Below are 56,408 nucleotides of genomic sequence, written 5' to 3' on the forward strand. Positions count from 1 at the left end.
CGGTGCATTAATCCGGTGGTTACAGAAGTATTCGGTGGAGCGGTAGTTCAGTCGGTTAGAATACCTGCCTGTCACGCAGGGGGTCGCGGGTTCGAGTCCCGTCCGTTCCGCCACTTATTAAAAGCCCTGAGCTAACGCTCAGGGCTTTTTTCTTATCTGTCGTTTGATTGTTGCGAAATTAGCAAAAATCCTCTGCGGTTCACGATCTTTTTCGGCATAACAACTACAGCGATAATTCTCCTCAGTTTATGAACATAACGATTGAGGAATCATATGACTATCCCTGCACTGGGTCTGGGCACTTTCCGCCTGAAAGACGACGTTGTTATCGCATCTGTTAAAACCGCACTTGAGTTGGGCTATCGTGCTATTGATACGGCGCAGATTTATGATAACGAAGCTGCCGTAGGCCAGGCCATCGAAGAGAGTGGCGTACCGCGCGACGAACTTTTCATCACCACTAAAATCTGGATTGAGAATCTCGGCCAAGACAAGCTGATCCCAAGCCTGAAGGAAAGTCTGAGAAAGCTGCGTACTGACTATGTTGATCTGACGCTGATCCACTGGCCATCACCTGACGATGCCGTCTCTGTGGAGGAGTTCATGCAGGCGCTGCTGGAAGCGAAAGAGCAGGGTTTAACGCGTAAAATTGGCATCTCTAACTTCACCATCCCGTTGATGGAAAGGGCCATTGCCGCAGTGGGTAAAGAAAATATTGCCACCAATCAGATTGAACTCTCTCCTTACCTGCAAAACCACAAAGTCGTGGACTGGGCGAAACAGCATGGTATTCACATCACCTCGTACATGACGCTGGCATATGGTAAGGCGCTGAAAGATGAAGTGATTGCACGCATCGCTGAAAAACACAATGCGACAGCCGCACAGGTGATCCTGGCATGGGCGATGGGTGAGGGCTATGCCGTGATCCCGTCTTCAACCAAACGTGAAAACCTGGCAAGTAACCTGTTAGCGCGGGATCTCCAGCTTGATGATGAAGATAAAAACGCGATCGCTGCACTGGAATGCAACGATCGTCTGGTCAGCCCGGAAGGGTTAGCACCAGACTGGGATTAATAAAAGCCCTTCCTCTGTACCCTTAAACCCTCACACAGCTCCTCCGGGAGCTGTTTTTATATGTTCGCTAAGGAAGTCGATAAAAGCGCGTATGCGCGTACTTACCGCTCTGTCACTGTAATACACTGCGCTAAAAGGCATCTCTACAGGTAAGCGTTTGTCAGCCATCAGTTCTACAAGCTGACCCGCAGCTATTTCCTTATCAATCATATAGTCTGATAAACAGGCGATCCCATTTCCTTCAAGACAAAGCTGTTTCAGCGTTTCTCCGCTATTAGACGAAAGTCCGCAAGTGATCTCATGAAGTTGTCCGTCATGACAGGCCACGGGCCAGGTGTTCAGCGAGACAGGTTCCGTAAAGCCCAGGCACAGGTGCTGCTTCAGCTCCTCAACGGTCTCCGGTTTGCCATGCTCTGCAATATATTGCGGTGACGCGATAATTTTGCGGTAGCTGGTGAACAGTGGGCGAGCGCGTAAACTTGAATCCGTCAGGGTTCCCGCGCGGATCGCCACATCAACTTTACGCTCAATCAGGTTAATAAACGTCTCTGAAGAGACCAGGGACAGAGTCATCTCCGGATAACGTTCCCGGAATGGCTTGATTAACGGCATCAGAAAATGAAGCACGACCGGCGTCGCCGCATCAATGCGTAGCAATCCACGCGGAGTGCTACGCGACTCCATTATTTCCGTCTCAGCTGCCGCCATCTCCTGCAAAACGGATTGTACGCGGCGAAAATAACGTTCACCTTCTTCCGTCAGGCTGAGCTGCCGCGTTGTTCTGTTGAGCAGACTTACCCCGAGCTTCATCTCCAGCTTTTTCACCGAGCGGCTGATGGCGGAGTTCGCCTGCCCGAGCTGTTCGGCCGCACGGCTGAAGCTGCCGCTTTCAACAACGGCAACAAAGATAGTCAGTTCTTCCGATGTGGCTTTCATTATTGCATCATCCGCAAAATTCTATTGAGATTCTAACCATTTTTGTTATTTAAACACTGGCGCATACTGCCTGTCATCTTAATCCTGAAGAGACGGAGTATTTATGCCACTGGCGCTTCTTGCCCTGACGATCAGTGCCTTCGCAATTGGCACGACCGAATTTGTTATTGTAGGACTTGTTCCCACTATTGCTGAACAACTCGCCATTTCGCTGCCTTCTGCCGGGCTGCTGGTATCTATTTACGCGTTAGGCGTCGCTGTTGGGGCGCCTGTGCTGACCGCACTGACTGGACGCTTTCCACGTAAACAACTGTTAGTTGCCCTGATGGTGCTCTTCACCGCCGGCAATATTCTGGCGTGGCAGGCTCCGGACTACACTACCCTGGTCATTGCCCGTTTGCTGTCTGGCCTCGCGCACGGTGTCTTCTTCTCCATCGGTTCTACGATTGCAACCAGCCTGGTGCCAAAAGAGAAAGCGGCGTCAGCCATTGCGATTATGTTTGGCGGCTTAACCGTCGCGCTGGTCACCGGCGTACCGTTAGGAACGTTTATTGGGCAACATTTTGGCTGGCGAGAAACCTTCCTCGCGGTATCGCTGTTGGGCGTGATTGCTCTGGTAGCCAGCCTGCTGCTGGTGCCCTCCAGTATTCCGGGGCGCGCGAGCGCCAGCCTGAGCGATCAGGTTAAGGTTCTGACACACCCGCGCCTGCTGCTGATCTATGCCGTTACGGCTCTGGGTTATGGAGGTGTGTTCACTGCGTTCACTTTCCTTGCACCGATGATGCAGGAGCTGGCTGGTTTTTCTCCGGGCGCAGTGAGCTGGATTTTACTGGGCTACGGTATCTCCGTTGCAATCGGCAATATCTGGGGCGGCAAGCTTGCGGATAAGCATGGTGCGGTACCGGCGCTAAAATTTATCTTCGCCGCGCTGGTTGTCCTGCTGATGATTTTCCAGTTCACCGCGTCGATACAATACGCAGCGCTGGTAACTGTGTTGGTTATGGGAATATTCGCGTTTGGTAACGTACCGGGATTGCAGGTCTATGTTGTACAGAAAGCCGAACGCTATACGCCCAATGCGGTGGATGTCGCATCCGGCCTGAATATCGCCGCATTCAATATCGGTATCGCACTCGGATCGGTTATCGGCGGGCAGACGGTTGAACACGTTGGATTAACCCAAACGCCATGGATTGGTGCGGTAATTGTGCTTGTCGCTTTCCTGCTTATTGGTCTGAGTGGACGACTTGATAAACCCGCTCGTATCGCGCTTGGATAAGTATCAGTAAGTGCTTGCTTACAAAACTGGAAAGCGGTTTCTCAGTAATTGCGTTGAAAGTGTGACCTAAAATCCCTATAACATTAGAACCAGTCCGTTTTCCGGGCTGGTTCATGTTACAGAGGTCGTTTCCAAAAGTGCGAAAAAATACCTATGCCATGCGTTATGTTGCCGGAATGCCCGCGGAGAGGATCTTGCCTCCGGGGTCGTTTGCGAGCCTGGGTCAGGCATTACCAGCGGGCACGCCATTAAGCAGTGACGAAAAAATTCGCGTACTGGTGTGGAACATCTTTAAACAACAGCGTGCGGAGTGGTTATCCGTACTTAAAAATTTTGGTAAAGATGCGCATCTGGTTCTGTTACAGGAGGCGCAAACCACGCCTGAGCTGGTCAGGTTTGCAACGACAAACTATCTTGCAGCCGATCAGGTGCCTGCCTTTGTTCTGCCACAGCATCCTTCTGGGGTGATGACCCTTTCAGCCGCACATCCGGTCTATTGCTGCCCGCTGCGTGAACGAGAGCCAATCCTGCGTCTGGCAAAATCGGCGCTGGTCACGGTCTATCCGTTGCCCGACACCCGTCTGCTGATGGTGGTAAACATTCATGCGGTGAACTTCAGCCTGGGTGTTGATGTGTACAGTAAGCAGTTACTACCCATTGGCGATCAGATTGCTCATCACAGTGGGCCGATCATTATGGCCGGGGACTTCAATGCCTGGAGCCGTCCACGTATGAACGCGTTGTACCGCTTCGCGCGTGAAATGTCGCTGCGTGAAGTTCGTTTTAACGATGACCAGCGCAAGAAAGCGTTTGGTCGTCCTCTCGATTTTGTCTTCTATCGGGGTTTAAGCGTGCACGACGCCTCCGTTCTGGTGACGCGCGCCTCCGATCATAATCCTCTACTAGTTGAATTCAGTCCCGGCAAACCTGATAAATAATGGTGCGTCAGGTCTGCCGTGGGGCAGGCCTGTGCGGGTGCTGCCCTTTATTTTTTAACCCATAAAAGGACAGCAACATGACAACAACACACTCCCATCATGACAACGTCGAAAAACAGTTTGGTTCTCAGGCAAGTGCCTACCTGAGCAGCGCCGTGCACGCCTCTGGCCGCGATCTGGTACGTCTCGGCGAACGGCTCGCCGCGTTTCCTGACGCGCACGTGCTGGACTTAGGCTGCGGGGCGGGGCACGCCAGTTTTACCGCCGCACAGCAGGTTGTTCAGGTGACGGCATATGACTTATCGAGCCAGATGCTGGATGTGGTTGCTGAAGCGGCGAAAGCGAAAGGGCTGAATAACGTCACGACGCGCCAGGGCTACGCTGAATCTTTACCCTTTGAGGATGCGTCGTTTGAGGTTGTGATTAGCCGTTACTCTGCACACCACTGGCATGATGTGGGGCAGGCATTACGGGAAGTGAAACGCGTGCTCAAACCGGGCGGAATCTTCATCATCATGGACGTGATGTCTCCCGGACATCCAGTACGAAATATCTGGCTCCAGACGGTTGAAGCGCTGCGTGATACCTCGCACGTGCAAAACTACTCCAGTGGAGAGTGGCTTACGTTTATCACCGAAGCCGGCTTGATTTCACGCTCATTGATAACCGACCGTTTGCCGCTGGAGTTCACATCATGGATTGCACGGATGCGCACACCCGAGGCATTGACTCAGGCGATCCGATTGTATCAGGAGAGCGCCTCTGCTGACGTGAAGGCGTACTTTGAACTGCATGACGATGGTTCGTTTACCAGCGACACCATTATGGCTGAAGCGCAAAAAGCGGGATAAATAAAAAAGGCACCGAGGGGAATCGGTGCCTTTTTAACAAGCGATCGTACTATCAGGAATCTGGCGTAGCGCTGTTTTTCACAAACAACGTCAGCTGGTCGCCAGGTTGCAGGTTGTCAGTATCGTTGTTCCAGCGCATCACATCTTTGATGTTTACGCCGTGACGCTTAGCAATACTGGACAGCGAGTCGCCTTTACGTACGCGATAGGTAATGCTATCGCTGTTTTTAGCGAGACGCTGTGCGCTGCTGCCTGCACCTACGGTCAGCGTTTGACCCACTTTCAGACCAGATCCGCGCAGATTATTCCACTGCTGGAGATCTTTCGCATTCACGCCAAGACGTGATGCAATACCTGAAAGCGTATCACCTGAACGCACCTTATAGCTGCGGCTGCTTACAGGCGACGTATCAGCGATCAGCGTGGACTGAACGGCTGCAATTTCACCCGAAGCTAAAGACTCTCGTAACTGTTCCGCATGTTTCTGCGGAACCATCACATAGCCAGGGCCACTAGCGCCCAGCGTGGAGCCTTTAACACCTGCATTAAAGGTTTTAAGCTTACTTACCGACATACCCGTCATATCTGCAACCTGTTGAATATCAACCGGGCTGCTGAGGCGGACACGCGCCAGTGCACGACTTTCGTCTGGTGTTGGCAGTTGTACACCGTAACGTTTGCTGTTCTTGAGAATATCGCCCAGTGCCAGCATTTTCGGTACGTAAATCTTTGTTTCCTGTGGCAGTGAGAGCGACCAGAAGTCTGTGGATTTTCCACGCGCTTTATTCGCTTTCATTGCCTTCAGTACACGACCTTCACCACTGTTATACGCCGCGACGGTCAATAACCAGTCGCCGTCAAACATCTTGTTCAGACGTTGCATCATGTCGAGAGCGGCTGTCGTTGAAGCGACAACATCACGACGCGCATCGTAGTTGCGGGTCTGCTTTAAACCATAATTTCGCCCTGTGCTCGGAATGATCTGCCAGATGCCTGCTGCATTGGCGCCAGACGTCGCGTGCGGGTCAAAAGCGCTCTCCACTATGGGTAGTAGTACCAGTTCCATAGGCATGTTACGTTTCTTAACTTGCCCGGCTATCCAGTACATATACGGCTCTGCCCGTAATGTTACATCGTGGAGATAGCTCTTATTTCTCAAATACTTCTGTTTCTGTTCGCGAATCCGGCTGTTTTCCGGAATTCCCATCTTTAGCTCGTCGCCAATAGAGGCCCACAAGTCTTGTTCCTGCGCGAAGGATGTCCCATCGTCCAACCATCGCGCCTGACTCGTAAACTTCCCTGCTTCCCCTTGACCAGCCGCAGAAAGGCTCTGTGCGTGCTGTTGTACGTTGCTGCCGTTTTGTGACTGGCAACCTACAAGCAGGACAGAGGCGAGTAATATCGCTTTTGCCTTCATGTGTGTGTCAATAGTTGCTTAAAAGACGAGCGATGATAACGGCGAAATTTTGAAAAGGCAACCCGCAATTATCTGAAGTTATCTTTCTTTGACCTTAACCATGCAAATCGCGCTTCAGGTTGTAACAAATTTGTTTCTTGATTAATTTTATTAATTAAATCAACATCATCAGTTCTTAAAAATAAATTTATTTGTCGCTCATTTTTCAGAATTACGGGGAGTGTTTTTTGGTTTTTTGCACGTAACTCCTTCACTTTCTGGTAATAATCCTGAATCGCCCGATCCTCAGGCAGCACGCTTGCAGCAAACTTCATATTCCCTAATGTATACTCATGTGCGCAACAAATTACGGTGTCGGCTGGCAGCGCATTAATTTTTTGTAAAGATTGATACATCTGTTCTGGCGTGCCTTCAAACAGCCTTCCACAGCCGCCAGAAAACAGCGTGTCGCCACAAAACAGATAAGGTTTGCTGTAGAAACAGAGATGACCGGAAGTGTGACCTGGCGTAGCAAATACGGAAAACTCCCACCCGAGGATGAGGATACTTTCGCCTTCTTCAACAACTTGCGTCGTACCCTTATCCTGTGTCTCTGCTGGTCCGTAGACGGGTAGATGGGGATAGCGTGCAAGGAGATCGGGAACACCGCCGACATGATCGTGATGGTGATGGGTAAGAAGGATCGCCTCCGGCTGCCAGCCGTTTTCTTTAATCGCGTGCAGGATCGGTGCGGATTCGCCTGGATCAACAATGATGCATCTGCGATCGTCGTCGACTAAAACCCAGATGTAATTGTCCTGAAAGGCGGAAATACTGATAAGATTCATGCATTACCTCTTATAGCGTGGCGGGTGTTTTGATGAAACCGGCAAGGATACCTCAGACTGTCGCACCACCGGAACGTTGGGCAGAGTTGCCCTGGGGTGAATATTATCGCGAGGCCTTAGAACTTCAGCTTAAACCCTGGCTCGCGAAAATGTATGGTTTTCACCTGCTTAAGATTGGCAATCTGAGCGCAGAAATCAATACCGAAAGCTGCGCTATCTCGCATCAGGTCAGCGTATCGCTTAATGGCTCCCCGGTTCAGGTGAAAGCGGATCCGCTGCATTTGCCGTTTGCGGAAAAATCCATTGATGCCTGTCTGCTCGCCCACACGCTGCCCTGGTGCAGCGATCCCCATCGTCTGCTGCGGGAAGCCGACCGCGTTTTGATTGATGACGGCTGGCTGATCCTGAGCGGTTTTAATCCGCTGAGTCTGATGGGGCTACGTAAACTGACGCCCGTTCTGCGTCGCACGCCGCCTTATAACAGCAGGATGTTTACCATGATGCGCCAGCTGGACTGGCTTTCACTGTTAAATTTCGAAGTGCTAAGCTACGGGGGTTTTCAGGTCATCCCCTGGACGCGTAAAGGCGGGGTCTTATTAAGCACCCATTTACCCGCGCTGGGCTGCATGCAATTTATTGTCGCGCGTAAGAGGACGATCCCCCTTACGCTCAACCCGATGAAGCAAAGCAAATCAAAAACGCGGATCCGCCAGACCGTGGGGGCCACGCGGCAGTACAAAAAACCGTGATCAGGATTCAGGTTGATAACCTGCATCCTCATGGGTCGGGTTGGATGCCGCCGCGCGAGCCAGCTCGTCACAGCGTTCGTTTTCAGGATGACCGGCGTGCCCCTTTACCCACTCCCATTTGATTTCGTGCTGACCGAGGGCGGCATCAAGACGCTTCCAGAGATCGACATTCTTGACGGGTTTTTTCTCTGCCGTTTTCCAGCCCCGCTTTTTCCAGTTGTGGATCCATTGGGTAATGCCCTGGCGGACATACTGGCTGTCGGTACTCAGCACCACGTCACAATGTTCTTTTAACGCTTCCAGCGCCACGATGGCCGCCATCAACTCCATGCGGTTGTTGGTGGTCAGGAAATAGCCTTCACTAAATGTTTTTTCATGCTGGCGATAGCGCATAATGGCGCCATAGCCGCCGGGCCCTGGGTTACCGAGACAAGATCCATCGGTGAAAATTTCTACCTGTTTACGCATCTCTGGTAGACTTCCTGTATTTGAAACGTTCAGTAAAACGATAAGTCTGACATAAATGACCGCTATGAGCACTGCAATTACTCGCCAGATTGTTCTTGATACCGAAACCACCGGTATGAACCAGATTGGCGCCCACTACGAAGGGCACAAAATCATTGAGATTGGTGCCGTTGAAGTGGTGAACCGTCGCCTTACGGGCAACAACTTCCACGTTTACCTTAAACCCGATCGGCTGGTGGACCCGGAAGCGTTCGGCGTTCACGGAATTGCCGATGAGTTTTTGCTGGATAAGCCCACCTTTGCCGACGTCGCAGATGAATTTCTCGACTACATCAGAGGTGCGGAACTTGTCATTCATAACGCGTCGTTCGATATCGGCTTTATGGACTATGAGTTCAGCAAGCTCAACCGTGATATTCCGAAGACGAATACGTTCTGTAAAGTCACGGATAGCCTGGCGCTGGCAAGGAAGATGTTCCCCGGCAAGCGTAACAGCCTTGATGCCCTGTGCTCTCGCTATGAGATAGACAACACCAAGCGAACGCTGCACGGCGCGTTGCTCGATGCCCAGATCCTGGCCGATGTCTACCTGACCATGACCGGCGGGCAAACGTCGATGAAATTCAGTATGGAAAATGAATCCCAGCAGACGCGGGATGAAGGGGGAATTCAGCGCATTGTGCGTCAGGCGAATCGCCTGCGGGTTGTTTTAGCCAGTGATGAAGAACTGATGAACCATGAATCTCGTCTCGATTTAGTGCAGAAGAAGGGCGGAAGCTGTCTGTGGCGCACGTGAAAATGTGCTGAAACGTTTGTTAAATCACCGTTTGGGTGAATTTTGCAGCAAACGATTCAAAACCTGAGAAAAAGCGTTGACGAGTTCAGAGGCAAACCGTAATATTCGCCTCGTTCCCCAAACGGGAACAGTGGAGCGGTAGTTCAGTCGGTTAGAATACCTGCCTGTCACGCAGGGGGTCGCGGGTTCGAGTCCCGTCCGTTCCGCCACTATTCAGAAAGCCTGAGTCAGAAATGATTCAGGCTTTCGTCGTTTTATAGTCCCTCGAATATTGTTTATTCCTCTTTTTATTTCCATTAACAAAAAGTTAATAAATACGGTGCATTTTATTAACAAATGCACGATTTTAGTGCATTATTTGCACTGTTTTTGTGCGTTTTTTGCCCATCCTTACCTTCGCGCCCATCTTCTTATGTAATAATTATGTAAAATAATTGGTAGGAAATCATTCGGTTACCGATCATTTTTCAGAAAATTAACGAACCAATACGCTATTGGTTCGTTAATTGCTTAATTACTAGCACGTTAAGTTCTGCGTCATATCAATAACTTATTATTAATAAAAATAAAGCAATGATGAAAGCGAGCGAACCAATATGGAAAAGCCTTCACGGTTTTTAGCTAATTCCAGTACCGCGCTTGAGCAGCTGCGCGGGCTTATCAACCAGCACGAGTCAACACCAGGCATTCCGCTGCCCACTGAACGTGAGCTGTCGGACACTCTCGGCGTAGGCCGACGTGAAGTGCGTCGCGCGCTGGACGTGCTGGAAGAGGAAGGGCGTATCTGGCGCAAGCAGGGCAAGGGTACCTTCATTGGTCCATCTGCCCCGGTTGAGCCGTTGGCGCTTCAGGGATTGGTTCAGCAAACCAACCTGCTGGAAGTCATGGAAGCTCGACTACAGCTCGAACCCGGCTTAGCCCGACTTGCGGCACTGCGTGCCACCAGGGAAAACCTCGCGCTCATGCAGCGTATGCTGGAACGCATTAATAAGGTCAGCCCGGATGACCGCGATCTCAACGAACTGTGGGATAGCGCCTTCCACCGCGCCATTGCGGAGGCAGCAGGTAACCGCCTGATGCTTGGGCTTTTTGATGCGATAGACGCCGTCCGCCGGGAGCCTGGCTGGCAGCATTTACGCGAACTTGCCCGCACCCCTGAACGTGTCGATAGCTACAACGACCACCATCACAAAATCATGTCAGCGATTATTCATCGCCAGCCTAACGAAGCAGCTGCCGCCATGCGCGAACACCTGCTCAGCCTGCAAACCGCCCTGATTCAGGCTATTCACCTTGAGGACGATTCCACGCTATGACGACGATACCCTTTAAGGACTCCACGCCCGTACTGCGGCTGCAAAACCTCAACGTTAAATTCGCGGGCTCGCCGGTGAGCGTGCTCGACGATATCTCGCTGACGGTCAGGGCGGGAGAAACGCTGGCGCTGGTAGGCGAGTCCGGCTGCGGTAAAAGCATCACTTCCCTGGCGCTGATGGGGTTATTACCTGCCAGCGCCCGGATCGTCAGCGGGGAGATGAATTTCCGCCGCCAGGATCTGCGCAAGCTCTCGCCGCGGGAGTATGCCGATCTGCGCGGCAGCGAGCTGGCGATGATATTCCAGGAGCCCATGACCTCGCTCAACCCGGCCTTCACGCTTGGCGATCAGCTCAGTGAAGCGGTGATGCGCCATCAAACGATCTCCCGGGCTGAGGCGATGACGGTTGCGCTACAGATCCTGGAGAAGGTGCAGATCCCGGCCGCAGAGATGCGCCTTAAGGCTTACCCGCATCAGCTTTCCGGCGGTATGCGCCAGCGCGTGATGATTGCGATGGCGCTGATAAACCATCCCAAACTACTCATTGCTGACGAACCCACTACCGCTCTGGACGTGACCATTCAGGCGCAAATTCTCTCCCTGCTCAATACTTTAAAAGAAGAAACGGGCACGGCGGTGCTGATGATCACCCACGATTTAGGCGTGGTGGCTGAAGTCGCGCAGCAGGTGGCGGTGATGTATGCCGGACAGGTAGTGGAGCAGGGGAGTGTTGAAGCCCTGTTTGCCGATCCGCAGCACCCCTATACCATTGGCCTTATGGGTTCCCTTCCTTCTATGGGTGCGCGTAAAGGCCAGCTATCAACTATTCCCGGATCGGTCCCGCTGCCGGAATCCATGCCTCAAGGCTGCCGCTTTGCCACCCGATGTCCCTTCGCGCAGACGCGCTGTCATGCTGAAAAACCACCGCTCACTACGCTTGGTACGGGCCATCAGGTTGCCTGCTTCCGCGTGCCGCTCGAACACCACATTGCCCTGGGAGAGACCGCATGACCATGCCCATTCTTGAAGCCCGCGATCTGAGCAAGCTTTTCCCCGGCCCGAAAAAACTGTTTACGCCGGCCCGCTTTGTCACCGCTGTCGACCGAGTTTCGATGTCGGTGATGCCTGGCGAAACGCTGGCAATTGTCGGCGAGTCGGGTTCCGGGAAATCCACCCTTGGTCGTCTGCTGCTGCGCCTGCTGGGCGCCAGCGAAGGGCGGGTATTTTATCAGGGTGAGGAGATCACCCACGCCTCGGGCGCCCGTCTGAACCAGCTCCGGCGTGAGCTACAGATCATCTTTCAGGATCCCTTCGCTTCGCTGAACCCGCGCATGACGGTGGAGCAAATTGTCGGTGAGCCGCTGTGGCTGCACCAGAACATGAAAAAAACGGATCGCCAGTACCGCGTCTCCGAGCTACTCAGGACGGTCGGCTTGCCCTCAGCCTGGGCCGGGCGTTATCCACACGAATTTTCCGGCGGGCAGCGTCAGCGTATCGGCATTGCGCGCGCGCTGGCGTCAGGCCCAAAGCTGCTGCTGGGTGATGAGCCGGTTTCTGCGCTGGACGTTTCCGTTCAGGCACAGGTGGTTAATTTACTGGAAAGCCTGAAGCACCAGTTGGGGCTAACGATGGTGATCGTCGCCCACGGGCTGGCGGTTATCCGTCATATGAGCGACCGCGTGGCGGTAATGTATCTTGGGCAAATCGTCGAGCTGGCCACCGTCGACGACATCTTCGACGCACCGTTGCATCCTTATACCCAGGCGTTGATTGCCTCAGCGCCGCAAATGCAGCCAGGCGTAGCGCGGGATACGCCGCTGTTGCAGGGTGATTTACCGAACCCGGCTAACCCGCCGTCCGGCTGCCGTTTCCACACCCGTTGCCCCTACGTTACAGATGAATGCCGCCAGATCGAGCCGATTAATCAGGTGCTCGACGGCGGACGTCAGGTTGCTTGCCATCGCTGGCAGGAGATCAATCGCGATCGCAGCGTTATCCAGATCGCACCGCCATCCGCCGCTTTTCTGCGCCGCCGCGCGCTGTTTGAACACGCGGCCACTCACTCCTCCCTTCCTTCAAGGAACTCATGATAATGACAATGCGTAATTCTCTTTTGACCGTACTGGGAAGTGTTATGTTGCTTGGCGCGGCGCTGCCCGCCCATTCTGAAAGCGTGCTGCGGATCGGCCTGGGGGCCGACCCGGATATGCTCGACCCGCATCTGGCGCGCACCTACTATGGCCGTTTCGTGTTTGCCTCCCTGTGCGACAGGCTGGTGGACGTCGACGAGCACCTGAAAGTGGTGCCGGGTCTGGCAAAATCCTGGGCCTGGAGCGAAGATGGCAAAACGCTGACTATGGATCTACGCGAAGGTGTGACCTTCCACGACGGTGAAAAATTTGATGCCGCTGCGGCAAAATACAACCTCGACCGCGCCCTGACCCTCAAAGGCTCCCTACGTAAAAGCGAGATCTCATCCGTTGAATCGGTCGAGGTCACCGGCCCGATGCAGATTGCGCTGCACCTGAAAACACCGGATGCCGCGCTGCTAATGCAGCTTACCGACCGCGCGGGCGCGATGATGGCACCCGATGCGGCGAAAAAGCCTGACTTTGCCGCCCATCCCGTCTGCTCCGGTCCATACAAATTCGACAGCCGCGTGTCGCAGGACCGCATCGTTCTGACCCGCTTCGACAACTACTGGAACAAAGACGCCTATCACTTCGACAAAATCATCTATCTGCCGATCCCGGATGCCTCCGTGCGTCTCGCGAACCTGCGCGCGGGCGATCTCGACCTGACCGAAGGCATTGCCGCCAGCGACGTCAAAACCGTCGAAGCCGACAGCAAGCTGGCGCTGGCGAAGGTCACCGGTCTGGGCTATCAGGGGATCACCTTCAATATTAACAACGGCAAGGTGCCGGCCAACGATCCGTTCAAAGATGCCCGCGTGCGCGAGGCATTTTCTCAGGCAATCGATCGCGATGCCTTAAACCAGGTGGTCTTTGAAGGGCTCTACACCCCGGCAAATCAGGCGTTTTCACCGGTCAGCCCGTACCACGTTAACCTGCCGGTCCCGCCGCGCGACGTCGATAAAGCCAAAGCGCTGCTGAAAGCCGCCGGTGTGACCACGCCGCTGAGCGTCAATCTGCTGGTGCCAAACAACCCAACCTCGCAGCAGGTGGGACAGGTATTGCAGGCGATGGTGGCAGAGGCGGGCTTTAACCTGAACCTGCAAATGACCGAGTTCGCCACGCTGCTGGATCGCCAGCAGAGCGGTGACTACCAGTTGAGCTTCTCCGGCTGGTCGGGGCGCCCGGATCCGGATGGCAGCATTTACGGCTTTATCAACAGTAAAGGCACCCTGAACGACGGCCGATACAGCAACGCGCAGATCGATGAATGGCTGACTCAGGCGCGTCAGAGCACCGACCAGGCCGCACGCCAGCCGCTGTACGACAAGGTGGTGAAGCAGCTCCAGACCGACATGCCGATTGCCTACCTCTACTTCGAGCCGCGCATTTTTGGCCTGAACAAAAGCGTGCAGGGCTTTAAGCCGTACCCGGACGGCATCGTGCGTCTGGCCGGTTTGACGCTGGCAAAATAAACGTCCTGAGGAGAACCCATGCTGGAACTGATTTGCAAACGTCTGCTGCTGGCCGTCCCGACGCTATTGCTGGTGAGCATGATGGTGTTCGGGCTGCAAAAGCTGCTGCCCGGCGACCCGCTGATCGCCATGGCCGGGGAGGAGCGCGATCCGGCGGTAATTGCCCAACTGCGTGCTGAGCTTAATCTGGATGCGCCGATCCCCGTGCAGTATTTCCATTGGCTGACGCGCGCGCTGCAGGGCGATCTGGGCGTCTCCTTGCGCACGCATGAACCGGTCACGCAGCTGATTGCCAGCAAGCTGCCGGTCACGCTGGAGCTCTCTCTGCTGGCGATGATCATCGCGCTGGTGTTTGGCATCAGCATGGGGATCCTTGCGGCGGTGAATAAAAACAGCTGGGTCGATCACGGGGCGAACTTTGTGGCGATCTCGGGGATATCAATTCCGCACTTCTGGCTGGGGATCCTGCTGATTCTGGTCTTTTCGGTGAACTTGCAATGGTTACCTGCGTCCGGTTATGTGCCATTCAGTGAAGATCCGATCCAGAACCTGCGCACGCTGCTGCTGCCCGCGTCCGTGCTCGGAACCGGACTGGCGGCGACGCTGATGCGCCATACCCGTGCGTCAATGATTGCGGTGCTGAAAGCGGATTACATCCGCACCGCGCGCGCTAAGGGGCTGCTGCCGAAAGCAGTGATCCTGAAGCACGCCTTTCGCAACGCGCTGGTGCCTGTAATCACCCTCACCACGCTTCTGTTCGGCGAGCTACTGGGCGGCGCGGTGCTGACCGAGCAGGTCTTCACCATTCCGGGCTTTGGCAAAATGATCGTCGACTCGGTGTTCAATCGTGACTATGCGGTGGTGCAGGGCGTGGTGCTGATCGTGGCGATCGGCTTCCTGATGCTCAATCTGCTGGCCGACGTGCTCTACGTCCTTATCAACCCGAAAATGCGAGGTTAACCATGGCGGAACTGACGACGCAAACCGTTGCCCCCACGCTGCCGCGCGCGCAGAACCGGGTGCTGAAGAAATTTCTCGGCAATAAAAGCGCGGTGATTGGCGCGCTTGTGGTGGGCTTTTTTGTCCTGGTGGCGCTGCTGGCGCCGTGGATCGCCCCCTTCGACCCGGTCAAAGCCAACTTCCTGGCGGTGCGCAAAGCGCCGTCGGCGATGTACTGGTTCGGCACCGACGAGCTGGGGCGTGACATCTTATCCCGCATTATTTGGGGGGCGCGCACCTCGCTGATGGCGGGCTGTATGTCGGTCATTATTGCCGTGGTCATCGGCGTGCCGCTGGGGCTGGTGGCGGGCTACTTCCAGAAGATGTGGGACGGCGTGATCTCGCGCTTTATTGAGGCCTTGCTGGCCTGTCCGTTCCTGATCATGGCGATCGCGCTGGGGGCATTTTTGGGCCCAAGCCTGACGAATGCGATGATCGCCATTGGTCTCTCGGCAATGCCGATTTTCGCCCGGCTGACGCGCGGCCAGGTGATCGCCATTCGCAACGAAGAGTATATCGACGGCGCGCGGGCGATTGGCCTGCCGGATCGCTGGATCATCATTAAATACGTCCTGCCAAACGTGATGTCGCCGATCCTCGTGCAGGCCACGCTGGCGATCGCCTCGGCGATTATCGCCGAAGCCAGCCTGTCGTTTTTGGGGCTGGGACAGCAGCCGCCAAATCCGTCCTGGGGCTCCATGCTCAACACCGCGAAAGGGTTTCTGGAGCAGGCTCCGTGGATGTCCGTTTTCCCCGGCGTGGCGATTTTCCTTGCCGTGCAGGGCTTTAATCTACTCGGCGACGGGCTGCGCGATGCGCTCGATCCGCGCCACGACTAAGGAGTCATGATGACCAAAGCGCTTGATTTTACGTCCGGTTACGATTCACGCCGCCCGCCGATGCTGGGCCATAACGCGGTTGCCACGTCGCAGCCGCTGGCGGCGCAGGCGGGGATGAAGATGCTGCAACTGGGCGGCAATGCCGTCGATGCAGCCATTGCCACCGCGATGGCGCTGACGGTGGTTGAGCCGACCGGCAACGGGATCGGCAGCGACGCCTTTGCCATCGTCTGGGACGGTGAAAAGCTTCACGGCCTCAACGCATCAGGCCGCTCGCCGGCCAGCTGGCATGCGGATCTGTTTGCCGGAAAAAGCGCAGTGCCGGAAATTGGCTGGGACGCGGTGACCGTGCCGGGAGCGGTATCCGGCTGGGTCGCGCTGGCGGAGCGCTTCGGCACGCTGCCGCTGACCACGCTGGCGCAGCCTGCCATTGACTACGCGCGCAACGGCTTTCCCGTCTCGCCGCTGATTGGTCATCTCTGGCAGCGAGGCTATAGCAAGCTGAAAGATCAGCCGGGCTTCAGCGCCTGCTTCGCGCCGGAAGGCCGCGCCCCGCGCGTGGGGGAAATCTTCCGTAACCCGGCGCAGGCGAACTCGCTGGAGCTGATTGCCAAAACCAACGGCGACGCGTTTTACCGCGGCGAGCTGGCGCAGAAAATTGCCGCCTTTGCCAAAGAACACGGTGCGCATCTGACGGCAGAGGATCTGGCAAACCACCGCGTGGACTGGGTTGACCTGCTGTCGCGCGACTTCGCGGGCGGCTCGGTTCAGGAATTGCCGCCAAACGGTCAGGGGATCGCCACGCTGATTGCGCTCGGCATTCTTGAGCAGTGCGGCATTGAGAAGCATCACCCGGATTCCGTGCAGTCTCTTCATCTCTCCATCGAGGCGATGAAGCTGGCGCTGGCGGATCTCGACCGCTACGTTGCGGATGAAGAACACATGGCGTTCGCGGCAAAAGAGCTGCTGAGTGACCATTACCTGAAGTCGCGCGCCGCGCTTATCAACCACGATAGCGCCTCTGATTTTGTGTACGGCTCGCCGACGCAGAGCGGGACGGTTTACGTCAGCACCGCGGATGCGAGTGGGATGATGGTCTCGTTTATTCAGTCCAACTATATGGGATTCGGTTCAGGGATCGTGGTGCCAGATACCGGGATCAGCCTGCAAAACCGGGGCTGCGGCTTTGTGCTGGATCCTGCGCACCCGAACGCGCTGGCGGGCAGCAAGCGCCCGTTCCACACCATCATTCCTGGATTTGCGATGGACGGCAGCGGCAAGCCGCTGATGTCCTTCGGCGTGATGGGCGGGCCGATGCAGGCGCAGGGGCACATGCAGATGGCGCTGCGCATTATGCTGCACGGGCAAAACCCGCAGGCGGCAATCGATGCCCCGCGCTGGCGCGTGGTGCAGGGCAGGGAGGTGATCGTCGAATCAACGTTCGATCGCAATACTATCGCGGCGCTGCGCGAGCGCGGGCATCAGATCGTGGTGGAAGATCCGCTTCAGGATTATAACTTCGGCGGTGCGCAGGTGATTTACCGTATGCCGGAAGGGCACTACGTGGCCGCGACGGAAAGCCGCAAAGACGGGCAGGCGCTGGTGAGTTAATTAACGCCCGGTGGCGCTGCGCTTACCGTGCCTACGCTGTGCTTTTTGTAGGCCGGGTAAGGCGCAGCCGTCACCCGGCTTTTTTTCAACCAATGCTAAACGGATCTGCATCCTGCCAGGCCGGAAACTTCTCCCGATACTCCTTTAACGCCGTTAACGAGATCTCAGCGTCAATTCGTGTTGCCTGATGCGGCTCGGCGGTGGCAATAATCTCACCCTGCGGACTTATCACCCGGCTGTCACCGCGATAGTGATGCCCGTTGCCGTCCGTTCCCACGCGGTTACAGCCAACGACATAAGCCTGATTTTCAATCGCGCGCGCGGTCAGTAAAGCCTGCCAGTGCAGGGAGCGTGGGGCGGGCCAGTTGGCGACGTACAACGCCAGGTCATAATCGTTGCGGTTGCGCGACCACACCGGGAAGCGCAGGTCATAGCAGACCAGCGGCAGAATACGCCAGCCGCGCCATTCAAATACCACGCGTTCGCTTCCGGCTTCATAATGTTGATGTTCATCCGCCATGCGGAACAGGTGGCGCTTATCGTAGAAATGGACTTTTCCTTCCGGCTCGACCAGCAGGAAGCGGTTGACCGGTCCGCGCCCGGTCTGGAGTGCGACGCTACCGGCAATCAGCGCATTTGTTTCCTGCGCCCTGGCGTGCATCCAGGCCACCACCTCGTCCTGCGGCATGGACTGTTTTGCTGCCTCCATCGCGAAACCTGTGGTAAACATCTCCGGCAGGACAATCACATCGCGTCCGGTAATCTCTTCCAGCTGGCGATCAAAATGGCGAAGGTTGGCGGGGCCGTCCATCCACACTAAAGGTTGCTGCAAAACAGAAATCTTTAAACCAGGCACGATACAGGCTCCTTAATAAACACTTTTTGACACTGTAGCACGTCATTACCAGAAAATGTGGCAATAAAAAACCCCGCGCGGGGCGGGGTTTGTGGGAGCAAAAGGCCTTATGCCGCTTCAGGTTTGCGGTGTTTCTCTGGCAGCTTTACCGGCTGTGTCGCCAGCTCTTCAGGTTCGAAATCATCCACATTAATACTGCGCAGACGGCTCTCTTCGGCTTTCACCAGAATCGCAGCTTCGCTGTTGTCGATGATGCCACCCGCCAGCGCCTGTTTTGCCAGCTCATCCAGTCGTGTAAACGGCAGGTTTTTGCCCAGCTGTTTGCAGATCTTCTGGTGAATCGGGTCGGCGGCCATCACGTCAAGCAGCGCCTCTTCCAGCAAACCTACCGGGTTATGCGGGGTAGGTGCCAGATATTGACCCCGACCAATACGAGAGCGGGTTGCGCTTGGTACCTGGAGGATTTTTGCCACTTTGTGATCCAGCTTGTCGGACGGCGCCAGGTGATGACGACCGGTCGGGAAGATCACCGCGCGCAGGGCACCCGCCACGAAGCGGTTCGGGAAGTTCGCCAGCAGATCGTCAATCGCCTGTTCGGCCTGATACATCGCATCCTGAACGCCCCAGTGCACCAGCGGCAGATCCGCTTCCTGACGGCCTTCATCGTCGTAGCGTTTCAGCACCGCAGAGGCCAGGAAGATCTGGCTCAGCACATCACCCAGACGGGCGGAGATGCGTTCGCGACGCTTCAGGCTACCGCCCAGCACCGCCATGGAAACGTCAGACAGCAGAGCCAGGTTGGCGCTCAGACGGTTCAGATGCTGGTAGTAACGTTTGGTCGCATCGCCGGTTGGCGTCGCGCTGGTCAGCCCGCGCGTCAGGCCCAGCCAGAAGCTGCGCACCTTGTTGCTACCGACGTGACCGATATGTTTGAACAGCAGCTTGTCGAAGGCATCCACATCATTATTCTGCGCGGCAGCCATCTCTTCCAGCACGTACGGATGGCAGCGAATCGCACCCTGGCCGAAGATCATCATGCTGCGGGTCAGGATGTTTGCCCCTTCCACGGTGATGGCAATCGGCGCACCCTGATAGCCGCGCGCCAGGAAGTTGCCTTCGCCGAGCATGATACCTTTACCGCCTGCGATATCCATTGCATCAATAATTGACTGCTGTGCGCGGTGGGTACAGTGATACTTCACAATCGCTGACAGCACGGCGGGTTTTTCGCCCAGCATAATGCCGTAGGTAATCAGCGAGGCTGCGGCGTCCATCACGTAGGCATTGCCCGCAATACGCGCCAGCGGCTCTTCGATACCTTCCATCTTGCCGATGGAGATTTTGAACTGACGGCGGATATGCGCGTAAGCCCCAATCCCCATCGCCACCGATTTCAGACCGCCTGTTGAGTTCGACGGCAGGGTAATGCCGCGGCCCACAGACAGACATTCCACCAGCATACGCCAGCCCTGCCCGGCCATTTTCGGGCCACCGATGATGTAGTCAATCGGGACAAAGATATCCTGACCGCGGGTAGGACCGTTCTGGAACGGCACGTTCAGCGGGAAGTGACGGCGACCAATTTCAACGCCCGGGGTTGAAGTTGGGATCAGCGCACAGGTAATACCCAGCTCTTCTTCACCGCCCAGCAGTTTTTCCGGGTCAGAGAGTTTGAACGCCAGGCCCAACACCGTGGCGATAGGTGCTAGGGTGATATAACGTTTGTTCCAGGTCAGGCGCATGCCCAGCACCTGCTGGCCCTGCCATTCGCCCATGCAAACCACGCCGGTATCAGGAATTGCGCCGGCATCGGAGCCTGCCTCCGGGCTGGTCAGCGCGAAGCACGGAATTTCCTGACCACGCGCCAGACGCGGCAGGTAGTGATCTTTCTGCTCTTCTGTACCGTAATGCTGTAACAGCTCGCCCGGGCCTAAGGAGTTTGGCACGCCAACGGTGATCGCCAGGATCCCGGAGACACCCGCCAGTTTTTGCAGTACGCGAGCCTGAGCGTAAGCGGAGAATTCCAGACCGCCGTACTCTTTCTTAATGATCATCGCGAAGAAGCGATGCTCTTTCAGGTATGCCCACAGCTCAGGCGGCAGGTCGGCCATTTCGTGAGTGATGGCAAAGTCGTTTGCCATGCGGCACGCTTCTTCTACCGGACCATCAATAAAGGCTTGTTCTTCGGCGGTCAGACGCGGCTGCGGATAGTTGTGAAGCTTTTTCCAGTCAGGGTTGCCCTGGAACAGATCGCCTTCCCACCAGGTTGTACCGGCGTCAATCGCTTCTTTCTCTGTACGCGACATCGGCGGCATCACTTTACGGAATCCCCTGAACACCGGCGCAGAGATCATCGACTTACGCATCGGCGTCAGGTTGAACGGCAGCAAAATGATGGCCAGGGGAACAAGGACCCAGATATTCCACAGACCAGCGACGCCAAGTGCAGCCGTCCAGGCCAGAAGAATCAGGCTACTCAGGAATAAACTGACACGGTGATAGAACAACACACCGAGCAGCACAACGGTTGCGAAAATGCTCAAAATCATCATAAAGAAAAGCTCCCTTGCTTGTAGGAGGTCTGACCACTTGTGATGATATGGTTGTAGTTGATGTCATTTCCTTTAGCAATGTGTTTACAAAATAATTACAACCTGGTTCACATTGTTCGCGTTTTAGCCGGCACAAAAAATCAAAACGCCGGACGATTCGCATGGCTTTAGCTTCTCGCTTTTACTGCTATCCGGTACACTCCACTGTGTTATTTCATCAATACTGAAGGATTATCCTCATGTACCAGGATCTTATTCGTAACGAACTGAACGAAGCGGCGGAAACGCTGGCGAATTTTCTGAAAGATGATGCCAATATTCACGCTATTCAGCGCGCGGCGGTCCTGCTTGCCGACAGCTTCAAAGCCGGCGGTAAAGTGCTCTCCTGCGGTAACGGCGGTTCCCACTGTGACGCCATGCACTTCGCCGAAGAGCTGACCGGACGCTATCGTGAAAACCGTCCGGGCTACCCGGCGATTGCGATTTCCGACGTGAGCCACATCTCCTGTGTAGGCAACGACTTCGGTTACGACCATATCTTTTCCCGCTACGTTGAAGCCGTAGGCCGTGAAGGCGACGTGCTGCTGGGGATCTCCACGTCCGGTAACTCTGCTAACGTGATCAAAGCGATCGCCGCCGCGCGTGAGAAGGGCATGAAAGTGATCACCCTGACCGGGAAAGATGGCGGTAAGATGGACGGTACAGCGGACATTGAAATCCGTGTACCACACTTCGGTTATGCGGATCGCGTTCAGGAAATTCACATCAAAGTGATCCACATCCTGATCCAACTGATCGAAAAAGAGATGGTTAAGTAAGACTTCGCTGGGGGGCGCCGGTGCCCCCCGCTGTTGTGGAGGTGATCTATGTGCGAACTGCTCGGGATGAGCGCCAATGTGCCAACCGATATCTGCTTTAGTTTTACCGGACTGGTTCAGCGCGGTGGAGGAACCGGGCCGCATAAAGACGGCTGGGGTATTACCTTCTACGAAGGCAAAGGATGTCGCACGTTTAAAGATCCACAACCCAGCTTTAACTCACCCATTGCCAGACTGGTGCAGGACTATCCTATTAAATCCTGTTCGGTGATCGCCCATATCCGCCAGGCCAATCGCGGCGAAGTGGCGCTGGAAAATACCCATCCGTTTACCCGTGAACTGTGGGGCCGTAACTGGACCTATGCGCACAACGGGCAGCTCTCGGGCTATAAATCACTGGAAACCGGCAATTTTCGTCCTGTCGGTGAAACGGACAGCGAAAAAGCATTTTGCTGGCTGCTGCACAAGCTGACTGAGCGCTACCCCCGTACGCCCGGTAACATGACCGCCGTTTTTAAGTACATAGCGTCACTGGCGTCTGAGTTACGCGAGAAGGGCGTCTTTAATATGCTGCTGTCTGACGGGCGCTACGTGATGGCGTTCTGCTCGACGAATCTGTTCTGGATCACCCGACGTGCGCCGTTTGGCGTCGCCACGCTGCTCGATCAGGATGTGGAAATTGATTTTCAGAAGGAGACCACACCGAACGATGTGGTCACTGTCATTGCAACGCAGCCGCTGACCGGCAACGAAACCTGGCAAAAGATCATGCCAGGCGAGTGGGCGCTATTTTGTCTCGGGGACCGCGTAATTTGACGCCAGCTGCGGCTGAACCACTTCATGGCTGAGCGGTTTACTCACCACGTAACGGCCATTGACGATGGACACCACCGGCGGCTTATGGGTCTGCTCGAAGTAGTCATAGCCCGGTTTTAGCTGTTTCCAGAAATCTGTGTAAACAGAGTACTTATGGCGCGCCATGTTCGCATCCGTCATACGGAACGGATAGATGCTGACCTGAACATTCGGCTGGCCGAAGACCAGTGCGCCCGTGACAAACTGGAAGATTTCATCAATGCCGGAATCCGTCATCGCATAACAACCGACTGACACGCAGGCACCGTGAATCATCAGGTATTTCCCTTCGTAACCGTGCGCACGGTCGAAGGCATTGGGGAAACCGATGTTAATCGCTTTATAGAAGCGGCTGTCCGGTTTTAGCTGGTTACGCTGAACGTTGTAAAACCCTTCCGGACTTTTGAAGTCACCCTGGCGCTGTTTCGGCCCCAGCCCGCCAGAATAGTTACAGATTTTGTAGCTATCGAGCAGCTGATACGTCTCGCCCATTTTGACAAACAGATCGAGTGTGCGCTCTTCCTTGAAGATTTGAATATAAACCGGGGATCCCATCAACTGCTGTTTATACTCTTTGCTGACCGGCGTCGTTGAACTATTACTGCCAAGCAGCCCGGCAAACGACATGCACGGTATCAGAAGCATCGCAATGAACAATGCGATTTTACGCATACTACTGGTTCCTTGATAAAACAATGACCAACTTGCCAGAACGGCAAAAGACACCCGAAATCAGACTAATCTGGACAGGAGCGCTCACATTAGCACCGATGGAGATTTTCGCAAGAGCCAACCTTTGCGTTTACAAATTAGTTTTACTTTATAACCCATTCACATTGTCCTGACTCCAGGAACTTTGCGCAATAGCTCGCATTTCGGCGCGCCAGTCGGCGGATTTGCTGCCCCTGGCAGGGCCGAAAATGATACACTCCGGCCTCTCTGGATTGTTGTTCATGGATACCTGCTAACCACATGTTTAGAATCAGAAAAGGACTCGATCTGCCAATCTCTGGCGTGCCTGAACAGCACGTTACCACCGGCGCCAGTATTCATCATGTCGCTATTGTAGGTGATGATTACGTGGGCATGCGTCCCGCGATGCTGGTACAGGAAGGCGATCGCGTAATAAAAGGCCAGGCGCTCTTCGAGGATAAAAAAAATCCTGGCGTTATGTTTACAGCCCCAGCCAGCGGCACCGTTGTCGCCATCCATCGTGGTGAGCGTCGCGTCCTGCAATCGGTTGTTATTCAAATTGAAGGCGATGAGAAACGCGAATTTGCGCGTTTTGACGCCGCCGATCTTGCCACCCTCAGCCACGACGCGGTGCAGACGCAACTGCTGGAGTCGGGACTGTGGACGGCGCTTCGCACGCGCCCCTATAGCAAAACGCCCGTGCCTGGCACTGTGCCGGCCGCTATCTTCGTCACGGCCATCGACACCAACCCGCTTAGCGCAGATCCGCAGCCTCTTATCCTGGCGGAACGAAACGCTTTCGATGCCGGCCTCACCGTGTTAACGCGCCTGACGCCGGGTAAAGTGCATGTCTGTCAGGCCAGCGGCGGTAAGCTGGGCGGGCATCCGCAAGGGCAGGTAGCCTTTAATGAATTTGCCGGCCCGCATCCGGCCGGGCTGGTGGGAACGCATATTCATTTCCTGGAGCCGGTAAGCCTGACGAAACAGGTCTGGCATCTTAATTATCAGGACGTGATCGCTATCGGTAAGCTATTCACCACGGGTGAGCTGTGCGCAGAACGCATTATTGCCATCGGCGGCCCTCAGGCAACCCAACCGCGTCTGGTTCGCACGCTGCTTGGGGCAGACCTGACGGCGCTGTTGGCTGGCGAAACGAAAGAGGGTGAAAACCGTATTATTTCCGGTTCGGTGCTGAGCGGCAGGCACGCGACAGGCCCGATGGCCTGGCTGGGTCGTTTCCATCTTCAGGTGAGCGTTGTGCTTGAAGGACGCGAGAAAGAGCTGTTCGGCTGGGTACTGCCTGGTGCAGAAAAATACTCTGTAACCCGCACCACGCTCGGCCACTTCCTGCGTCGTAAGCTGTTTAACTTCTCCACCAGCACCAACGGCGGTGAGCGCGCCATGGTTCCGATTGGCAACTACGAACGCGTGATGCCGCTGGATATTCTGCCCACCGTGCTGCTGCGCGATCTCCTGGCCGGCGATACCGACGGTGCCCAGGCGTTGGGCTGTCTGGAGCTGGACGAAGAAGATCTGGCGCTGTGTACCTATGTGTGTCCAGGTAAATACGAATATGGACCCGTATTGCGCGAGGTGTTAACCCGCATTGAGCAGGAAGGATAACCATGGGCTTAAAACACCTCTTTGAAAAAATTGAGCCGCACTTTACCGAAGGGAAGCTCAAAAAGTACTACCCGCTGTATGAAGCGACAACGACCATTTTCTACACGCCGGGTCTGGTGACGAAAGGCGCGGCGCACGTTCGCGACGCCATCGACCTCAAGCGAATGATGATTCTGGTCTGGTTTGCGGTCTTCCCGGCCATGTTCTGGGGGATGTATAACGTTGGGTTGCAAACTATTCCGGCGCTGCACCATATGTACAATGCAGAGCAGCTGGCGCAGGTGATTCAGTCTGACTGGCACTATCGTCTGGCGCAGTCGCTGGGGGTGAGCTTTGCGGCAGATGCCGGCTGGATCAGCATGATGACGCTGGGCGCTGTCTTCTTCCTCCCCATCTATATGACTGTCTTTATCGTCGGCGGTTTCTGGGAGGTGCTGTTCGCTATTATTCGCAAACATGAGATCAACGAGGGCTTCTTTGTTACCTCTATTCTGTTTGCGCTGATTGTTCCGCCAACGCTGCCGCTCTGGCAGGCGGCGATGGGGATCAGCTTTGGCGTGGTGATTGCCAAGGAGATCTTCGGCGGGACCGGACGCAACTTCCTCAATCCGGCGCTGGCAGGGCGCGCGTTCCTGTTCTTTGCTTATCCGGCGCAAATCTCGGGCGACCTGGTGTGGACGGCAGCAGACGGATTCTCCGGCGCGACGCCACTTTCACAGTGGGCGGCTGGCGGCGGCGAAACGCTGGTCAATAATGCAACCGGACAGCCTGTCACCTGGTTTGATGCGTTTATCGGCAATATTCCAGGCTCCATCGGTGAAGTGTCTACCCTGATGATTTTGATCGGCGGGGCCATCATCCTCTTTGGCCGCGTGGCGTCCTGGCGCATTGTCGCAGGCGTCATGCTCGGGATGGTACTCACCGCCACGCTTTTCAACTTCATTGGTTCAGACACAAACCCGATGTTCTCCATGCCGTGGTACTGGCACCTTGTGCTGGGAGGCTTTGCGTTTGGCATGATGTTCATGGCCACCGATCCGGTCTCGGCTTCGTTTACCGACAGAGGTAAATGGTGTTACGGCGCGCTCATTGGGGTGATGTGTGTACTGATTCGCGTGGTCAACCCGGCTTATCCGGAAGGGATGATGTTGGCCATTCTGTTTGCCAATCTGTTTGCGCCGCTGTTCGACTACCTGGTCGTGCGCGCCAACATTAAGCGGAGGAAGGCGCGTGGCTGAGATCAAAAATAACGACAGCATCAGCAAAACGCTGCTGGTGGTGCTGGTACTGTGTCTGGTCTGTTCCATTGTCGTGGCCGGTTCTGCCGTAGGGTTAAAACCGCTACAGCAGGAGCAACGAGCGCTGGATAAACAGCGTAACATCCTGGCCGTGGCCGGGCTGATGCAGGAAGGCATGACGAAGGATGACGTCGCAGCGGTGTTTGCCGAACGTATTACCGCACGGCTGGTGGATTTAAAAACCGGGGAGTTAATGGATAAAGACCCGGCGAAATACAACCAGGCGCTGGCGCTAAAAGATCCGCAGATGAGCACCACGCTTGACGCCTCGCAGGATCCGGCAGGCATTAAGCGCCGCAGCAATGTCGCGGAGATTTACCTCGTCCGTGACGAGCAAAAGCGCATCCAGGAAATCGTGTTGCCCATCTATGGCAACGGTTTATGGTCAATGATGTACGCCTTTGTGGCGTTGGATACCGATGGTCGTACGGTCAAAGGCATTACTTATTACGATCAGGGCGAAACACCAGGGCTGGGAGGCGAAGTTGAGAACCCTAACTGGCGGGCACAGTTTGTTGGTAAAAAAGTGCTCGACGACAACGGCCAGCCTGCGCTGAAGGTGGTGAAAGGGGGCGCGCGTCCCGGCGATGAATTTGCCGTTGATGGCCTTTCCGGCGCCACGCTCACCTCTAACGGTGTGCAGCACAGCTTTGATTTCTGGATGGGTGAACTGGGCTTTGGTCCCTTCCTGAAGAATGTACGTGAAGGAGCGCTGAATAATGGCTGATACGGGTGAACTGAAAGAAGTTAAAAAGGTGCTGATTGGCCCGCTGTTAGCCAATAACCCGATAACGCTACAGGTGCTGGGGGTGTGCTCGGCGCTGGCGGTGACCACCAAGCTGGAAACGGCGGTGGTCATGACGCTGGCGGTAACGCTGGTGACAGCGTTTTCCAGCATGTTTATCTCAATGATCCGCCACCACATACCCAACAGCGTGAGGATCATCGTGCAGATGGCTATTATCGCCTCGCTGGTGATCGTGGTCGATCAGCTCCTGCGCGCCTTCGCCTATGAAACCTCGAAGCAGCTTTCGGTGTTTGTCGGCCTGATAATCACCAACTGCATCGTGATGGGGCGTGCTGAAGCCTATGCGATGAAAATGCCACCGCTGGCGAGCTTTATGGACGGTATCGGCAACGGTCTGGGTTACGGCGTGATCCTGTTGACGGTTGGTTTCCTGCGCGAACTTATTGGCAGCGGCAAGCTGTTTGGCATTCCGGTGCTGGATACGGTACAGAACGGCGGCTGGTATCTGCCGAACGGCCTGTTCCTGCTGGCCCCAAGCGCATTTTTCATTATCGGTTTGCTGATCTGGCTGATTCGTACGTTGAAGCCTGAACAGCAGGAAAAGGAGTAACCGACAATGGCTCATTACCTGAGTTTATTTGTGCGCGCGGTGTTTGTTGAAAACATGGCGCTCGCTTTCTTCCTGGGCATGTGTACGTTCCTTGCCGTTTCTAAAAAGGTATCGACGGCATTTGGTCTGGGCGTGGCAGTTACCGTTGTGCTGGGGCTTTCCGTTCCGATTAACAACCTGGTATTCAACTTCGTGCTGCGCGATGGCGCGCTGGTGGAGGGGGTTGATCTTAGCTTCCTGAACTTCATCACCTTTATCGGAGTGATTGCGGCGCTTGTTCAGATCCTGGAGATGATCCTCGATAAATACTTCCCGTCGCTGTACAACGCGCTGGGGATCTTCCTGCCGCTGATCGCCGTGAACTGCGCCATCTTCGGTGGCGTCTCGTTTATGGTTCAGCGCGATTACAACTTCAGTGAATCGGTTGTGTATGGCTTCGGTTCCGGTATCGGCTGGATGCTGGCGATTGTCACCATGGCGGGGATCCGTGAAAAAATGAAATATGCCAACGTACCTGCGGGGCTTCGTGGCTTAGGGATCACCTTTATCACCACCGGCCTGATGGCGTTGGGCTTTATGTCCTTCTCCGGTGTGCAGCTATAAGGGCTAACAGATGGAAATTATTCTTGGCGTGGTGATGTTCACGCTGATAGTACTGGTGCTGTCAGGGCTGATCCTGGCGGCGCGTGCGAAGCTGGTCAATTCCGGGGATGTGATCATTGATATCAATGACGATCCGCAGAATCAGATCCGTACCCCGGCAGGGGATAAGCTGCTTAACACGCTCTCCGGCAACGGGATTTTTGTCTCGTCTGCCTGTGGCGGCGGTGGCTCCTGTGGCCAGTGCCGTGTGACGGTCAAAGAGGGCGGCGGTGATATTCTGCCAACGGAACTGTCGCATATCACGAAGCGTGAAGCGAAAGAGGGATGCCGTCTGGCGTGCCAGGTCGCTGTGCGCCAGAACATGAAGATTGAGCTGCCGGAGGAGATCTTCGGCGTGAAAAAATGGGAATGCGAAGTTATCTCTAACGATAACAAAGCCACGTTCATCAAAGAGCTCAAACTGCGTGTCCCTGAAGGGGAGAGCGTCCCGTTCCGTGCGGGTGGGTATATCCAGATTGATTGTCCGGCACACACCGTCGCGTATGCTGACTTCGATGTGCCTGAGGAGTACCGGGCAGACTGGGATAAATTTAACCTCTTCCGCTTTGTTTCCGAGGTAAAAGAGCCCGCGCTTCGCGCCTATTCCATGGCTAACTATCCGGAAGAGAAGGGCATTATTATGCTCAACGTGCGTATCGCCACGCCGCCACCGAATGTGCCTGATGCCCCTCCTGGCGTCATGTCGTCGTATATCTGGTCCCTCAAGCCTGGCGACAAAGTGACGATTTCCGGCCCGTTCGGCGAATTCTTTGCCAAAGATACTGACGCGGAGATGGTCTTTATCGGCGGCGGTGCGGGTATGGCGCCGATGCGTTCGCATATTTTTGACCAGCTCAAACGACTTGGCAGCAAGCGTAAGATCAGCTTCTGGTACGGGGCGCGTTCACTGCGCGAAATGTTCTATGACGATGAGTTTGAACAACTGGCGCGTGATAACCCTAACTTTACCTTCCATGTGGCGCTATCCGATCCGCAGCCGGAAGATAACTGGACAGGCTATACGGGCTTCATCCACAACGTGCTGTATGAAAATTACCTCAAACAGCACCCGGCACCGGAAGACTGCGAGTTCTATATGTGTGGTCCACCAATGATGAACGCCGCCGTGATTAAGATGCTAAAAGATCTTGGCGTGGAAGATGAGAACATCATGCTTGATGATTTCGGAGGCTGATTATGCTGACTTTTCTGGCGACCTTTGCGGTGTTTGTGCTGGTGATCTTCGGCATGTCCTTAGGCTGGATCATCAAGCGTAAAAGCATTCAGGGCAGTTGCGGAGGCATCTCTTCCATCGGAATGGAAAAAGTGTGCGATTGTCCGGAACCGTGCGATGCGCGAAAAAAGCGGATGGCTCGCGAGCAGCAACGCATTATTTAGTCTTCCAGGTCGGGTAAGGCAACGCCGCCACCCGACAATTCCTGCGCGCACTTCTCAACCCTCATTTGTTTACTGTATACTTATCCAGTAATAAGTGAGGGCTTACTATGCGCAAAATAATCCATGTCGATATGGACTGCTTTTTTGCCGCAGTGGAGATGCGTGACAACCCGGCGCTGCGGGATATTCCGATCGCCATTGGCGGCAGCCGGGTTCAGCGCGGTGTCATCAGCACCGCCAACTATCCTGCTCGCAAATACGGTGTACGCAGCGCCATGCCGACAGCGATGGCGCTGAAACTGTGCCCGCATCTCACTCTTTTGCCCGGACGTTTTGATGCCTATAAAGAAGCATCGAGCCACATTCGGGAGATCTTCTCCCGCTACACCTCACTGATTGAACCGTTATCGCTGGATGAAGCCTATCTGGATGTCACCCACAGCGTGCACTGCCACGGCTCCGCCACCCTGATGGCGCAGGAGATCCGCCAGACTATTTTTAACGAGCTGAACCTGACGGCATCGGCAGGCGTCGCGCCGGTCAAATTTCTCGCCAAAATCGCCTCCGATTTAAATAAGCCCAACGGCCAGTACGTCATCACTCCGGAAGAGGTTCCGGCGTTTTTAAGGACGCTGCCGCTCAGCAAAATCCCCGGCGTGGGCAAAGTCTCCGCCGCGAAGCTGGAAAGTATGGGGCTACGCACCTGCGAAGACGTTCAGCGCAGCGATCTGGCGCTGCTGCTTAAGCGTTTTGGCAAGTTTGGCCGCGTACTGTGGGAACGCAGTCAGGGCATTGATGACCGGGATGTGAACAACGAACGGCTGCGTAAATCGGTCGGCGTTGAACGCACGCTGAGCGAAGATATCCATGACTGGACCGAGTGTGAAACCATTATTACGGAACAGCTTTATCCTGAGCTTGAACGACGCTTACTGAAGGTCAAACCGGATCTGCTTATTGCCCGACAGGGCATCAAACTGAAATTTAACGATTTTCAGCAGACGACGCAGGAGCACGTCTGGCCACGCCTCAACAAAGAGGATCTTATCGCGACGGCGAAAAAGGCGTGGGAAGAACGGCGGGGCGGACGAGGGGTGAGGCTGGTGGGGCTGCACGTCACCTTGCTGGATCCGCAGCTGGAGCGTCAACTGGTGTTGGGACTGTAGATTACGCTAATCGTAGGCCCGGCAAGCGTAGCGCCACCGGGCATCAAACGGCTAATTACTTAACAGGAATTGCTTTCAGCAGCTCAGTCAGCAGCGTCCAGTAGTGACCGACGCTTTCAATGTGAACCTGCTCATCCGGGGAGTGTGGCCCGGTGATGGTTGGCCCGATGGAGACCATGTCCATATCCGGATACGGTTTCTTGAACAGACCACACTCCAGACCCGCGTGAATAACCTGAATGTTCGGGGTGCTGTTGAACAGTCGCTGATAAGTTTCACGCACCAGTGCCATGACCGGAGAACTTGCATCCGGCTGCCAGCCCGGGTAGCTGCCTTTTGCAGACGTTTTCGCACCGGCCAGGGTGCCCAGAGATTCCAGCATGCTCACAACGTACTCTTTGCCGCTGTCGATCAGGGAACGGATCAGGCAGATGATCTCTGCGCTGTCGTCACCCATGGTCACCACGCCCACGTTCAGGGAGGTTTCCACCACGCCTTTCGCCACGTCAGAGTTGCGAATAACGCCGTTTGGCGTTGCGTTCAGCAGCTGGACGAACGTGTCACGAGACTGTGCGGTCAGCGCGGCTTTATCCGTCGTAACGGACTCCAGCACCATCGTCAGGTTTTTCTCTTTTGCAGACAGTTCGTTTTTCAGGATCTCCAGATACACGCTGGAGAGTTTTTTCAGCTCGTCCGCTTTCGACGCAGGCACCGCCACGGTAGCGAAGGCTTCGCGAGGGATCGCGTTACGCAGAGTACCGCCGTTGAAGTCCACCAGACGCAGATCCAGTTCAGCAGCATGGCCCGCCAGGAAACGCGCCAGCAGTTTGTTGGCGTTGCCCAGGCCCAGGTGAATATCACCGCCGGAGTGACCGCCTTTCAGTCCTTTCAGCGTCAGCTTAAAGGTCTCGAATCCGGCAGGGATCGCTTCGCGGGACAGCGGTAGGGTAGAGATAAAATCGATCCCGCCCGCGCAGCCCATGTAGATCTCACCCTCTTCTTCGGAGTCGGTGTTGATCAGAATGTCCGCTTGCAGCCAGTTTGCCTGGAGACCGAACGCGCCATCCATGCCCGCTTCTTCAGTCATAGTCAGCAGCACTTCCAGCGGACCGTGTTCAACGCTGTCGTCAGCCAGCACGGCCAGCGCGGAAGCCATACCAATGCCGTTATCTGCGCCCAGAGTCGTGCCGCGCGCCTTCACCCACTCACCGTCGATGTACGGCTGGATCGGGTCTTTTGTGAAGTCGTGAACGGTGTCGTTGTTTTTCTGCGGAACCATATCCAGGTGCGCCTGCAATACCACTGGCTTACGGTTTTCCATACCTGCGGTGGCAGGTTTGCGGATAAGAATATTGCCAACCTGGTCGCGCTCAGCGTGCAGACCTTTTTCCTTCGCCCAACCCACAATATGTTCGGCAAGCTGTTCTTCGTGATAGGAAGGGTGCGGAATGGAGCAGATTTTGGCAAAAATATCCCACAGCGGCTGTGGAGATAATTGAGACAGTTCAGACACGATAGGTCTCCTTGTCGTTGCGCTGCAAAACAATGTTGCAGGTCACAGGGTTAGCAGGTTAATCGTTACCACAAGTCAGGCTTGCGAGATGCAACTGAGAATACCACTTTCTCCCGTGGCTGGTAGCATTAAGCATGTAAAAACTCAGGCTCATGGCGCGTAACACTGGTTTTTAGTGCGTCAGATCTCTATAATCTCGCGCAACCTGGTTCACCCTCATTTTTTTAAGCCGTATATAAACAGGCTGGGACACTTCACATGAGCGAAAAATACGTCGTCACCTGGGACATGTTGCAGATTCACGCACGCAAACTGGCTGCGCGTCTGATGCCTTCCGAACAGTGGAAAGGCATTATTGCCGTCAGCCGTGGCGGTCTGGTACCGGGGGCGCTGCTGGCACGTGAGCTGGGTATTCGTCATGTCGATACCGTATGTATCTCCAGCTACGATCACGACAACCAGCGCGAACTGAAAGTGCTGAAACGCGCGGAAGGCGACGGTGAAGGCTTTATCGTTATCGACGATCTGGTGGACACCGGCGGTACCGCGGTGGCTATCCGCGAAATGTATCCAAAAGCGCACTTCGTCACTATCTTCGCGAAACCAGCGGGTCGCCCACTGGTTGATGATTACGTCATTGATATCCCGCAGGATACCTGGATTGAACAGCCATGGGATATGGGCGTGGTCTTCGTACCGCCTATCTCTGGCCGTTAATTTCAGTACGTAACTTTACACGCCCGGTTATGCCGGGCGTTGTTCTTTTTACCCTGCCACGCGTTACAATGGTCTTCATATGACGTATCCATGGAGGCAACGCAATGACGCAGGCGAATCTTACCGAAACTCTCTTCAAACCCCGTTTCAAGCATCCTGAAACGTCGACGCTGGTGCGTCGGTTTAATCCGGGGACAATGCCTGCCGTTCAGTCAGCGTTAGACGGTAAAAACGTGCCCCACTGGTATCGAATGATTAACCGTCTGATGTGGATCTGGCGCGGCATCGATCCGCGTGAAATCCTCGACGTGCAGGCGCGTATCGTGATGAGTGAGTCCGAGCGTACCGACGGCGATCTCTACGATACGGTGGTGGGCTACCGTGGTGGAAACTGGATCTACGAATGGTCAAAGCAGGCCATGCTCTGGCAGCAAAAAGCGAGCCAGGAAGAAGATGCCACTCTCAGCGGCAAGCACTGGCTGCATGCGGCAAATCTGTACAGCATCGCTGCATATCCGCATCTTAAAGGCGACGAACTGGCAGAGCAGGCGCAGGCGCTGGCAAACCGGGCTTATGAAGAGGCCGCGCAGCGGTTGCCTGGCCGGATGCGTGAAATTGAGTTCGCCATTCCCGGTGGCAGCCCGGTGACCGGATTCCTGCATATGCCGGAGGGGGAAGGGCCGTTCCCGACGGTTCTGATGTGCGGTGGACTGGACTCGTTACAAATTGACTATTACAGCCTGTATGAGCGCTACTTTGCCCCAAACGGAATCGCCATGCTGACGCTTGATATGCCTTCCATTGGTTTTTCATCCAAATGGAAACTTACGCAAGACTCCAGCCTGCTGCACCAGCATGCTTTAAAAGCGCTGGAGAATATCCCCTGGGTTGACCACACCCGGGTTGGCGCGTTTGGCTTCCGCTTTGGCGCTAACGTCGCGGTACGGCTTGCCTACCTTGAATCTTCACGCCTGAAGGCCGTCGCCTGTCTTGGCCCGGTGGTGCATGCTCTGTTAAGCGATCCTGCGCGTCAGGGTAGCGTTCCTGAGATGTATCTGGACGTGCTGGCGAGCCGACTTGGCATGCATGATGCTTCAGACGAAGCGTTGCGCATTGAACTTAATCGTTATTCATTAAAAACGCAGGGCTTACTCGGCCGCCGCTGCCCAACCCCGATGATGTCCGGTTTCTGGAAGAACGATCCGTTTAGCCCGGAAGAGGAGTCACGCTTAATCACGTCGTCATCTTCTGATGGTAAATTGCTGGAGGTACCCTTCAGCCCGGTGTACCAGAATTTTGACAAAGCGCTGAAAGAGATCGCACGCTGGATCACGCAGAGATTGTGTTAATAGTTTGCTAAATTTCGTTGGTTTGGTAAAACAGTGCTTCACAAAAGGAGATCGCAATGACGTTACCGAGTGGACACCCGAAAAGTAGACTGATTAAGAAGTTCATGGCTCTTGGCCCGTATATTCGAGAAGAGCAGTGTGAAGAGAATCGCTTTTTTTTCGACTGCCTGGCTGTTTGCGTCAACGTGAAGCCTGCACCCGAAAAACGTGAGTTCTGGGGCTGGTGGATGGAAATGGAAGCACAGGAAAACCGTTTTACCTATAGCTATCAGTTTGGCCTGTTTAATAAAGACGGGCACTGGCAGGCGACGAGCATCAAAGATCAGGAAGTGATCGATCGCCTGGAGCATACGCTAAAAGAATTTCACGGCAAAGCTCGTGACCTGCTGGCAACGCTGGATCTGAAGCTGGAGCCTGCGGACGATTTTTCCAGCGAAGCGGTGAAACTGAGAGCCTGATGATGTCACAGCGCCGGGTGGCGGCTACGCCTTACCCGGCCTGAAAAATGTACTATCCCGTACGCCCGGTAAGCACAGCGTCACCGGGCACAAAAAAACCGGCTCAGCGCCGGTTTTTTATTACCACAACATCAGAACTGGTAGGTCATGCCCAGCGCAACGATATCATCGCTGCTTACGCCCAGTTTATTATCGTCATCGATCTGGTTGATCTTATAATCAACAAACGCAGACATATTTTTGTTGAAATAATATGTAGCACCTACGTCGATGTATTTCACGATATCTTCATCGCCGATACCTTCGATATCTTTGCCTTTAGACTGCACGTAACCCAGAGATGGACGCAGACCAAAGTCAAATTGATATTGTGCGACCACTTCGAAGTTTTGCGCTTTATTTGCAAAGCCACCGGAAATAGGGGCCATATTGCGGGTTTCGGAATAGATAGTGGCCAGATAAATATCGTTAGCATCATATTTCAAACCGGTTGCCCAGCCTTCTGCTTTTTTACCTTCGCCGCGTGCCTGAAGGTTTTGATCGTTAGTGCGATCGGAGCTGGCATAGGCACCAATCACAGAAAAATCGCTGCCGCCGAAGTCATAGCTCAGGGAGGTACCGAAGCCGTCACCGTTTTGCTTCTTCACGTCGCGGTTTTCATTTTTGCCCTGGTATTGCAGGGTCATGTTCAGGCCGTCAACCAGGCCAAAGAAATCGGTATTACGGTATGTGGCCAGACCGGAGGCGCGTTTCGTCATGAAGTTATCGGTCTGCGCCAGGCCGTCACCGCCGAACTCCGGGAACATATCGGTGTATGCGGCGACGTCATACAGCGCGCCCAGGTTACGGCCGTAATCCAGTGAGCCGAAGTCTTTCAGTTTCAGGCCGGCAAATGCCAGACGTGTTTTTTGAGAAGAGTCGCTCTCAGCTTTGTTACCTGCGAACTCAGCTTCCCAACGTCCGTAGCCCGTCAGCTGATCGTTAATCTGCGTTTCACCCTTAAAGCCGAAACGAACGTAAGTCTGGTCACCATCCTTAGCGTCATCATCACTGATGTAGTGCATTGCTTTTACTTTGCCGTACACGTCCAGTTTATTCCCGTTTTTATTATAAACTTCTGCTGCCTGAACAGATGCGGAAGCAACTACGCCCATTACCACTAATGCCAGAGTGCTCTTTTTCATTTTCAATCCTGATTTTATAAAAACGCGCTAATATTCGCTGAGCAATAAGTTTCGACTTATTACCCCGTGAAAAACAGGAAGGGTTTTATCGTTCATGGGTGAAAGTTTTATGACAAAGTAAGAATATGTCTAAAAAAGTATGTTTTAATTTTTCGGTAATAAAATTGTCAAAATCTGCCGCTACGCTTCCTGATCCCGCGCAACAAAGTGACGGGTCATGCGCTAAGGCAGTTGGCAACGGAGCTGACACCTGTTAAAACGTCTGACTGACATCATTTTCCCTTATTGTTGAACGGCAGAGAATCATGAGTGACAGCCAGACGCTGGTGGTAAAACTCGGTACCAGTGTGTTAACAGGCGGATCGCGCCGCCTGAATCGTGCCCATATCGTTGAGCTTGTACGTCAGTGCGCTCAGTTGCATGCCGCAGGGCATCGTATTGTGATTGTGACTTCCGGGGCGATTGCCGCCGGGCGTGAACACCTGGGCTACCCCGAACTCCCCGCGACGATCGCCTCCAAACAGCTGCTGGCCGCCGTGGGACAAAGCCGACTCATACAGCTCTGGGAACAACTGTTCTCCATCTACGGCATTCACGTCGGGCAGATGCTGCTGACGCGTGCGGATATGGAAGACAGAGAACGTTTCCTGAACGCCCGCGATACGCTGCGTGCGCTGCTGGATAACCATATCGTTCCGGTCATTAACGAAAACGACGCTGTTGCCACCGCTGAAATCAAAGTAGGCGACAACGATAACCTCTCTGCGCTGGCGGCGATCCTGGCAGGGGCCGATAAGCTGCTGCTTCTGACCGATCAGCAGGGGCTGTTTACCGCTGACCCGCGCTCTAATCCACAGGCTGAACTGATCAAAGACGTTCACGGCATTGACGATGCGCTGCGTGCCATTGCGGGTGACAGCGTTTCTGGTCTGGGGACCGGCGGCATGGGCACCAAGTTACAGGCCGCGGACGTGGCGTGCCGGGCTGGTATCGACACCATCATCGCCGCGGGCAGCCGTCCGGGCGTGATCGGTGATGTGATGGAAGGCATCTCTGTGGGCACTCGCTTCCACGCCCAGGCGTCCCCGCTGGAAAACCGAAAACGCTGGATCTTTGGTGCGCCCCCGGCTGGCGAACTGACCGTGGATGAAGGCGCGACCGCCGCTATTCTGGAAAGAGGAAGCTCGTTACTTCCAAAAGGAATTAAAAGCGTGACAGGCAACTTCTCGCGTGGTGAAGTGATCCGAATCCGTAACCTTGAAGGTCGCGACATCGCTCATGGTGTAAGTCGTTATAACAGCGACGCGCTGCGTCGGATTGCTGGTCACCATTCCCAGCAGATCGACGCCATCCTGGGCTATGAATATGGCCCGGTTGCCGTGCATCGTGACGACATGATTATTCGTTAAGGAGCCAGAACATGCTGGAACAAATGGGCGCAGCCGCGAAAGCCGCCTCTTATAAACTGGCGCTCCTTTCCAGCCGCGAGAAAAATCACGTGCTGGAAAAAATCGCTGATTATCTGGAATCTCAGTCGCAGGAAATTTTGCTCGCCAACGAGCAGGATCTGCTGGAAGCGCGTCGCAACGGCTTGAGCGAAGCGATGCTCGATCGTCTGGCGCTGACCCCTGCGCGTCTGAAAGGTATTGCCGACGACGTCCGTCAGGTGTGCAACCTCGCCGACCCGGTAGGGCAGGTGATTGACGGTGGGGTGCTCGACAGCGGATTACGCCTTGAGCGTCGCCGCGTGCCGCTTGGCGTCATTGGGGTGATTTACGAAGCGCGTCCAAACGTGACGGTGGATGTCGCCTCCCTGTGCCTGAAGACCGGTAATGCCGCGATCCTGCGTGGCGGGAAGGAGACCTGGCGCACCAACGCCGCGACGGTAAACGTCATTCAGCAGGCGCTGGAGGAGTGTGGTTTACCGGCGGGTGCCGTGCAGGCGATTGAAAGCCCCGACCGTGCGCTGGTCAACGAGATGCTGCGCATGGACAAATACATCGACATGCTGATTCCACGCGGCGGCGCGGGCTTGCACAAGCTGTGCCGTGAGCAATCTACCATTCCGGTGATCACCGGTGGTATTGGCGTATGCCATATCGTAGTGGATGACACCGCGGAGGTAGAACCTGCGCTGAAGATTATCGTCAACGCTAAAACACAGCGTCCAAGCACCTGTAATACGGTGGAAACGCTGCTGGTGCATCAGGGCATCGCCAGTACCTTCCTGCCAGCGCTGAGCAAGCAGATGGCGGAAAGTGGCGTCACGCTGCATGCGGATGAGAAGTCTCTCGCCCTGCTGAAAGACGGTCCGGCGAAGGTCGTTCCGGTTAACGCGGAGCAGTACGACGATGAGTATTTGTCGCTGGATCTGAACGTGAAGGTAGTTGCGGATCTTGATGACGCTATTGCACACATTCGTGAACACGGAACCCAGCATTCTGACGCGATCCTGACGCGCACCCTGCGCAATGCCGATCGGTTTGTGAATGAAGTGGATTCGTCTGCGGTTTATGTGAATGCCTCGACGCGCTTCACCGATGGCGGCCAGTTTGGTCTGGGCGCGGAGGTGGCTGTGAGCACTCAGAAGCTGCACGCCCGCGGTCCGATGGGGCTGGAAGCACTGACCACCTACAAGTGGATCGGCTACGGTGATGATACGATTCGTGGGTAAATAATCGCGGGTGATGCAAAAATAGCCGTTTGATTCAAAAGGGCATTGACGCATCACCCGGTTAGATCTACTCTTTTGCCCCGTGGTTACGCTCGTAACCGGCCTTTCAGGGCCGATATAGCTCAGTTGGTAGAGCAGCGCATTCGTAATGCGAAGGTCGTAGGTTCGACTCCTATTATCGGCACCATTTCAAACCCTTCTCAAGTCTACCGAAATCAACTTAAAGCCCGTATACTGCGGTTTATAGCCCGTATCTTATCTCCTGTTATCAACTGGACTCAACCGGAATCAAGTTACAGTTGGGGGCATAAGTGGGGGCATTCTGTGTTCGGTCCAAGGAGATGCCCCCAATGAAGCTAAATGCACGGCAGGTAGACGCCGCTAAACCCAGAGAGAAGGCCTACAAGCTGGCAGATGGTGCTGGCTTGTATCTTGAAGTCGTTCCCTCAGGTTCCCGATACTGGCGGATGAAATATCGCTTCAATGGAAAAGAGAAGCGTATGGCTTTTGGGGTCTATCCGGCAGTGTCCCTTGCACAAGCGAGAGCACTGCGTGATGAAGCCAAGAAAAAACTGGCCGAGGGTATCGATCCATCGTTTGCCAAGAAAGAAGAAAAGCTGGTTCGGGATGTGCAGCTCAACAACACGTTCCAGTCTGTGGCGCTTGAATGGCACGGAACGAAGGTGAGCCGGTGGTCAGAAGGTTATGCCTCCGATATCATCGAAGCATTCAATAAAGATATTTTCCCCTATATTGGCCAACAGCCGGTGAATGAAATCAAACCGCTGGTTCTGCTTAATGTGTTACGTCGAATGGAAAGCCGTGGCGCGACAGAGAAGGCCAAGAAGGTTCGCCAGCGCTGCAGTGAAGTCTTTCGCTACGCCATAGTTACCGGCCGTGCGGAATACAATCCTGCAGCGGATCTTACTAGCGCGATGTCAGGGCATGAATCGAAGCATTATCCCTTCCTTACCGTTGAGGAGTTACCAGACTTCTTTAAAGCTCTTTCTGGCTATACAGGCAGCCCGCTGGTTGTTCTTGCCGCACGTTTGCTGATCCTTACGGGAGTTCGCACCGGCGAGCTCCGAGGTGCTTTCTGGAGTGAGTTTGATCTTGAGAAGGCGGTGTGGGAAATTCCTTCCGAGCGAATGAAGATGAAACGGCCTCACCTTGTCCCCCTCTCTACCCAAGCGCTGGAGATCGTACAGCAGCTCAAAGTGATGTCTGGGCAATATCCTCTTGTGTTTCCTGGGCGGAATGATCCCCGCAAAACGATGAGTGAAGCGAGTATTAATCAGGTGTTTAAGCGGATTGGATATACAGGAAAGGTTACGGGACATGGTTTTAGGCACACGATGAGTACGATTTTGCATGAAGAAGGGTTCAATACGGCGTGGATTGAAACCCAGCTTGCGCATGTCGATAAGAACGCGATTCGTGGGACGTACAACCATGCGTTGTATCTGGAAGGACGTAGGGAGATGATGCAGTGGTATGCGGATTATATTGAAGCATCTCTAACTAAGGTTATATAAGCCTGTAAATAGGGAAAATGAGTTTTTAAAGTTTTCCCTAGAGGTGCTATCTTTCAACTGTATAAAAAAACAGTATATAAAACAGTGTATTAGATCACTAAAAATGATCTTACAAATTTATTTTTTTTGATTTTCGTGATACACATCGCCTTAAATGGTTTAATTTGCATCCACATCCATCACTGGATGACGATGGAAATTTTTAGCTGTTGTAGGAGAGCAGGGTGGCTAAAAATAAAGCGGTAAACGCTGGAGTTGATGCGTTAACAGGTTTTGAGTTTCAAAGAAACTGTGCGTTGTATCTTTTGTTAGATAATTTCAATTCTTTTATCAATAAAGAGTTCTTTATTTGTATCGAACATCACGATGATTTTCTATTTTGTTATAAAACTGATTGTTTAAGTTATATAAACGAGATACATGCCTATCAAGCAAAGAAACTTAGCGGGAAAATATGGACTATCGATTCTAGGTTTTCTGAGATGGTATCTAAAATACTATTGGTAGGCGAAAACTTAAGAAATGATGCTTTTGAAAAAAGTGAAGATTATAAACACCAGCTAACATTTATATCAAATACAGAAATAGAATTAAAATACTCACCGTCAAAGGCGTTAAAAAAACAAGGTATTGCTGAGCAGGTATTAAGGGTTAATGAGCAAAACTCTATCTGTGTTTATGATGAATTGCATAAAAACATTAAGAATAAAATTGAAGAGAAAGTTACAGATATTTGTAATGAAGAATCTTCTGTTTTTCATCGTAAAGAACTAAGTAACCTAAAAATTCAGTGGGTAGATTTCCCAAGAACGGCTGCAAAACAAAAAGAATCGCTTATTGGACTTATGTCTAGGAAATTTTCCCATATAGCTGACTCGAAAGCAGCCATTGAGGTAATACTTGCTCTATTTAGGAATGTTGAAACTGTATATAATCAAGGGCAGGAAATATGTCTACTAGATCCAACAAAAAGGGTTGAAGGCGAAGAAGTTAAGAAAGTTATGAATATAATTGATTCACAGCAAAAGGCATTCGATTATTGGCGTACCTCTGCACAGCAGCTCTCAATACAATTTAGAATACCCCTTAATATACAGAAAAATCATGAGGCTTATATAATTAATTCTTTTGAGCTGCTCAAGGATATGAGTAATTTTGACTACCAGCTCATTAAAAACTTCGTTAGAAATAATGATTACACGGCTCAATATTACTCTCTTCAAGACATATTAACTGCATACATTGATGGTGTTAGAAAGTCTCACTCTATAAATTTGACTAACGTCGATATGTTTTTTGCAGTTCTGTGTTCGTACGTTGAGTGCTATGATTAAGGTAAATCATGAAGACCATTATAAATTTTGATAGATTGTTTGTCGTCTCTGAAAGTCATAATGTATATTTTGATCAGAGGTTTACGAATGGGGTAAATATAATCAGTGGATGTAATACCTCAGGTAAAAGCACTCTATTACAGAGTATTTTATTCACCTTTGGAATTAATGATGTTAAAGATGGATTAAACGAAATAATTCGATACAATCCTATATTTAGATTGGATTTTAGTATCACAAAAAAAGGTGTAGAGAAGAAGTATGTAATATTGAGAGAGGCAGGGGTTATATATTTAAAAGAGGACGGTGGGAGTATTGTAAGTTTCAATGGAATAGATGCTGATAGTCGATTTGAACATGTGAAACTTAAAGAGAAATTATCTCAATTGTTTGGTTTTGGCATGCTTCTTGAACAGAAAGGTGAACTAAAAACAGCATCAATAGAATGTATTTTTCTTCCCTATTATATTTCCCAATCAGTCGGTTGGGTTTATTTAAGGGAGTCGTTCTCTAATCTCGGATTTTATAAGGACTTCAAAGATACATATCTTGATTACTATCTTGGTATAGAGAATTCCTTTGATAAAGAGTCTTTTTATCAACTAACAAAAGAGCGACTTCAACTTCAATCGAAAATTTCTTCATTAAATAAATATAGCAATGAACCTCGCTTGGTTATTTCTAAATTGTTGGATGAGGAGTTCGGTGAAGAAGCTCAAAGATACATTGATAGCTATATACATTTGGTGGCTCTCTTAGATGAAGAACGTGATATTTATACTAATCTGAGTAATAAATTATCATTAACAAAAAATCATATCAAGATCCTTAAAAGAACTAAAAGAAACATTAAACATCAAAATTATAATAATGTTGATCGTTGCCCTGCATGTACGCAAATTTTGCCATATTCTTTAGAAGGCTTATATGGTTTTCATCAAAACATAAATGATACAGATAAATTGTTAGAGCAGTTAAATATTAAGATTCAAAGTACGCAGTCCGACATTAACTCCTCTCGTACAAAAATTAAAAAACTAGAAATTGAAATATCGTCAAAGTACTCGTATTTTCTTGAGAAAAAATCACAAACTGTATCCGTTAATGAATGGATCGATAATAAGGCAAATGTACGCTTATTGAATAACATTCACAACGAGATAGAGGAACACACGAAGAGATCTGATGAGATTAAAGAGTTGATAGGTGAGATGGGTGAGGAGCAGTCTCTTTTTGTAGAGCGATCACACAAAGAAAAAGATTTCAAAGATATTTTTCAAAAATATCTCAATGAGATGCAATTGTTTAATGTAAAAGAAGCAAGATATACTAATCTTTATAAAATTAATTCATTCCCTTTTCAAGGGGTTGAGCTTCACAAAACAGTAATGTCTTATCATTTTGCATTAAATGATTTGATAAGCAAAAGTGAGAATATACATCGACTTCCATTTATGTTAGACGCAATTCTTAAGGAGGACATCGATGATAGGAACTTTGACCTTATACTTTCCTTTGTAGGAAAGAACCTTCCAAAGGATACTCAATCATTTATATCAATTTCTGAATATTCTGAAGATAAACTCTTGAAAGATGGTAAAGAGGTTAGTGCATTTCGAAGGGCTAGAGTTAAAAATATCAAGGACAGATATTTCCCAGATGATACGAACTTATTCTTTATTGGTGATGGGAAACACGAGAGAACATTTTTATCCAAACCGTTGGATCTGAATCTTGATATCTATGTTGATACTTGTCAGCTTACTGAATAAAATCCCTGAAAAATATGAAGCGCGAAAATGTTCGCGTTTCATATTGATTTTTTATTCATGTGTTTTTCTTGCGAATAGCTTTATTTTGAGGGCTGTAAATCCAATTAAGAAGTATTTGTTTATCTTGTCTTTTCAGCGTTTCTATATCTTAGTGATGGCAATTTTTACTTATTAGAGAAAAGCCGGGTAAAAGTCTGTTGTGAGTCAAATCCATATTTGTAGGCTATGTTTATCACTGGCTCATTAGTCCCGATAAGATCTTTTGCTGCAAGTCTAAGTTTCGTATCTCTTATGTACTTCCCAAGGCTAACTTCTTTTACCTGCAAAAAAATTCGCTGAAGATGCCACCTGGAGTACCCTGCCCGCGCAGCAACATCCTCTATCTTTAGCGGTTTGTTTAAGTTTGAATCAATCCATTGAGTTATCTCATCGATGATGTCTTCTGTTCTGAACATAGATCGACGCTCACTATAGGGGGCTGTGACATATCCTTTTTAGGATGCATTTTATTTACTTATAGATTTCAGCAACCCCGTGCAGCCGGTTATTCCCCGTGGTTGACAGAATTTTGAACGATGTTGCTCCTTGCTCAGCAGCCTTACGAGAGAGCGCATTCGATAAATCATCAAGCGTATAGGCATTGCTGGTTGAGACGACACCGATCTTTTCTTTTCCATCTGCATGATTAATTTCTTGGGCAGCAGAGGCAGTATTCACTGAAATAAATCCCATGACCAATGTAGTAATAAGTAGTGCTTTCATATTTAATACCTCTTTTAAAATCTATGTTTAAAACTGGATTCGTATCAGGGGAACTATACCCGTCTGTATATGTAAATATACAGACCTAAGCTGTCATGAGGCTGACCGCTATATGACAAAATTGTCAGGGTTGTCGATTGGTTAATTTTTTTGAATACAAATTCAGCTCGTTAATAATGCAGTCAGGTTCTTCACGGAGAGGCATATTGTCTATGTCCAGAACCCCATCATTTTTTTGTGGATCATCAGCCTGCAGGTCTGCAAACAGTGGGTTAAGATCCTGCTGTGCTTCACCTCGTTCAGCCACCAGCTCGAACGTTTTATTTTTTGCCTCGTCGTGGGTCAGGGCACTGACCAGAACCTGGGCGATTTGCTCCCGGGATATCACACCATCTTCCGGTGTTCCTGCATGGCGACGATCTCCCTGAAGCATAACGATTCGGTGTTCATCATCATTGTTGTAATCAAACCAGCCGGGCCTGACGATGGTATAGGGGTGACCAGTGGCCCTGACCAGACGCTCGGCACGTCTTTTCCAGTCATGAACCTCAGTGCGTTGATTCCAGGTGCTGAGTCGTTCAGTCACGCCAATCGTGGTCATCAGGCTGATACGAACAGATACATCCCTGAATATTCGTAAAATATTGCGCACTCCGCCATAATCTATCGCCTTGGCACCAATACGACCCTGACCATCGGAACCGAGAGTGAAGATGATGGCATCGATATCTTTCGGTAATTCGGTGAGCGTTTCAGGCAATGAAACATCGCCGTAAAAAATATCTGTTCCCCGAGGAAGCGATTTCACTTTGCGCTTATTTCGGATCAGCGCTACAGGCTGATGGCCCATTTTGATAGCGGTATTGACGACATGAAGGCCAATACTTCCTGTCGCCCCTGCAACGAGTATTCTCATGATAAACCTACTGATAATTCAGACTTATTTTCGATACGGTCAGAATATCAATTATCATTAATGTCAGTAATGGGGCTAAAATGATTGTGTCTATGAACACCCTTCATGAGTGTGCGATGAAGGGAATGCCTCCATAAGGAAATCGCCGATGCTCAAAGAAAATTTCAACGAACTGCAAATCTTTCTTGTGGTGGCAAGGGAGCGAAGTTTTACCAAAGCAGCGGGCAAACTGGGCGTTTCTCAATCTGCACTCAGCCACGCGATGAAGGCCCTGGAGGAAAGGCTGAATATCCGCCTTCTGACCCGCACGACCCGAAGCGTTGCCCCTACAGAGGCCGGTGAGAGAATTATTGCCTGCCTTGAACCGCGTATTGCCGATCTTGAGCAGGAGCTGGAATCGCTTGTTCAACTGAACGGCACTGCCTCCGGCAATATCCGTTTATCTGCCGGGGAGCATGCCGCGCGAAGTCTGGTATGGCCGAAGCTAAAACCCTTCCTTAAAGAATATCCCGAAATTAATCTCGAACTGGTAGTTGATAACGGCTTTGTTGATATTGTTGAGGGGCGTTTTGATGCCGGGATCCGACTGGGTGAAAGCGTGGATAAGGACATGATTGCGGTAAGAATTGGGCCGGACATGAGAATGGCCGTAGTAGGAGCACCATCTTATTTCGCTGCAAATTCTGTACCTGAAACGCCGCACGAGCTACAAAATCACCGGTGTATCAATATGCGCCTGCCGACAGCCGGTGGGCTTTACCACTGGGAGTTTGAGAAGGAAGGGAAACCGTTACGGGTCAGAGTGGAAGGGCAGCTAACGTTTAATCTGCAGGCGGAAAGGATTGATGCTGCTTTATCCGGTTTTGGCATCGCCTGTATACCTGAAGACAGGGTGCAGGATTATATAAAGTCAGGAGAGCTTATTCAGGTTTTGCAGGACTGGTGTCCATCTTTCCCCGGATATTACCTCTACTACCCGAGCCGTAAGCAGCATCCACCCGCCTTTGCGCTGATGATCGATGCTCTTCGCTACCAGGAATAACGGGTCCGCCAATTGCAGCGGACCCGTCCGGGTATTAACGGCCTACGCGAGCCTGGTGCTCAGGAGAGTAACGTTCGCCGACGATTTTAATCGTTTCAAGCGCCTGGGTTATCTGTCGCGAGTCATCCTGAGAAAGGATGATGTCGGCGGCCCCCAGGTTTTCCTCCAGCCGGTGCAGTTTCGTAGTTCCAGGGATAGGCACAATCCACGGCTTTTGTGCCAGCAGCCACGCCAGCGCGATTTGTGCAGACGTCACACCTTTCTCTGCCGCCAGTTCACCCAGCAATGAGACCAGCTTTTCATTGGCTTCAATCGCCTGCTCGGCGAAACGCGGCACGGTGCTGCGGTAATCATCCTTGCCAAAAGTGGTTCCTGGCTTAATCGATCCCGTCAGGAATCCTTTGCCTAATGGGCTGAAGGGCACAAAACCAATACCCAGTTCCTCCAGTAACGGCAGGATCTCCTGCTCAGGCTCGCGCCACCACATTGAGTATTCGCTTTGTAGGGCCGTGACAGGTTGTACGGCATGCGCACGACGAATGGTTTGCGCACCCGCTTCGGACAGACCGAAATGTTTAACTTTGCCTTCAGCTATCAGGTCTTTTACCGTACCCGCAACATCTTCAATCGGGACATCCGGATCGACACGGTGTTGATACAGCAGGTCAATGACATCAGTCTTAAGACGGCGTAATGATCCTTCCACAGCTTCACGGATATGCTCCGGACGGCTGTTTAAAATCTGCTGCTTGTTGTCGTCGCCAAAAGTAAAACCAAACTTAGTGGCAATGACCACACGGTCACGAAACGGTTTTAAGGCTTCGCCGACAACTTCTTCATTGAGGAAGGGGCCATACACTTCAGCGGTATCGAAGAAGGTGACGCCACGTTCAACCGCTGCGCGAATGAGCTCGATAGCCTGACGAGTATCGGTCGCCGGACCATAGCCGTGGCTTAAGCCCATGCAACCGAGCCCAAGCGCGGATACTTCGAGTCGGGATTTACCCAGATAACGTTTTTGCATTTAATGAATACCTCTTTTATCGCGACTTAAACATCAAGTTTGCGGCCAGTCAGCCATTCCACCATCGCCGGGTCGCGGTGGGAGAAGAAGGCGCTGGTTGCAGTGTCGAGGGCAGCAATCTGCAGCATATCTTCAGAACTGAGTTCAAAATCGAGAATATTGATGTTCTCTTCCATGCGTTCTTTGCGCACCGATTTCGCCAGCGAAACGATACCTCGCTGGAAGATCCAACGCAGCACAATCTGGCCCACGCTTTTGCCGTACTTCTGGCCAATCGCCGTTAACACGGGATGCTGGAACAGGCCATTTTTACCCTCAGCAAACGGTGCCCAAGCTTCCGGCTGAATGCCATGGCTTTGATTCCACGGAACAGCATGCAGCTGCTGGTTGAAGGGGTTAACTTCAATCTGGTTTACCGCAGGGACCACTTTGTTGAATGCGATAAGGTCGGCCAGTCTGTCAGGATGGAAATTGCTGACGCCAATGGCGCGAATTTTTCCTGCCTCATGCAGTTCTTCCATGGCACGCCAGGCTCCATGGACATCGCCGTAAGGCTGGTGAATCAGATACAGGTCGACGTAATCAAGTTGCAGCCGATTCAGGGAGCGTTCGAACTGGGCTTTAGCGCCTTCGTAATTGGTATCCTGTAGCCACAGTTTGGTCGTTACAAAAAGTTCGTTACGCGCGATACCGCTCTGTTTCAGAGCGTTCCCGACCTGGGTTTCATTCTGGTAAGACGCTGCGGTATCGATTAGGCGGTATCCCGTATCGATCGCATCAATAACGGCTCTTTCGCATTCAGCAGCATCCGTCATCTGGAAGACACCAAAGCCCATCAAGGGCATTTCAATACCGTTGTTCAGTTTTACAGTTTGCATGACGTTATCCTTCAGCTGTTGTGTTGGAAAAGCATAACGCAAAGTGATTTATTCGATTAGATGGGGTAATTAGCTAGGGTTTATTAGATGTGTTCATTAATTTTTAGGGCCAAGGATTGGCTTTGCGCCAGGAGGGGACTTCTAGCTGTTCTAGAAATTTCTCGTGTCGTGACCACATTTTGTCGACCACTCCAGTGTGAATAATTTTCCAGGCCGAGGTATAATCTTCAATGCCTCTAAATTATCAATAAAACAGTAGGTTGCAACCATGTTAAAAATTACCGGTTTAGACAAGCTACAAAAAGAGTTGAAAGTGGCCCAGTTGGCACTGAGTGAGTTGGATGGAAATTTAGGTACTGTGCATTTTGACCCACAAGATCCAGCCAGTATTGAAAATGCAATTCAAAAGATAAATCAAATAGTTGACGAACGAGTCTCTCAATACTCATCCAATTCGATTATTGGTCCATTGGCCGAGCAAATGAAGCAAGCATATCGTGAAAATTTAATCCAAAAAGCTACAAAGTTCAGAATTAAAAATAACGAGGAAAATTGATGTCAAAGGATATATTTGCAGATATTAATAATGCCGTTCTGGACCTACAGGCTTCACAGGCACAAACCTTTGAACGTCCTTTAAAAAAACTTGCTCAACTTCTGAAACATCCTGATCTTGAGCCTTATAATAAAGAATTAGTTGCAGATCTTGACTTAGAGAGTTTTCTTGAAAAGAGTGCACAATCTGCGAGATCTATGGTCGGAAGTGCAACTCTTGACTGGCCAGAAGATCCCAGAAAAGAGCTAGGCCTAACACTACTTTTAATCTGGAAATTAGGCGCAGATCCTAGCTATGCCGTCCACTTCAGTATTAATTTCTTTTATTCTGGTAAAAGAATCATCAGCAATATTCATGCGCTCACCGGTCAGTTAATCATTCCCTTTATTCGGGACTACAAAAACTACATTCAATCGAAGGGAATTCCCCAGACCATGTTAACTCCCCCTCTATCTAAGAAAGTATTTATTGTTCATGGTCACGATGAGGGTTCCCGTGAAAAAGTGGCTCGCTTTCTGGAACGCCTTGGTCTGGAAGCAATTATATTGCATGAACAGGCTAATCGGGGTCGAACTGTTATCGAGAAAGTTATTGAATACGGCAACGTGGGATTTGCGGTTGTCCTACTTACCCCTGATGATGAAGGGTGTGTAAAAGGTGGTACGCTTGAACCCAGAGCACGCCAAAATGTGCTTCTGGAGTTAGGTTTTTTTATTGGTCACCTTGGACGAGATAAAGTCTGCGCCCTTAAAAAAGGGGCAGTAGAAATACCCAGTGATTTCGCCGGTGTTGTTTGGGAACCGATGGATGATAATAATGGATGGAAGCAATCTCTTTCCCGAGAACTCGAGGCTGCTGGCCATGTAATCGACTGGAACAAAGTGATGCGTTAAAGCACCATATAATCGTCATAGGTGCTTACAGGAGGACTGACAGTTTCTGCAGCGAAGGCCATTTCATGGTAATATCGTTGTCAGTCCCCAGCGCCCAAGGGCTCGGAATGAAAAATGCAACTGAGCTCAAAGGTTCGAAGCTTTGCTGGGTTTCACTTTTCTAATTCGTCGCTGATTGAGCTTCAGTTTTCCATCTCCAAGAACATACCGTCCAGAATGTACCGCCAGCCAGAACTGTATTGTGATAATATGGTGGTTGATCAAAAGTTTGCATAGGCTTTTGCGTAATATTCCATTCCAGGGATAAGGCCCGAGCCCAGCACTGTAAAGGGAAAAATGTTTAAATTCTCCCAATCGCCAACGCCAATAAGACTTCATTTCGGTTTTCGCATGCTCAATGGCATTACAGTTCCATAACTCTCCCCAGCGTCGCACCCATTTGTCATTTAGCAACCAGTTATATGTTAGATGGGACCTTATTGAATCAAAGGGTTGCTGTTGTTGGCCCCCGGCTAACGTAATGACGCATTGAGTTAACTGCGTTTCGGTAATCGAAAAAAATATACCGCGCTCAGAAGCCTCCACAAGCTCCTGCCGAGGAATTTGATCTAAGTGAACAATCAGGACAGATTGGTCCAGATTTACCAAATCAATTTTCTGCTGGTAACGAATACCATGTCCAGACGCTTCAAAATAAAGTTTAATATTCTCTACCAGAATATCTTTTGCCCGAAAAGCTATACAGGATTTTACTGTTTCATGATCGGCAGAACTAGAAAGGCGCAACGAGTACTCCAGGTACTCGCCGAGTGGTTCCCAACGCGCTCCTAACCGAAGGCGACTAGCTTTGTACTCGTGAGATTTTTGATAGGTCTTTAGTAACCATAATCGAGTAATTTTATCCCACATCCACTTAAAAAGGCGTCCAGCTAAACTCCAAGGCATTGATAAGTTCATATATTTCTCCGTATTTTGGCCCTATGCTTTCATCTTTCTACGAAGAAAAATAAAGATTTTACATATTTTTACTGTCCTTCACCTCTGGCTTACTCCCCGTTGATTAATACATCTGTGATGTTAGTAATAACTTCATTAGTTGTGTAAATAATTGCCAGGTTCCGCGCCTTGCTCACAGCAGACCGTCACGTTCCCATTTTATTTTTTTGATAAACTGATGTTTGTATTGAGCCTTCATGAATGAAGGCTCAATACTAGCTTTCCCTATTGCAGATCTTTTTCCTTCAAAAATTGACTAACCAAATCAGCAATCTGCACATTATTTAAATCAGAGAACGGGAAGTGGGTATTCCCTTTGATTCCCACTTCAGGCAAATGCGTCACCGTGACATCCCCGCCATGCTTGTTCACCACGTCACGCCACTCACGAGCCATCGCCAGTCTTACACGCCAACTGTCCTGCGCGGGCATGGCGACAGGTTTATCCGGTATGTTATCGCCGTAAATAATCAGAATCGGGATTTTGGTCAGAGCCATAAACTGCTCCATCGGCACCGGCTCACCCTTCAGCGTGTCGAACGTGCTTGGCATAGGGGCTGGGAGTTCTTTTTCCGGGAAGACAAAGCTGCTGCCAGGCTCAAAGGCGACAATGGCTTTGACCTTGTTGTTTTTCATCGCCGTATACCAGCCTGGTCCGCCACCCTGAGAGTGGGTGAAGAGGATAGCGGGGCCGGATTTATCCACGACAGCGGACATCGCATCAGAGATCACATTGATATCAAACGGCCCGGTATTTGGGGTCATCTGACGGAAATACTGATTCAGTGCTTCTTTGTCGTGAGAAAACTGAACGCCCTTAAAATACTCTGGCCACACGCCAACGCGGAACTGGTTGAACCACATTTGTTCATCTGGTTTAGGCGTAACCGTACCTTCTACCGTCGTGCGCCCGGCGCTGCCCCGACGCGGCTGATCGACAAGATAGGTTGAGAACCCGCGACGCAGGAATATGTTCTGGAAACCTTCACGACCATCCGGGGTACTTTCCCAGGTACGGGAGAACTGACCCGCGCCGTGCAGCATCACGATAGGGTATTTATGCGGATTTTCCGGAATTTGGTAGAACACAGACGCATGATCGCCATGGTAGGTTTGGCCAGAAGAGTCCAGCGGCTTTTTCGCATCAAATGTTCCCGGAGCGGTGTTGATGGTGCCACCAGCAGAAAAGCTTCCTTGTTCCTGAATGACCAGCGGCTCGGCATAGACCGACTGAGCCACCAGGCCACCTGCCATTACGCAGATGGCCAGCGTTTTTAAGATTGTCTTCAAGATTACATCCTCTGTTATGTTTGCCGTTCAATCATATCTGAGTTGTCAGCGTTAATTATTTAGCACCCCTGATTGCCCTTATTTGGCAGACTCATGAATGCGGACGATTAACTGCGTATCGTCTCTAACCAACTGGTGACCGTTTCAGTGGTTCTTCGCTCCTGGTCGCATTCAATGACCAGCGGTTTTTCCCGACGTGCAGTCGGGGCAAGACGGGTAAGGATGTCGTCACTGTCTCCTTTACCGTAGCCACCGTGAGTAATGAAGGGGATGATTAACTTGCCCGCAAGGTTGTGGCTGCTGAGAAATGCTTGCACTACAGGCGGCACGCTGGTCCCCCAGATCGGAAAGCCTAAATAAACGGTCTCGTAGCGTGAGATATCTGCAATGTTATTTTTTAATGCCGGTTTTACGCCTCGCTCACGCTCATTTTTCGCCTGTTCAACGGTCTGAAAATAGTCTTCTGGGTAAGGCGTAGCCGGTTCGATTTCAAACAGATCGGTATTCAGGCTGCGGTGAATGACGCCCGCAATGACTCGTGTATTTCCGCTGCGGGAAAAGTACGCCACCAGAACACGGCTTTTACCCTGTACGTTTGTGGTTCCGGTCGCAGCTGATGCCAAAGAAACGTTCGCCAGCGTGAGCCCGGCAAGTGCGGTGATTAACATTCTGCGGTTGGGATCATGCTCCATAACCCACTCCTACTTGTTTGCGAGCGCCTGTTGCAGCGCCTTTTCAGCTCGCGTTGCTGCATCACTTTCGCCATGTTCACGCAGAACCTGTGCCAGCTGGCGCAGCTGCGCTGCTGTCAGGCCGACCCGCATGCTTGCTCGCGTATGCGACAGCAGTTGTGATTCGACGCCCGGCGTGGCCGCTAATGCGCCAACCGTTGCCAGCTCGCGGCTTTGCCAGTCGAGGTTATCGCGGGCGAAAATGTCGCCGAAAAGATGCGTTTGCAGGAACTGGTTAATCACCGGGGCAAAATCAAACAGCGGGCCCTGGACGGGAGCGCCTGAGATTTTTGTCTGGTTTGCGGTACCGACACGGCGAAGCTCATCCCCGACAGGGATCGGGGCAACCGGTTCTTTACCCTCAACGTCTTTGATACCACGTTGTTTACGTGCTTCGACGACCTTCATCAGTTCACTAAGCGCATTCAGGCTACGGGGAAAGCCTGTGTAGGCATAAAGCTGGACGAGAATCTCTTTGGTTTCGTTTATCGTGAGTCCTGCGTCAAGACCCTGATTCAGGGCGGCATTCAGCTTGTCCATCTGACTTCTGGCCATTGATGCCGCAATCAACGGGATGGCCTGTTGACTGGCTGACAGCGTATCTGAAACCTTTTGTTCGTGGTTCATTTCTGAAGCTCCTTTACTGACGGGCGCAGCATGTGCCGCGAGACCAAAACCAAAGGTCAGCAGTACCGCTGCCGCTAATGCTTTAATGGGCGTGGTATTGTTCATCTGTCACTTTCTCCATCCAGTTAACGCTTTTGCCATCCACAATCCCGGTTATCGCCAGATGCGTCATCGCGCTGCCGGGTGCCGCCCCGTGCCAGTGTTTGACGCCCGCCGGGCAAGAGACAACGTCACCGGCGCGGATAACCTGCACCGGCTGGCCTTCTTGTTGGGTGAGCCCAACACCCGAGGTCACAATCAGCCGCTGACCTGCCGGATGCGTATGCCAGGCGGAACGAGCTCCGGGTTCAAACGTGACATAAGCCCCGGAAACACTGATGTCGTTATCCGGTTTGAAGAGAGGATCAACCCTGACGCGACCGGTAAAGTTCTCGGCTGGCCCGTACACCGCGTTCTGACTTCCTGCGGGGGCGATATGGACAGCAGGATTTTGCTCCGCTGCCCAGGATGAAAATGTGAAGAGGGGCAGTAACAGCCCGAGGTAACGTAAATGTCCGATCATGCAAAGCGTCCTTATCAATGAAGAGGGGATTGCCTGCGATGATTTTATCGAGAGGGTGATGACGTCAGGCTGACGCCCCCCTGACAATTCTGTCAGTTAACCCGGGTCCCGGCTCAGTGCCGGAGTGAGCATTGCTCGCCGCTTTATTCGCTTGCATCGCAAAGGTGAGGCCAAATGTATTGATGCCCGCTTCACTACGGGCAAAGACATCTCCCCGGTGCATAATGGCGACGGCACGCACAATCGACAGGCCCAGTCCATGCTGGGTATCACTCCTGGCTCGGGAGGTGTCAACGCGATAGAACCGCTCGAAAAGCCGGTGTAGGTGTTCTGGTGCTATTGGATCGCCCGGGTTTGAAACTTCAACACAGGCCTGATGACCGGTTTCGCTTAACCGCACCGTAACCTTGCTGTTGGAGGGGGAGTGTCTTGCGCTATTTTCCAGTAAATTAGCCAGTGAGCGGTGGAACAGTCGTCGGTCGATATGCGCGGTGACGTCGCCCTGAACATCCATAGAGAGCTGTTTTTCAGCAAAAGAGGGTTCCACATACTCCGCTGTTTTCAGGGTTTCTTCCCGCAGGGACACCTGGGTAAGCTGGGACGCATGCTCACCCGCATGAGCATGAGACAGGAACAGCATGTCGTTAACTATCGACGTCATGCGTTCAAGTTCTTCCAGATTAGAACCCAATAACTCTTCCAGTTCATCCTGCGAGCGTCGACGTGATAGCCCTAACTGCGTCTGGCCAATCAGGTTAGTCAGCGGAGTCCGGAGCTCATGCGCAACATCGGCATTAAAGCTTTCGAGCTGCCTCCAGGCGACCTCTTGCCGTTCCAGCACGCCATTAAAAGATGATGCTAATTGCTGTAATTCGTCAGGTAATGCTTCGGTATTCAGGCGCTGACCATGGTCCCCGGGAGCGAGTTGCCTCGCCTGTTTACTGAGCGCCCCAACGGGACGAAGACCGATCCTTGAAACGACGTATCCCAGTAAGGCGACAATCACGACGCCCAGTGCGGTAATGATCAGTAATGTACGCGTGAACGCATCGAGTGTGCCCATGTACGGCGTGGAGTCGATGGCAACCACATAGCGAAGCTCAGGCCTTTCACCGTTGGCGGGGATCGTTTTCACTAACAGAAACAGCGAGCAGGCACCTTCTGATGCGCCGGGCACTTTATTAAAGCCTTCCTGCAAAGAAGACCACTGAACACCCACCGGTGGTGTTCCCCCCATGCTAAAGCGTGGGTTATCGCTTACTATCCAGTAGCGAACGCGCTCGCCTTCAGAATTGGTTAATACGGTGAATTTATTGGCCAGCGTCGACCAGCCGTCAGCCGAGGTTCGTGCGGTGATCCACGGACTCATTAATGATTCCCGGAACAGCAGTTCGTTGTGCATCTGCTTTTGCAAAGAATCATGCAAGGAGCTTCTGAGCAGGATACCGATAACGGACACAATCAGCAGCGCGGATAAGGCAAACATCAGCGCCAGGTGAACGGAGATGGAACGCTCAGGCATGCTTATCCCCTTCATTTATTTGGACCGGACTTCAAGAACGTACCCCATGCCACGAACGGTATGTAACAGCTTGATATCGAACGGCGCATCCACTTTGGCCCGAAGTCGTTTAATGGCCACTTCAACCACGTTGGCATCGCTGTCGAAATTCATGTCCCATATCTGCTCCGCAATCATCATCTTTGACAGAATCTCCCCCTGATGCCGGGCCAAAAGGCTCAGCAGGGAAAACTCTTTCGCGGTCAGTTCCAGCCGTGTTCCACCACGAAATACGCGGCGAGCCAGCAGGTCGAGATGCAGTTCGTGAATTTGCAGTTGAGTGATGTCTGCGCCATCCGTAGCGCGGCGACGTACCAGTGCCTGAATACGCGCCACCAGCTCAATCAGCGAGAAGGGCTTGGGGAGATAATCATCCGCGCCAAGGCGAAGCCCTTTAACGCGTTCATCGACAGAGCCGCGAGCCGAAAGCATCAGCACCGGCGTCTGTTTGGCTGCTCGCACACCCTCAAGTACCCGGTAACCATCCATCCCCGGCAGCATCACATCCAGTATTATCGCGTCGTAGTCGAACTCCAGCGCGTAATGAAGACCTTCAGCTCCGTCTGCAGAGACATCTACCGTAAATCCGGACTCACTCAACGCACGGTTGAGATAGGTTGACGTTTTTTCTTCATCTTCGACTAACAACAGGTGCATAACGGGATTTCCTTTTCACTATTCGGGCTCATTCTGCCTCTTGGTTGCCAACATCAAGCTGACGGTTAGCTGACAGCGCTGTCAGAAATGTTTTCCCATCCCGGTCAGTTTCCTGACAAAAATGTTATTTCCCGGTCACGATGCTGACAGCCCTCTTTGCCTACTCTGAGCCTGCCAATTTGATTCCGCGAGCCTGACTAACCAGGCCAACACTCATCGGGAGAGACCATGAAATTCACGCTTATCAGTGCAATGCTACTCACGGCAATGGCCGGAGTGACCTCAGTCAATGCGGCTGATTATAAAAAAAATCCATTCACACTGGCCTATGACGGTGCCATCACCGAGAACGTCAAAGGCAAGGTCAACATTAACCCCGTGAAATACGATCTGCATGGCATCCAGATTG

At 52.3% G+C, this 56,408-nt stretch carries 56 protein-coding genes and 3 tRNA genes (1 of these 59 running past the window's edge); 38 read left to right on the plus strand and 21 right to left on the minus strand.

What is annotated here, in order from left to right:
- Positions 1-36 precede the first annotated feature (36 nt).
- Together ACJTMZ_RS19820 and dkgB are read left to right on the plus strand one after the other, a co-directional pair.
- Positions 37-113: transfer RNA gene (locus ACJTMZ_RS19820), tRNA-Asp, on the plus strand.
- 160 nt (positions 114-273) lie between these two features.
- Positions 274-1,077 (plus strand): 2,5-didehydrogluconate reductase DkgB, encoded by an 804-nt coding sequence (dkgB, locus tag ACJTMZ_RS19825; RefSeq protein ID WP_015571394.1) that lies wholly within the window; start codon positions 274-276, stop codon positions 1,075-1,077.
- A gap of 30 nt (positions 1,078-1,107) precedes the next feature.
- On the opposite strand, the gene yafC is transcribed toward dkgB, so the two are convergent.
- The gene (gene yafC / locus ACJTMZ_RS19830) at positions 1,108-2,013 is read right to left on the minus strand and encodes a DNA-binding transcriptional regulator YafC (protein ID WP_015571393.1); all 906 of its coding nucleotides are present in this window, start codon (positions 2,011-2,013) and stop codon (positions 1,108-1,110) included.
- Positions 2,014-2,116: 103 nt separating this feature from the next.
- On the opposite strand from yafC, the gene ACJTMZ_RS19835 reads away from it, so the two are divergent.
- The 3 genes from ACJTMZ_RS19835 to ACJTMZ_RS19845 all read left to right on the plus strand — a co-directional run bounded on the left by ACJTMZ_RS19835 (position 2,117) and on the right by ACJTMZ_RS19845 (position 5,081).
- Positions 2,117-3,292 carry an MFS transporter gene (locus tag ACJTMZ_RS19835; RefSeq protein ID WP_015571392.1) on the plus strand — a complete coding sequence of 392 codons (1,176 nt, stop codon included), beginning with the start codon at positions 2,117-2,119 and terminating at the stop codon, positions 3,290-3,292.
- Positions 3,293-3,429: 137 nt separating this feature from the next.
- Positions 3,430-4,230 (plus strand): endonuclease/exonuclease/phosphatase family protein, encoded by an 801-nt coding sequence (locus ACJTMZ_RS19840; protein ID WP_026080641.1) that lies wholly within the window; start codon positions 3,430-3,432, stop codon positions 4,228-4,230.
- A gap of 77 nt (positions 4,231-4,307) precedes the next feature.
- Positions 4,308-5,081 carry a class I SAM-dependent methyltransferase gene (locus tag ACJTMZ_RS19845; RefSeq protein WP_040117242.1) on the plus strand — a complete coding sequence of 258 codons (774 nt, stop codon included), beginning with the start codon at positions 4,308-4,310 and terminating at the stop codon, positions 5,079-5,081.
- 52 nt (positions 5,082-5,133) lie between these two features.
- Here the strand turns inward: ACJTMZ_RS19845 and mltD are convergent, their stop codons facing one another.
- Both mltD and gloB read right to left on the minus strand, forming a co-directional pair.
- Entirely contained in the window at positions 5,134-6,498 is a 1,365-nt protein-coding gene (gene mltD, locus ACJTMZ_RS19850) for a murein transglycosylase D (protein ID WP_032671409.1), read from the minus strand.
- A gap of 68 nt (positions 6,499-6,566) precedes the next feature.
- Complete coding sequence (gene gloB / locus ACJTMZ_RS19855) at positions 6,567-7,325, minus strand: hydroxyacylglutathione hydrolase (RefSeq protein ID WP_032102816.1); 759 nt, start codon at positions 7,323-7,325, stop codon at positions 6,567-6,569.
- Positions 7,326-7,357: 32 nt separating this feature from the next.
- Between gloB and ACJTMZ_RS19860 the strand changes: the two genes are divergently transcribed.
- Positions 7,358-8,074: a class I SAM-dependent methyltransferase gene (locus ACJTMZ_RS19860; RefSeq protein ID WP_017383714.1), complete on the plus strand. Its 717-nt coding sequence runs from the start codon at positions 7,358-7,360 to the stop codon at positions 8,072-8,074.
- Here the strand turns inward: ACJTMZ_RS19860 and rnhA are convergent, their stop codons facing one another.
- On the minus strand, positions 8,075-8,653 hold the full coding sequence (gene rnhA, locus ACJTMZ_RS19865) for a ribonuclease HI (RefSeq protein WP_160840538.1): 579 nt from the start codon (positions 8,651-8,653) through the stop codon (positions 8,075-8,077).
- Between rnhA and dnaQ the strand changes: the two genes are divergently transcribed.
- The 9 genes from dnaQ to ACJTMZ_RS19910 all read left to right on the plus strand — a co-directional run bounded on the left by dnaQ (position 8,607) and on the right by ACJTMZ_RS19910 (position 17,709).
- Positions 8,607-9,338, plus strand: a complete 732-nt coding sequence (dnaQ, locus tag ACJTMZ_RS19870; protein ID WP_003863237.1) for a DNA polymerase III subunit epsilon — start codon at positions 8,607-8,609, stop codon at positions 9,336-9,338. The two genes, rnhA and dnaQ, sit on opposite strands and share 47 nt — an antisense overlap.
- A 132-nt stretch (positions 9,339-9,470) precedes the next feature.
- A tRNA-Asp gene (locus ACJTMZ_RS19875) sits at positions 9,471-9,547 on the plus strand.
- Positions 9,548-9,934: 387 nt separating this feature from the next.
- Entirely contained in the window at positions 9,935-10,654 is a 720-nt protein-coding gene (locus ACJTMZ_RS19880; protein ID WP_015571386.1) for a FadR/GntR family transcriptional regulator, read from the plus strand.
- The gene (locus tag ACJTMZ_RS19885; protein ID WP_015571385.1) at positions 10,651-11,664 is read left to right on the plus strand and encodes an ABC transporter ATP-binding protein; all 1,014 of its coding nucleotides are present in this window, start codon (positions 10,651-10,653) and stop codon (positions 11,662-11,664) included. Before ACJTMZ_RS19880 ends, ACJTMZ_RS19885 begins: the two co-directional genes overlap by 4 nt.
- The gene (locus ACJTMZ_RS19890; RefSeq protein WP_015571384.1) at positions 11,661-12,743 is read left to right on the plus strand and encodes an ABC transporter ATP-binding protein; all 1,083 of its coding nucleotides are present in this window, start codon (positions 11,661-11,663) and stop codon (positions 12,741-12,743) included. The genes ACJTMZ_RS19885 and ACJTMZ_RS19890 overlap by 4 nt, the downstream gene beginning before the upstream one ends.
- Positions 12,744-12,745: 2 nt before the next feature.
- Positions 12,746-14,260 carry an ABC transporter substrate-binding protein gene (locus tag ACJTMZ_RS19895; protein WP_072204272.1) on the plus strand — a complete coding sequence of 505 codons (1,515 nt, stop codon included), beginning with the start codon at positions 12,746-12,748 and terminating at the stop codon, positions 14,258-14,260.
- A gap of 18 nt (positions 14,261-14,278) precedes the next feature.
- On the plus strand, positions 14,279-15,220 hold the full coding sequence (locus tag ACJTMZ_RS19900) for an ABC transporter permease (RefSeq protein WP_015571382.1): 942 nt from the start codon (positions 14,279-14,281) through the stop codon (positions 15,218-15,220).
- Between the two features lie 2 nt (positions 15,221-15,222).
- Positions 15,223-16,098, plus strand: coding sequence for an ABC transporter permease (locus ACJTMZ_RS19905; RefSeq protein WP_015571381.1), 876 nt, complete (start codon positions 15,223-15,225; stop codon positions 16,096-16,098).
- Between the two features lie 9 nt (positions 16,099-16,107).
- Positions 16,108-17,709 carry a gamma-glutamyltransferase family protein gene (locus ACJTMZ_RS19910; protein WP_032102821.1) on the plus strand — a complete coding sequence of 534 codons (1,602 nt, stop codon included), beginning with the start codon at positions 16,108-16,110 and terminating at the stop codon, positions 17,707-17,709.
- A gap of 85 nt (positions 17,710-17,794) precedes the next feature.
- Here ACJTMZ_RS19910 and ACJTMZ_RS19915 read toward each other — a convergent pair whose 3' ends face one another.
- Both ACJTMZ_RS19915 and fadE read right to left on the minus strand, forming a co-directional pair.
- Entirely contained in the window at positions 17,795-18,565 is a 771-nt protein-coding gene (locus tag ACJTMZ_RS19915; RefSeq protein WP_017383119.1) for an amidohydrolase, read from the minus strand.
- A 107-nt stretch (positions 18,566-18,672) separates the two neighbouring features.
- Positions 18,673-21,117 (minus strand): acyl-CoA dehydrogenase FadE, encoded by a 2,445-nt coding sequence (gene fadE, locus ACJTMZ_RS19920; RefSeq protein ID WP_015571378.1) that lies wholly within the window; start codon positions 21,115-21,117, stop codon positions 18,673-18,675.
- A 239-nt stretch (positions 21,118-21,356) separates the two neighbouring features.
- Between fadE and lpcA the strand changes: the two genes are divergently transcribed.
- Positions 21,357-21,935: a D-sedoheptulose 7-phosphate isomerase gene (gene lpcA, locus ACJTMZ_RS19925; protein ID WP_003863232.1), complete on the plus strand. Its 579-nt coding sequence runs from the start codon at positions 21,357-21,359 to the stop codon at positions 21,933-21,935.
- A gap of 48 nt (positions 21,936-21,983) precedes the next feature.
- A complete protein-coding gene (locus tag ACJTMZ_RS19930; protein ID WP_017383120.1) occupies positions 21,984-22,751 on the plus strand; it encodes a class II glutamine amidotransferase in 768 nt (255 codons plus the stop codon).
- Here ACJTMZ_RS19930 and dpaA read toward each other — a convergent pair.
- A complete protein-coding gene (dpaA, locus tag ACJTMZ_RS19935) occupies positions 22,722-23,462 on the minus strand; it encodes a peptidoglycan meso-diaminopimelic acid protein amidase (RefSeq protein ID WP_006810008.1) in 741 nt (246 codons plus the stop codon). The two genes, ACJTMZ_RS19930 and dpaA, sit on opposite strands and share 30 nt — an antisense overlap.
- Positions 23,463-23,762: 300 nt before the next feature.
- Between dpaA and ACJTMZ_RS19940 the strand changes: the two genes are divergently transcribed.
- From ACJTMZ_RS19940 to dinB, 8 genes are all read left to right on the plus strand, one after another.
- Positions 23,763-25,106 (plus strand): Na(+)-translocating NADH-quinone reductase subunit A, encoded by a 1,344-nt coding sequence (locus ACJTMZ_RS19940; protein WP_032647337.1) that lies wholly within the window; start codon positions 23,763-23,765, stop codon positions 25,104-25,106.
- Between the two features lie 2 nt (positions 25,107-25,108).
- Positions 25,109-26,344 (plus strand): NADH:ubiquinone reductase (Na(+)-transporting) subunit B, encoded by a 1,236-nt coding sequence (locus tag ACJTMZ_RS19945; RefSeq protein WP_017383123.1) that lies wholly within the window; start codon positions 25,109-25,111, stop codon positions 26,342-26,344.
- Entirely contained in the window at positions 26,337-27,131 is a 795-nt protein-coding gene (locus ACJTMZ_RS19950; protein ID WP_023295964.1) for a Na(+)-translocating NADH-quinone reductase subunit C, read from the plus strand. Before ACJTMZ_RS19945 ends, ACJTMZ_RS19950 begins: the two co-directional genes overlap by 8 nt.
- A complete protein-coding gene (locus ACJTMZ_RS19955; protein ID WP_003863219.1) occupies positions 27,124-27,762 on the plus strand; it encodes an NADH:ubiquinone reductase (Na(+)-transporting) subunit D in 639 nt (212 codons plus the stop codon). Before ACJTMZ_RS19950 ends, ACJTMZ_RS19955 begins: the two co-directional genes overlap by 8 nt.
- Positions 27,763-27,768: 6 nt before the next feature.
- Positions 27,769-28,365, plus strand: a complete 597-nt coding sequence (nqrE, locus tag ACJTMZ_RS19960; protein WP_003863217.1) for an NADH:ubiquinone reductase (Na(+)-transporting) subunit E — start codon at positions 27,769-27,771, stop codon at positions 28,363-28,365.
- 10 nt (positions 28,366-28,375) lie between these two features.
- A complete protein-coding gene (gene nqrF, locus ACJTMZ_RS19965; RefSeq protein WP_015571374.1) occupies positions 28,376-29,599 on the plus strand; it encodes an NADH:ubiquinone reductase (Na(+)-transporting) subunit F in 1,224 nt (407 codons plus the stop codon).
- A gap of 2 nt (positions 29,600-29,601) precedes the next feature.
- Positions 29,602-29,802, plus strand: a complete 201-nt coding sequence (gene nqrM, locus ACJTMZ_RS19970) for a (Na+)-NQR maturation NqrM (protein ID WP_003863212.1) — start codon at positions 29,602-29,604, stop codon at positions 29,800-29,802.
- Between the two features lie 107 nt (positions 29,803-29,909).
- Entirely contained in the window at positions 29,910-30,968 is a 1,059-nt protein-coding gene (dinB, locus tag ACJTMZ_RS19975) for a DNA polymerase IV (protein WP_033487732.1), read from the plus strand.
- Between the two features lie 55 nt (positions 30,969-31,023).
- Here dinB and pepD read toward each other — a convergent pair whose 3' ends face one another.
- Positions 31,024-32,481, minus strand: a complete 1,458-nt coding sequence (pepD, locus tag ACJTMZ_RS19980; RefSeq protein WP_252011115.1) for a cytosol nonspecific dipeptidase — start codon at positions 32,479-32,481, stop codon at positions 31,024-31,026.
- Between the two features lie 258 nt (positions 32,482-32,739).
- Between pepD and gpt the strand changes: the two genes are divergently transcribed.
- From gpt to crl, 3 genes are all read left to right on the plus strand, one after another.
- Positions 32,740-33,198, plus strand: coding sequence for a xanthine phosphoribosyltransferase (gpt, locus tag ACJTMZ_RS19985; RefSeq protein WP_003863205.1), 459 nt, complete (start codon positions 32,740-32,742; stop codon positions 33,196-33,198).
- A 104-nt stretch (positions 33,199-33,302) separates the two neighbouring features.
- Positions 33,303-34,547 (plus strand): esterase FrsA, encoded by a 1,245-nt coding sequence (gene frsA / locus ACJTMZ_RS19990; RefSeq protein ID WP_045341099.1) that lies wholly within the window; start codon positions 33,303-33,305, stop codon positions 34,545-34,547.
- A gap of 56 nt (positions 34,548-34,603) precedes the next feature.
- Positions 34,604-35,005, plus strand: coding sequence for a sigma factor-binding protein Crl (gene crl, locus ACJTMZ_RS19995; protein ID WP_006809999.1), 402 nt, complete (start codon positions 34,604-34,606; stop codon positions 35,003-35,005).
- 131 nt (positions 35,006-35,136) lie between these two features.
- Here crl and phoE read toward each other — a convergent pair whose 3' ends face one another.
- Positions 35,137-36,189, minus strand: a complete 1,053-nt coding sequence (gene phoE, locus ACJTMZ_RS20000) for a phosphoporin PhoE (RefSeq protein WP_017383128.1) — start codon at positions 36,187-36,189, stop codon at positions 35,137-35,139.
- A gap of 305 nt (positions 36,190-36,494) precedes the next feature.
- Here phoE and proB point away from each other — a divergent pair, with 305 nt between their 5' ends.
- From proB to ACJTMZ_RS20030, 6 genes are all read left to right on the plus strand, one after another.
- Positions 36,495-37,598, plus strand: a complete 1,104-nt coding sequence (gene proB / locus ACJTMZ_RS20005; protein ID WP_015571369.1) for a glutamate 5-kinase — start codon at positions 36,495-36,497, stop codon at positions 37,596-37,598.
- An 11-nt stretch (positions 37,599-37,609) separates the two neighbouring features.
- Positions 37,610-38,863: a glutamate-5-semialdehyde dehydrogenase gene (gene proA, locus ACJTMZ_RS20010; RefSeq protein ID WP_047365274.1), complete on the plus strand. Its 1,254-nt coding sequence runs from the start codon at positions 37,610-37,612 to the stop codon at positions 38,861-38,863.
- Positions 38,864-38,974: 111 nt separating this feature from the next.
- Positions 38,975-39,050: transfer RNA gene (locus tag ACJTMZ_RS20015), tRNA-Thr, on the plus strand.
- A 163-nt stretch (positions 39,051-39,213) separates the two neighbouring features.
- The gene (locus ACJTMZ_RS20020; protein ID WP_047057925.1) at positions 39,214-40,398 is read left to right on the plus strand and encodes a phage integrase central domain-containing protein; all 1,185 of its coding nucleotides are present in this window, start codon (positions 39,214-39,216) and stop codon (positions 40,396-40,398) included.
- 224 nt (positions 40,399-40,622) lie between these two features.
- Positions 40,623-41,732 carry a dsDNA nuclease domain-containing protein gene (locus ACJTMZ_RS20025; protein WP_047057924.1) on the plus strand — a complete coding sequence of 370 codons (1,110 nt, stop codon included), beginning with the start codon at positions 40,623-40,625 and terminating at the stop codon, positions 41,730-41,732.
- A gap of 8 nt (positions 41,733-41,740) precedes the next feature.
- Positions 41,741-43,504: a hypothetical protein gene (locus ACJTMZ_RS20030; protein WP_047365277.1), complete on the plus strand. Its 1,764-nt coding sequence runs from the start codon at positions 41,741-41,743 to the stop codon at positions 43,502-43,504.
- A gap of 164 nt (positions 43,505-43,668) precedes the next feature.
- Here the strand turns inward: ACJTMZ_RS20030 and ACJTMZ_RS20035 are convergent, their stop codons facing one another.
- From ACJTMZ_RS20035 to ACJTMZ_RS20045, 3 genes are all read right to left on the minus strand, one after another.
- Entirely contained in the window at positions 43,669-43,959 is a 291-nt protein-coding gene (locus tag ACJTMZ_RS20035) for a helix-turn-helix domain-containing protein (protein ID WP_047365279.1), read from the minus strand.
- Between the two features lie 55 nt (positions 43,960-44,014).
- Entirely contained in the window at positions 44,015-44,266 is a 252-nt protein-coding gene (locus ACJTMZ_RS20040) for a DUF1471 domain-containing protein (RefSeq protein ID WP_047057921.1), read from the minus strand.
- 124 nt (positions 44,267-44,390) lie between these two features.
- Entirely contained in the window at positions 44,391-45,182 is a 792-nt protein-coding gene (locus tag ACJTMZ_RS20045; protein WP_047365281.1) for an SDR family oxidoreductase, read from the minus strand.
- Positions 45,183-45,330: 148 nt separating this feature from the next.
- On the opposite strand from ACJTMZ_RS20045, the gene ACJTMZ_RS20050 reads away from it, so the two are divergent.
- A complete protein-coding gene (locus tag ACJTMZ_RS20050) occupies positions 45,331-46,224 on the plus strand; it encodes a LysR family transcriptional regulator (RefSeq protein WP_047057919.1) in 894 nt (297 codons plus the stop codon).
- Positions 46,225-46,258: 34 nt separating this feature from the next.
- Here ACJTMZ_RS20050 and ACJTMZ_RS20055 read toward each other — a convergent pair whose 3' ends face one another.
- Both ACJTMZ_RS20055 and ACJTMZ_RS20060 read right to left on the minus strand, forming a co-directional pair.
- A complete protein-coding gene (locus tag ACJTMZ_RS20055) occupies positions 46,259-47,248 on the minus strand; it encodes an aldo/keto reductase (protein WP_047365283.1) in 990 nt (329 codons plus the stop codon).
- Positions 47,249-47,274: 26 nt separating this feature from the next.
- Positions 47,275-48,126, minus strand: a complete 852-nt coding sequence (locus ACJTMZ_RS20060; protein WP_047057917.1) for an aldo/keto reductase — start codon at positions 48,124-48,126, stop codon at positions 47,275-47,277.
- A 268-nt stretch (positions 48,127-48,394) separates the two neighbouring features.
- Here ACJTMZ_RS20060 and ACJTMZ_RS20065 point away from each other — a divergent pair, with 268 nt between their 5' ends.
- On the plus strand, positions 48,395-48,682 hold the full coding sequence (locus ACJTMZ_RS20065; RefSeq protein ID WP_042934169.1) for a hypothetical protein: 288 nt from the start codon (positions 48,395-48,397) through the stop codon (positions 48,680-48,682).
- Positions 48,682-49,575 carry a TIR domain-containing protein gene (locus ACJTMZ_RS20070; protein WP_014839494.1) on the plus strand — a complete coding sequence of 298 codons (894 nt, stop codon included), beginning with the start codon at positions 48,682-48,684 and terminating at the stop codon, positions 49,573-49,575. Before ACJTMZ_RS20065 ends, ACJTMZ_RS20070 begins: the two co-directional genes overlap by 1 nt.
- A gap of 126 nt (positions 49,576-49,701) precedes the next feature.
- On the opposite strand, the gene ACJTMZ_RS20075 is transcribed toward ACJTMZ_RS20070, so the two are convergent.
- The 7 genes from ACJTMZ_RS20075 to ACJTMZ_RS20105 form a co-directional block, all read right to left on the minus strand.
- Complete coding sequence (locus tag ACJTMZ_RS20075) at positions 49,702-50,532, minus strand: hypothetical protein (RefSeq protein ID WP_052766898.1); 831 nt, start codon at positions 50,530-50,532, stop codon at positions 49,702-49,704.
- A 264-nt stretch (positions 50,533-50,796) separates the two neighbouring features.
- Positions 50,797-51,861, minus strand: coding sequence for an alpha/beta fold hydrolase (locus ACJTMZ_RS20080; protein WP_047057916.1), 1,065 nt, complete (start codon positions 51,859-51,861; stop codon positions 50,797-50,799).
- A gap of 107 nt (positions 51,862-51,968) precedes the next feature.
- Positions 51,969-52,553 (minus strand): flavodoxin, encoded by a 585-nt coding sequence (locus ACJTMZ_RS20085; protein WP_047057915.1) that lies wholly within the window; start codon positions 52,551-52,553, stop codon positions 51,969-51,971.
- 9 nt (positions 52,554-52,562) lie between these two features.
- Positions 52,563-53,324 carry a carboxymuconolactone decarboxylase family protein gene (locus ACJTMZ_RS20090; RefSeq protein ID WP_047057914.1) on the minus strand — a complete coding sequence of 254 codons (762 nt, stop codon included), beginning with the start codon at positions 53,322-53,324 and terminating at the stop codon, positions 52,563-52,565.
- Positions 53,302-53,781, minus strand: coding sequence for a cupin domain-containing protein (locus tag ACJTMZ_RS20095; RefSeq protein ID WP_047057913.1), 480 nt, complete (start codon positions 53,779-53,781; stop codon positions 53,302-53,304). Before ACJTMZ_RS20095 ends, ACJTMZ_RS20090 begins: the two co-directional genes overlap by 23 nt.
- A 64-nt stretch (positions 53,782-53,845) precedes the next feature.
- A complete protein-coding gene (locus tag ACJTMZ_RS20100; protein ID WP_047057912.1) occupies positions 53,846-55,303 on the minus strand; it encodes a heavy metal sensor histidine kinase in 1,458 nt (485 codons plus the stop codon).
- 15 nt (positions 55,304-55,318) lie between these two features.
- Entirely contained in the window at positions 55,319-55,999 is a 681-nt protein-coding gene (locus ACJTMZ_RS20105) for a heavy metal response regulator transcription factor (protein ID WP_047057911.1), read from the minus strand.
- 228 nt (positions 56,000-56,227) lie between these two features.
- Between ACJTMZ_RS20105 and ACJTMZ_RS20110 the strand changes: the two genes are divergently transcribed.
- Positions 56,228-56,408: the 5' end (the start) of an alpha/beta hydrolase gene (locus ACJTMZ_RS20110; protein WP_047057910.1), read on the plus strand. The gene runs 872 nt beyond the window's last position; the window shows 181 of its 1,053 coding nt (coding positions 1-181); it begins with the start codon at positions 56,228-56,230; its stop codon lies off the right edge, out of view.

It is taken from the genome of Enterobacter sp. DN (assembly GCF_046054285.1).
Taxonomy (GTDB): Bacteria; Pseudomonadota; Gammaproteobacteria; order Enterobacterales; family Enterobacteriaceae; genus Enterobacter; species Enterobacter hormaechei_C.

Excerpts from the sequence above, each read along its gene's own strand:
- ACJTMZ_RS19905 (WP_015571381.1), top strand. The coding sequence starts at position 15,223 with ATGGCGGAACTGACGACGCAAACCGTTGCCCCCACGCTGCCGCGCGCG.
- phoE (WP_017383128.1), bottom strand. The coding sequence starts at position 36,189 with ATGAAAAAGAGCACTCTGGCATTAGTGGTAATGGGCGTAGTTGCTTCC.
- crl (WP_006809999.1), top strand. The coding sequence starts at position 34,604 with ATGACGTTACCGAGTGGACACCCGAAAAGTAGACTGATTAAGAAGTTC.
- ACJTMZ_RS20035 (WP_047365279.1), bottom strand. The coding sequence starts at position 43,959 with ATGTTCAGAACAGAAGACATCATCGATGAGATAACTCAATGGATTGAT.
- frsA (WP_045341099.1), top strand. The coding sequence starts at position 33,303 with ATGACGCAGGCGAATCTTACCGAAACTCTCTTCAAACCCCGTTTCAAG.
- ACJTMZ_RS20020 (WP_047057925.1), top strand. The coding sequence starts at position 39,214 with ATGAAGCTAAATGCACGGCAGGTAGACGCCGCTAAACCCAGAGAGAAG.
- ACJTMZ_RS19890 (WP_015571384.1), top strand. The coding sequence starts at position 11,661 with ATGACCATGCCCATTCTTGAAGCCCGCGATCTGAGCAAGCTTTTCCCC.
- ACJTMZ_RS19900 (WP_015571382.1), top strand. The coding sequence starts at position 14,279 with ATGCTGGAACTGATTTGCAAACGTCTGCTGCTGGCCGTCCCGACGCTA.
- proA (WP_047365274.1), top strand. The coding sequence starts at position 37,610 with ATGCTGGAACAAATGGGCGCAGCCGCGAAAGCCGCCTCTTATAAACTG.
- ACJTMZ_RS19895 (WP_072204272.1), top strand. The coding sequence starts at position 12,746 with ATGACAATGCGTAATTCTCTTTTGACCGTACTGGGAAGTGTTATGTTG.
- gloB (WP_032102816.1), bottom strand. The coding sequence starts at position 7,325 with ATGAATCTTATCAGTATTTCCGCCTTTCAGGACAATTACATCTGGGTT.
- ACJTMZ_RS19845 (WP_040117242.1), top strand. The coding sequence starts at position 4,308 with ATGACAACAACACACTCCCATCATGACAACGTCGAAAAACAGTTTGGT.
- ACJTMZ_RS19930 (WP_017383120.1), top strand. The coding sequence starts at position 21,984 with ATGTGCGAACTGCTCGGGATGAGCGCCAATGTGCCAACCGATATCTGC.
- dpaA (WP_006810008.1), bottom strand. The coding sequence starts at position 23,462 with ATGCGTAAAATCGCATTGTTCATTGCGATGCTTCTGATACCGTGCATG.
- dkgB (WP_015571394.1), top strand. The coding sequence starts at position 274 with ATGACTATCCCTGCACTGGGTCTGGGCACTTTCCGCCTGAAAGACGAC.
- dnaQ (WP_003863237.1), top strand. The coding sequence starts at position 8,607 with ATGAGCACTGCAATTACTCGCCAGATTGTTCTTGATACCGAAACCACC.
- ACJTMZ_RS19885 (WP_015571385.1), top strand. The coding sequence starts at position 10,651 with ATGACGACGATACCCTTTAAGGACTCCACGCCCGTACTGCGGCTGCAA.
- fadE (WP_015571378.1), bottom strand. The coding sequence starts at position 21,117 with ATGATGATTTTGAGCATTTTCGCAACCGTTGTGCTGCTCGGTGTGTTG.
- proB (WP_015571369.1), top strand. The coding sequence starts at position 36,495 with ATGAGTGACAGCCAGACGCTGGTGGTAAAACTCGGTACCAGTGTGTTA.
- dinB (WP_033487732.1), top strand. The coding sequence starts at position 29,910 with ATGCGCAAAATAATCCATGTCGATATGGACTGCTTTTTTGCCGCAGTG.
- yafC (WP_015571393.1), bottom strand. The coding sequence starts at position 2,013 with ATGAAAGCCACATCGGAAGAACTGACTATCTTTGTTGCCGTTGTTGAA.
- mltD (WP_032671409.1), bottom strand. The coding sequence starts at position 6,498 with ATGAAGGCAAAAGCGATATTACTCGCCTCTGTCCTGCTTGTAGGTTGC.
- ACJTMZ_RS20085 (WP_047057915.1), bottom strand. The coding sequence starts at position 52,553 with ATGGAGCATGATCCCAACCGCAGAATGTTAATCACCGCACTTGCCGGG.
- ACJTMZ_RS20095 (WP_047057913.1), bottom strand. The coding sequence starts at position 53,781 with ATGATCGGACATTTACGTTACCTCGGGCTGTTACTGCCCCTCTTCACA.
- ACJTMZ_RS20040 (WP_047057921.1), bottom strand. The coding sequence starts at position 44,266 with ATGAAAGCACTACTTATTACTACATTGGTCATGGGATTTATTTCAGTG.
- ACJTMZ_RS19880 (WP_015571386.1), top strand. The coding sequence starts at position 9,935 with ATGGAAAAGCCTTCACGGTTTTTAGCTAATTCCAGTACCGCGCTTGAG.
- ACJTMZ_RS20070 (WP_014839494.1), top strand. The coding sequence starts at position 48,682 with ATGTCAAAGGATATATTTGCAGATATTAATAATGCCGTTCTGGACCTA.
- nqrF (WP_015571374.1), top strand. The coding sequence starts at position 28,376 with ATGGAAATTATTCTTGGCGTGGTGATGTTCACGCTGATAGTACTGGTG.
- ACJTMZ_RS19860 (WP_017383714.1), top strand. The coding sequence starts at position 7,358 with ATGAAACCGGCAAGGATACCTCAGACTGTCGCACCACCGGAACGTTGG.
- ACJTMZ_RS19940 (WP_032647337.1), top strand. The coding sequence starts at position 23,763 with ATGTTTAGAATCAGAAAAGGACTCGATCTGCCAATCTCTGGCGTGCCT.
- gpt (WP_003863205.1), top strand. The coding sequence starts at position 32,740 with ATGAGCGAAAAATACGTCGTCACCTGGGACATGTTGCAGATTCACGCA.
- ACJTMZ_RS20075 (WP_052766898.1), bottom strand. The coding sequence starts at position 50,532 with ATGAACTTATCAATGCCTTGGAGTTTAGCTGGACGCCTTTTTAAGTGG.
- ACJTMZ_RS20100 (WP_047057912.1), bottom strand. The coding sequence starts at position 55,303 with ATGCCTGAGCGTTCCATCTCCGTTCACCTGGCGCTGATGTTTGCCTTA.
- ACJTMZ_RS19955 (WP_003863219.1), top strand. The coding sequence starts at position 27,124 with ATGGCTGATACGGGTGAACTGAAAGAAGTTAAAAAGGTGCTGATTGGC.
- lpcA (WP_003863232.1), top strand. The coding sequence starts at position 21,357 with ATGTACCAGGATCTTATTCGTAACGAACTGAACGAAGCGGCGGAAACG.
- ACJTMZ_RS20050 (WP_047057919.1), top strand. The coding sequence starts at position 45,331 with ATGCTCAAAGAAAATTTCAACGAACTGCAAATCTTTCTTGTGGTGGCA.
- ACJTMZ_RS20045 (WP_047365281.1), bottom strand. The coding sequence starts at position 45,182 with ATGAGAATACTCGTTGCAGGGGCGACAGGAAGTATTGGCCTTCATGTC.
- ACJTMZ_RS20065 (WP_042934169.1), top strand. The coding sequence starts at position 48,395 with ATGTTAAAAATTACCGGTTTAGACAAGCTACAAAAAGAGTTGAAAGTG.
- ACJTMZ_RS20030 (WP_047365277.1), top strand. The coding sequence starts at position 41,741 with ATGAAGACCATTATAAATTTTGATAGATTGTTTGTCGTCTCTGAAAGT.
- ACJTMZ_RS20060 (WP_047057917.1), bottom strand. The coding sequence starts at position 48,126 with ATGCAAACTGTAAAACTGAACAACGGTATTGAAATGCCCTTGATGGGC.
- nqrE (WP_003863217.1), top strand. The coding sequence starts at position 27,769 with ATGGCTCATTACCTGAGTTTATTTGTGCGCGCGGTGTTTGTTGAAAAC.
- ACJTMZ_RS20055 (WP_047365283.1), bottom strand. The coding sequence starts at position 47,248 with ATGCAAAAACGTTATCTGGGTAAATCCCGACTCGAAGTATCCGCGCTT.
- ACJTMZ_RS19910 (WP_032102821.1), top strand. The coding sequence starts at position 16,108 with ATGACCAAAGCGCTTGATTTTACGTCCGGTTACGATTCACGCCGCCCG.
- ACJTMZ_RS19835 (WP_015571392.1), top strand. The coding sequence starts at position 2,117 with ATGCCACTGGCGCTTCTTGCCCTGACGATCAGTGCCTTCGCAATTGGC.
- nqrM (WP_003863212.1), top strand. The coding sequence starts at position 29,602 with ATGCTGACTTTTCTGGCGACCTTTGCGGTGTTTGTGCTGGTGATCTTC.
- ACJTMZ_RS20105 (WP_047057911.1), bottom strand. The coding sequence starts at position 55,999 with ATGCACCTGTTGTTAGTCGAAGATGAAGAAAAAACGTCAACCTATCTC.
- ACJTMZ_RS20090 (WP_047057914.1), bottom strand. The coding sequence starts at position 53,324 with ATGAACAATACCACGCCCATTAAAGCATTAGCGGCAGCGGTACTGCTG.
- ACJTMZ_RS19945 (WP_017383123.1), top strand. The coding sequence starts at position 25,109 with ATGGGCTTAAAACACCTCTTTGAAAAAATTGAGCCGCACTTTACCGAA.